Annotated in this window: 56 protein-coding genes and 5 pseudogenes (1 of these 61 only partly in view); 25 read left to right on the top strand and 36 right to left on the bottom strand. The window is 57.1% G+C overall.

What is annotated here, in order from left to right; genetic code table 11:
- Positions 1–307: 307 nt before the first annotated feature.
- Together ACR0LF_RS17120 and ACR0LF_RS17125 are read right to left on the bottom strand one after the other, a co-directional pair.
- Positions 308–589, bottom strand: a complete 282-nt coding sequence (locus ACR0LF_RS17120) for a hypothetical protein (protein WP_480582446.1) — start codon at positions 587–589, stop codon at positions 308–310.
- 9 nt (positions 590–598) lie between these two features.
- The gene (locus tag ACR0LF_RS17125; RefSeq protein WP_480582622.1) at positions 599–829 is read right to left on the bottom strand and encodes a LysR family transcriptional regulator substrate-binding protein; all 231 of its coding nucleotides are present in this window, start codon (positions 827–829) and stop codon (positions 599–601) included.
- 119 nt (positions 830–948) lie between these two features.
- Here ACR0LF_RS17125 and ACR0LF_RS17130 point away from each other — a divergent pair, with 119 nt between their 5' ends.
- From ACR0LF_RS17130 to ACR0LF_RS17170, 9 genes are all read left to right on the top strand, one after another.
- Positions 949–1,086, top strand: a complete 138-nt coding sequence (locus ACR0LF_RS17130; RefSeq protein WP_480856439.1) for a hypothetical protein — start codon at positions 949–951, stop codon at positions 1,084–1,086.
- Positions 1,087–1,102: 16 nt separating this feature from the next.
- Positions 1,103–2,614, top strand: a complete 1,512-nt coding sequence (locus ACR0LF_RS17135) for a tripartite tricarboxylate transporter permease (RefSeq protein ID WP_480582450.1) — start codon at positions 1,103–1,105, stop codon at positions 2,612–2,614.
- On the top strand, positions 2,590–2,808 hold the full coding sequence (locus ACR0LF_RS17140; protein WP_480856440.1) for a GntR family transcriptional regulator: 219 nt from the start codon (positions 2,590–2,592) through the stop codon (positions 2,806–2,808). The genes ACR0LF_RS17135 and ACR0LF_RS17140 overlap by 25 nt, the downstream gene beginning before the upstream one ends.
- On the top strand, positions 2,809–3,360 hold the full coding sequence (locus ACR0LF_RS17145) for a GntR family transcriptional regulator (RefSeq protein WP_480582454.1): 552 nt from the start codon (positions 2,809–2,811) through the stop codon (positions 3,358–3,360).
- Positions 3,361–3,720: 360 nt separating this feature from the next.
- Positions 3,721–4,620: a LysR substrate-binding domain-containing protein gene (locus ACR0LF_RS17150; protein WP_480582456.1), complete on the top strand. Its 900-nt coding sequence runs from the start codon at positions 3,721–3,723 to the stop codon at positions 4,618–4,620.
- A 142-nt stretch (positions 4,621–4,762) separates the two neighbouring features.
- Entirely contained in the window at positions 4,763–5,440 is a 678-nt protein-coding gene (locus ACR0LF_RS17155) for a hypothetical protein (RefSeq protein WP_480627562.1), read from the top strand.
- Positions 5,437–6,486 (top strand): low-specificity L-threonine aldolase, encoded by a 1,050-nt coding sequence (ltaE, locus tag ACR0LF_RS17160; protein ID WP_480582460.1) that lies wholly within the window; start codon positions 5,437–5,439, stop codon positions 6,484–6,486. Before ACR0LF_RS17155 ends, ltaE begins: the two co-directional genes overlap by 4 nt.
- 15 nt (positions 6,487–6,501) lie before the next feature.
- Positions 6,502–7,821, top strand: a complete 1,320-nt coding sequence (locus ACR0LF_RS17165) for an MmgE/PrpD family protein (protein ID WP_480582462.1) — start codon at positions 6,502–6,504, stop codon at positions 7,819–7,821.
- A gap of 695 nt (positions 7,822–8,516) precedes the next feature.
- Positions 8,517–8,819, top strand: a complete 303-nt coding sequence (locus ACR0LF_RS17170) for an SH3 domain-containing protein (RefSeq protein WP_480582464.1) — start codon at positions 8,517–8,519, stop codon at positions 8,817–8,819.
- Between the two features lie 422 nt (positions 8,820–9,241).
- Here ACR0LF_RS17170 and ACR0LF_RS17175 read toward each other — a convergent pair whose 3' ends face one another.
- The 6 genes from ACR0LF_RS17175 to ACR0LF_RS17200 form a co-directional block, all read right to left on the bottom strand.
- Positions 9,242–10,378: an NnrS family protein gene (locus ACR0LF_RS17175; protein ID WP_480582466.1), complete on the bottom strand. Its 1,137-nt coding sequence runs from the start codon at positions 10,376–10,378 to the stop codon at positions 9,242–9,244.
- A gap of 22 nt (positions 10,379–10,400) precedes the next feature.
- Complete coding sequence (ubiV, locus tag ACR0LF_RS17180) at positions 10,401–11,312, bottom strand: ubiquinone anaerobic biosynthesis protein UbiV (protein ID WP_480582468.1); 912 nt, start codon at positions 11,310–11,312, stop codon at positions 10,401–10,403.
- A gap of 5 nt (positions 11,313–11,317) precedes the next feature.
- Positions 11,318–12,316, bottom strand: a complete 999-nt coding sequence (gene ubiU / locus ACR0LF_RS17185) for a ubiquinone anaerobic biosynthesis protein UbiU (RefSeq protein WP_480582470.1) — start codon at positions 12,314–12,316, stop codon at positions 11,318–11,320.
- 16 nt (positions 12,317–12,332) lie between these two features.
- On the bottom strand, positions 12,333–12,842 hold the full coding sequence (gene ubiT, locus ACR0LF_RS17190; RefSeq protein WP_480582472.1) for a ubiquinone anaerobic biosynthesis accessory factor UbiT: 510 nt from the start codon (positions 12,840–12,842) through the stop codon (positions 12,333–12,335).
- 84 nt (positions 12,843–12,926) lie between these two features.
- Positions 12,927–13,403, bottom strand: a complete 477-nt coding sequence (locus ACR0LF_RS17195) for a hemerythrin domain-containing protein (RefSeq protein WP_480582474.1) — start codon at positions 13,401–13,403, stop codon at positions 12,927–12,929.
- Complete coding sequence (locus ACR0LF_RS17200) at positions 13,404–13,940, bottom strand: DUF2478 domain-containing protein (RefSeq protein ID WP_480582476.1); 537 nt, start codon at positions 13,938–13,940, stop codon at positions 13,404–13,406. It abuts the gene before it with no gap.
- Positions 13,941–14,185: 245 nt separating this feature from the next.
- Here ACR0LF_RS17200 and ACR0LF_RS17205 point away from each other — a divergent pair, with 245 nt between their 5' ends.
- Positions 14,186–14,599, top strand: coding sequence for an Rrf2 family transcriptional regulator (locus ACR0LF_RS17205; protein WP_480582478.1), 414 nt, complete (start codon positions 14,186–14,188; stop codon positions 14,597–14,599).
- A gap of 224 nt (positions 14,600–14,823) precedes the next feature.
- Here the strand turns inward: ACR0LF_RS17205 and ACR0LF_RS17210 are convergent, their stop codons facing one another.
- On the bottom strand, positions 14,824–15,381 hold the full coding sequence (locus ACR0LF_RS17210; RefSeq protein WP_480582624.1) for a TonB-dependent receptor domain-containing protein: 558 nt from the start codon (positions 15,379–15,381) through the stop codon (positions 14,824–14,826).
- Between the two features lie 331 nt (positions 15,382–15,712).
- On the opposite strand from ACR0LF_RS17210, the gene ACR0LF_RS17215 reads away from it, so the two are divergent.
- The 3 genes from ACR0LF_RS17215 to ACR0LF_RS17225 are packed head-to-tail and all read left to right on the top strand — an operon-like array spanning position 15,713 to position 16,942.
- A complete protein-coding gene (locus tag ACR0LF_RS17215; RefSeq protein ID WP_480582480.1) occupies positions 15,713–16,357 on the top strand; it encodes an NAD(P)/FAD-dependent oxidoreductase in 645 nt (214 codons plus the stop codon).
- Positions 16,358–16,366: 9 nt separating this feature from the next.
- Positions 16,367–16,489 carry a hypothetical protein gene (locus ACR0LF_RS17220; RefSeq protein WP_480582482.1) on the top strand — a complete coding sequence of 41 codons (123 nt, stop codon included), beginning with the start codon at positions 16,367–16,369 and terminating at the stop codon, positions 16,487–16,489.
- A gap of 21 nt (positions 16,490–16,510) precedes the next feature.
- Positions 16,511–16,942 (top strand): NAD(P)/FAD-dependent oxidoreductase, encoded by a 432-nt coding sequence (locus ACR0LF_RS17225; RefSeq protein WP_480582484.1) that lies wholly within the window; start codon positions 16,511–16,513, stop codon positions 16,940–16,942.
- A gap of 452 nt (positions 16,943–17,394) precedes the next feature.
- Here ACR0LF_RS17225 and ACR0LF_RS17230 read toward each other — a convergent pair.
- Both ACR0LF_RS17230 and speB read right to left on the bottom strand, forming a co-directional pair.
- Positions 17,395–18,447, bottom strand: a pseudogene (locus ACR0LF_RS17230) (extracellular solute-binding protein); the annotation flags it as partial.
- A gap of 120 nt (positions 18,448–18,567) precedes the next feature.
- Positions 18,568–19,527: an agmatinase gene (gene speB, locus ACR0LF_RS17235; protein WP_480582486.1), complete on the bottom strand. Its 960-nt coding sequence runs from the start codon at positions 19,525–19,527 to the stop codon at positions 18,568–18,570.
- A gap of 204 nt (positions 19,528–19,731) precedes the next feature.
- Between speB and ACR0LF_RS17240 the strand changes: the two genes are divergently transcribed.
- On the top strand, positions 19,732–20,325 hold the full coding sequence (locus ACR0LF_RS17240; RefSeq protein ID WP_480582488.1) for a TetR/AcrR family transcriptional regulator: 594 nt from the start codon (positions 19,732–19,734) through the stop codon (positions 20,323–20,325).
- Positions 20,326–20,495: 170 nt separating this feature from the next.
- On the opposite strand, the pseudogene ACR0LF_RS17245 reads toward ACR0LF_RS17240, so the two are convergent.
- The 12 genes and pseudogenes from ACR0LF_RS17245 to ACR0LF_RS17300 form a co-directional block, all read right to left on the bottom strand.
- Positions 20,496–21,279 (bottom strand): annotated as a pseudogene (locus tag ACR0LF_RS17245) (thiolase family protein).
- A 4-nt stretch (positions 21,280–21,283) separates the two neighbouring features.
- Positions 21,284–21,685 (bottom strand): RidA family protein, encoded by a 402-nt coding sequence (locus tag ACR0LF_RS17250; protein ID WP_480582490.1) that lies wholly within the window; start codon positions 21,683–21,685, stop codon positions 21,284–21,286.
- The gene (locus tag ACR0LF_RS17255; protein ID WP_480582492.1) at positions 21,682–22,089 is read right to left on the bottom strand and encodes an acyl-CoA thioesterase; all 408 of its coding nucleotides are present in this window, start codon (positions 22,087–22,089) and stop codon (positions 21,682–21,684) included. The genes ACR0LF_RS17250 and ACR0LF_RS17255 overlap by 4 nt, the downstream gene beginning before the upstream one ends.
- Before the next feature lies 1 nt (position 22,090).
- On the bottom strand, positions 22,091–22,333 hold the full coding sequence (locus ACR0LF_RS17260) for an Lrp/AsnC ligand binding domain-containing protein (RefSeq protein ID WP_480582494.1): 243 nt from the start codon (positions 22,331–22,333) through the stop codon (positions 22,091–22,093).
- Positions 22,334–22,347: 14 nt separating this feature from the next.
- On the bottom strand, positions 22,348–23,541 hold the full coding sequence (gene kynU, locus ACR0LF_RS17265; protein ID WP_480582496.1) for a kynureninase: 1,194 nt from the start codon (positions 23,539–23,541) through the stop codon (positions 22,348–22,350).
- Between the two features lie 2 nt (positions 23,542–23,543).
- Entirely contained in the window at positions 23,544–24,383 is an 840-nt protein-coding gene (locus ACR0LF_RS17270; RefSeq protein ID WP_480582498.1) for a tryptophan 2,3-dioxygenase, read from the bottom strand.
- Complete coding sequence (locus ACR0LF_RS17275) at positions 24,380–26,002, bottom strand: AMP-binding protein (protein ID WP_480582499.1); 1,623 nt, start codon at positions 26,000–26,002, stop codon at positions 24,380–24,382. The genes ACR0LF_RS17270 and ACR0LF_RS17275 overlap by 4 nt, the downstream gene beginning before the upstream one ends.
- Before the next feature lie 2 nt (positions 26,003–26,004).
- On the bottom strand, positions 26,005–27,159 hold the full coding sequence (locus tag ACR0LF_RS17280; protein ID WP_480582501.1) for an acyl-CoA dehydrogenase family protein: 1,155 nt from the start codon (positions 27,157–27,159) through the stop codon (positions 26,005–26,007).
- Positions 27,159–27,959 carry an enoyl-CoA hydratase family protein gene (locus ACR0LF_RS17285; protein WP_480582503.1) on the bottom strand — a complete coding sequence of 267 codons (801 nt, stop codon included), beginning with the start codon at positions 27,957–27,959 and terminating at the stop codon, positions 27,159–27,161. The genes ACR0LF_RS17280 and ACR0LF_RS17285 overlap by 1 nt, the downstream gene beginning before the upstream one ends.
- Positions 27,960–27,965: 6 nt before the next feature.
- Positions 27,966–28,436, bottom strand: coding sequence for a MarR family winged helix-turn-helix transcriptional regulator (locus ACR0LF_RS17290; protein ID WP_480582504.1), 471 nt, complete (start codon positions 28,434–28,436; stop codon positions 27,966–27,968).
- On the bottom strand, positions 28,433–29,176 hold the full coding sequence (locus ACR0LF_RS17295; protein WP_480582506.1) for an SDR family NAD(P)-dependent oxidoreductase: 744 nt from the start codon (positions 29,174–29,176) through the stop codon (positions 28,433–28,435). Before ACR0LF_RS17295 ends, ACR0LF_RS17290 begins: the two co-directional genes overlap by 4 nt.
- Positions 29,173–31,470, bottom strand: coding sequence for a bifunctional salicylyl-CoA 5-hydroxylase/oxidoreductase (locus ACR0LF_RS17300; protein WP_480582508.1), 2,298 nt, complete (start codon positions 31,468–31,470; stop codon positions 29,173–29,175). Before ACR0LF_RS17300 ends, ACR0LF_RS17295 begins: the two co-directional genes overlap by 4 nt.
- Before the next feature lie 190 nt (positions 31,471–31,660).
- Here ACR0LF_RS17300 and ACR0LF_RS17305 point away from each other — a divergent pair, with 190 nt between their 5' ends.
- The 4 genes and pseudogenes from ACR0LF_RS17305 to ACR0LF_RS17320 all read left to right on the top strand — a co-directional run bounded on the left by ACR0LF_RS17305 (position 31,661) and on the right by ACR0LF_RS17320 (position 35,615).
- Positions 31,661–32,854, top strand: a complete 1,194-nt coding sequence (locus ACR0LF_RS17305; RefSeq protein WP_480582626.1) for an acyl-CoA dehydrogenase — start codon at positions 31,661–31,663, stop codon at positions 32,852–32,854.
- Positions 32,851–33,669: an alpha/beta hydrolase gene (locus ACR0LF_RS17310; protein ID WP_480582510.1), complete on the top strand. Its 819-nt coding sequence runs from the start codon at positions 32,851–32,853 to the stop codon at positions 33,667–33,669. The genes ACR0LF_RS17305 and ACR0LF_RS17310 overlap by 4 nt, the downstream gene beginning before the upstream one ends.
- A 70-nt stretch (positions 33,670–33,739) precedes the next feature.
- Positions 33,740–33,811: pseudogene (locus ACR0LF_RS17315) on the top strand (hypothetical protein); the annotation flags it as partial.
- A 43-nt stretch (positions 33,812–33,854) separates the two neighbouring features.
- Positions 33,855–35,615 (top strand): 3-hydroxyacyl-CoA dehydrogenase NAD-binding domain-containing protein, encoded by a 1,761-nt coding sequence (locus ACR0LF_RS17320; protein WP_480582512.1) that lies wholly within the window; start codon positions 33,855–33,857, stop codon positions 35,613–35,615.
- Between the two features lie 174 nt (positions 35,616–35,789).
- On the opposite strand, the gene ACR0LF_RS17325 is transcribed toward ACR0LF_RS17320, so the two are convergent.
- Positions 35,790–36,233 carry a PACE efflux transporter gene (locus ACR0LF_RS17325; RefSeq protein WP_480582514.1) on the bottom strand — a complete coding sequence of 148 codons (444 nt, stop codon included), beginning with the start codon at positions 36,231–36,233 and terminating at the stop codon, positions 35,790–35,792.
- A gap of 85 nt (positions 36,234–36,318) precedes the next feature.
- On the opposite strand from ACR0LF_RS17325, the gene ACR0LF_RS17330 reads away from it, so the two are divergent.
- Complete coding sequence (locus ACR0LF_RS17330) at positions 36,319–37,215, top strand: LysR family transcriptional regulator (protein WP_480582516.1); 897 nt, start codon at positions 36,319–36,321, stop codon at positions 37,213–37,215.
- A gap of 487 nt (positions 37,216–37,702) precedes the next feature.
- On the opposite strand, the gene ACR0LF_RS17335 is transcribed toward ACR0LF_RS17330, so the two are convergent.
- Genes ACR0LF_RS17335 through ACR0LF_RS17370 form a run of 8 tightly spaced genes read right to left on the bottom strand, consistent with a single transcriptional unit; the run spans position 37,703 to position 45,318 of the window.
- Positions 37,703–38,107: a RidA family protein gene (locus ACR0LF_RS17335; protein WP_480582518.1), complete on the bottom strand. Its 405-nt coding sequence runs from the start codon at positions 38,105–38,107 to the stop codon at positions 37,703–37,705.
- A 22-nt stretch (positions 38,108–38,129) separates the two neighbouring features.
- Complete coding sequence (locus tag ACR0LF_RS17340) at positions 38,130–38,561, bottom strand: acyl-CoA thioesterase (protein ID WP_480582520.1); 432 nt, start codon at positions 38,559–38,561, stop codon at positions 38,130–38,132.
- Positions 38,562–38,607: 46 nt separating this feature from the next.
- Positions 38,608–39,405, bottom strand: coding sequence for an ATP-binding cassette domain-containing protein (locus ACR0LF_RS17345; protein WP_480582522.1), 798 nt, complete (start codon positions 39,403–39,405; stop codon positions 38,608–38,610).
- A complete protein-coding gene (locus ACR0LF_RS17350; RefSeq protein ID WP_480582523.1) occupies positions 39,402–40,268 on the bottom strand; it encodes an ABC transporter ATP-binding protein in 867 nt (288 codons plus the stop codon). Before ACR0LF_RS17350 ends, ACR0LF_RS17345 begins: the two co-directional genes overlap by 4 nt.
- Complete coding sequence (locus tag ACR0LF_RS17355) at positions 40,265–41,116, bottom strand: ABC transporter permease (RefSeq protein WP_480582525.1); 852 nt, start codon at positions 41,114–41,116, stop codon at positions 40,265–40,267. Before ACR0LF_RS17355 ends, ACR0LF_RS17350 begins: the two co-directional genes overlap by 4 nt.
- A complete protein-coding gene (locus ACR0LF_RS17360) occupies positions 41,109–42,119 on the bottom strand; it encodes an ABC transporter permease (RefSeq protein ID WP_480582527.1) in 1,011 nt (336 codons plus the stop codon). Before ACR0LF_RS17360 ends, ACR0LF_RS17355 begins: the two co-directional genes overlap by 8 nt.
- 57 nt (positions 42,120–42,176) lie before the next feature.
- Entirely contained in the window at positions 42,177–43,712 is a 1,536-nt protein-coding gene (locus ACR0LF_RS17365; RefSeq protein ID WP_480582529.1) for an ABC transporter substrate-binding protein, read from the bottom strand.
- Between the two features lie 37 nt (positions 43,713–43,749).
- Positions 43,750–45,318 carry a phytoene desaturase family protein gene (locus ACR0LF_RS17370; RefSeq protein ID WP_480582531.1) on the bottom strand — a complete coding sequence of 523 codons (1,569 nt, stop codon included), beginning with the start codon at positions 45,316–45,318 and terminating at the stop codon, positions 43,750–43,752.
- A gap of 104 nt (positions 45,319–45,422) precedes the next feature.
- Between ACR0LF_RS17370 and ACR0LF_RS17375 the strand changes: the two genes are divergently transcribed.
- The 5 genes from ACR0LF_RS17375 to ACR0LF_RS17395 are packed head-to-tail and all read left to right on the top strand — an operon-like array spanning position 45,423 to position 51,997.
- Entirely contained in the window at positions 45,423–46,214 is a 792-nt protein-coding gene (locus ACR0LF_RS17375) for a cyclase family protein (RefSeq protein WP_480582533.1), read from the top strand.
- Between the two features lie 6 nt (positions 46,215–46,220).
- A complete protein-coding gene (locus tag ACR0LF_RS17380) occupies positions 46,221–47,795 on the top strand; it encodes a phytoene desaturase family protein (RefSeq protein WP_480582535.1) in 1,575 nt (524 codons plus the stop codon).
- Positions 47,792–48,271, top strand: coding sequence for a MarR family winged helix-turn-helix transcriptional regulator (locus ACR0LF_RS17385; RefSeq protein WP_480582537.1), 480 nt, complete (start codon positions 47,792–47,794; stop codon positions 48,269–48,271). The genes ACR0LF_RS17380 and ACR0LF_RS17385 overlap by 4 nt, the downstream gene beginning before the upstream one ends.
- 25 nt (positions 48,272–48,296) lie before the next feature.
- A complete protein-coding gene (locus ACR0LF_RS17390; protein WP_480582539.1) occupies positions 48,297–50,447 on the top strand; it encodes a thiamine pyrophosphate-dependent enzyme in 2,151 nt (716 codons plus the stop codon).
- Positions 50,444–51,997, top strand: coding sequence for an indolepyruvate oxidoreductase subunit beta family protein (locus tag ACR0LF_RS17395; RefSeq protein ID WP_480582541.1), 1,554 nt, complete (start codon positions 50,444–50,446; stop codon positions 51,995–51,997). The genes ACR0LF_RS17390 and ACR0LF_RS17395 overlap by 4 nt, the downstream gene beginning before the upstream one ends.
- A 20-nt stretch (positions 51,998–52,017) precedes the next feature.
- On the opposite strand, the pseudogene ACR0LF_RS17400 reads toward ACR0LF_RS17395, so the two are convergent.
- The 3 genes and pseudogenes from ACR0LF_RS17400 to ACR0LF_RS17410 all read right to left on the bottom strand — a co-directional run.
- Positions 52,018–52,307, bottom strand: a pseudogene (locus ACR0LF_RS17400) (IS6 family transposase); the annotation flags it as partial.
- Between the two features lie 55 nt (positions 52,308–52,362).
- Complete coding sequence (locus ACR0LF_RS17405) at positions 52,363–53,325, bottom strand: phosphotransferase (protein WP_480582543.1); 963 nt, start codon at positions 53,323–53,325, stop codon at positions 52,363–52,365.
- Positions 53,322–54,629, bottom strand: coding sequence for an aspartate aminotransferase family protein (locus tag ACR0LF_RS17410; RefSeq protein WP_480582545.1), 1,308 nt, complete (start codon positions 54,627–54,629; stop codon positions 53,322–53,324). Before ACR0LF_RS17410 ends, ACR0LF_RS17405 begins: the two co-directional genes overlap by 4 nt.
- 256 nt (positions 54,630–54,885) lie before the next feature.
- Between ACR0LF_RS17410 and ACR0LF_RS17415 the strand changes: the two are divergent.
- A pseudogene (locus ACR0LF_RS17415) lies at positions 54,886–55,417 on the top strand (IS6 family transposase); the annotation flags it as partial.
- A gap of 41 nt (positions 55,418–55,458) precedes the next feature.
- Here ACR0LF_RS17415 and ACR0LF_RS17420 read toward each other — a convergent pair.
- A protein-coding gene (locus ACR0LF_RS17420) for an MFS transporter (RefSeq protein WP_480582547.1) crosses the window boundary here: on the bottom strand, positions 55,459–56,193 show its 3' portion. 537 nt of this gene lie beyond the right edge of the window; 735 of the gene's 1,272 nt are visible here — the last part of the coding sequence; its start codon lies beyond the right edge, outside the window; the stop codon is at positions 55,459–55,461.

The following is a 56,193-nucleotide window of genomic DNA, read 5'->3' on the forward strand; positions in this document are numbered from 1 at the left end:
CATCTCCAACAATATCGAAGCGCAGATGGGCCGGGAAAAACTGGATCAGTTGCTGGACCTCCTCGAAGAATTACAGGCCATAAAGGTGTGACCTGACTTGGGTTTCCCGGATCACTCTACCCTAACCTTTGATCTCCGAAGTGTCGTTCGAAGCGAGAGATTTGCAGTCAACCTGAATGGGGGCGTCTACACCTTCAAATCGCCTTCGTCTTAACAATAAATTGGAAAATACGCTCACTAAATCCCTGCGCGACAACGTTCAAAAAATTCGCGACAAATACGCGATGCAATAAAAGTTTACATCGCATCAACCCATTTTATTTTCTGCGAGTACATCCAAGATCTTCTCGAAAAGCGCATCGTCTTCCCGCAAGCTCGACCATAGCAACTTGATGTCTGCCGTGGCATGAGAGTTTACAATTGGAAGGGTTACAACCGGCCTGCCTTCGTAGCATATCCCGCTGGGTGGGTGCGAATAGCTGATACCAACACCTCGCCCCAATGCAGCAAAGGAGCGCATCATCTTCAGAGATTTTACTCTTTGAGAAACCGTCGGCGATAACTCTAGTTTTTGCAACAGGTTACGCACGAACCCTTCCTATAGATCCTCGGCGAACAAGATAATCGGATACTCGACTATGTCGTCAAGTTCGACCTCCGGCATTTTGGCTAAAGGATGATCGGGCGCGCAAAATGCGACGGGCAAAACAGATTTGATATGTCGACTTTCGAGAGCATCGGAGAACCCGATATCATATGAGATCGCCAGGCCGATGCGACCTTCAGCCAGATCGGCGGCCAACTCGTAAAACCGCTCCTCTCGACCCAGAAATGTTGTCCCAGGTGTCTGACGTCAGCCCCAATGGGACAGTTTAGGTCGATTTGATAGGAGAGGGTTTCTGGCTCATCGAAATGATGTTCAGCTTAGCCAAAGCTGGATTTTTGGCCATGGCCATCCCGTTGTTGTTTACCACGATGCTTTACGCCGGAGGGCGTAAGCTTTGGGTAATTGCCGGGATTTCGGCTGTTTTTCCGATAATTGTGAACTTTGGTGTGTGGGAAATCTTCACCGTCAAGTTGCCCTGAGCCAAGAGGCTGAATCATGATTGATAGCCCGATAGCCGGATTTGAAGCAGCTTTCACGCTAGCCAACCTGTTGTTTATTGCAGGAGGTATTGCCCTAGGCATCGTAATCGGTGTGTTGCCGGGGCTTGGAAGCGTTACTGCCCTTGCGGTCCTAATACCCGTTACATACTACATGTCCCCGTTGTCCGCCATCGCCTTTCTGGTCGGTGCCAACAAGGGCGGAACGTCCGGAGGGGCGGTTCCCGCTATTCTGTTGAATTCGCCGGGAACGCCGGAGGCCGCGGCGACGGCACTGGTTGGGAATCCCCTGGCTCGCAAAGGGGAACCCGTGCGAGCGATGAAGTATGCCCTCTATTCATCTGTGACCGGTGATACGATATCCGACGCATTGCGCATCGTTCTGGTCGTTCCATTTGCGGCAATTGCATTGCAGTTCGGCCCACTGGAATACACTGCTATCCTGCTGTTTGCCTTTTCCCTGTTGTCTGGAATTTCTGGTGACAACCCGATCAAGGCTTTGATCGCCATTTTCCTGGGTGTGTTTCTGTCTACCATTGGACTTGATCCGGCGGAAAGCCCACCTCGTATGACTTTTGGGTCAGTGAACCTATTTGACGGCTTGCCACTGGCAGCTTTGGCCATAGGTTCCCTCGCGTTGGCCTCGGTGATAGAACAGATATACGACATGCGTCACTCTGGTGTTTACACGGGATACGTAAACCAAGGCGCAAAGGAAAACCGTGCTCTGCCGATCGGGGAATTCCTATCGCACTGGAAGACTATCATTCGATCTTCGCTTATAGGCTCTGTCGTCGGAATGCTGCCCGGGCTAGGGGTCACTTTGGCTGCTTTCTTGAGTTATGGACAGGCTAAGCGCGCCTCATCATCACCCGAAACTTTCGGGAAAGGAAACCCCGAAGGAATTGTAGCAACCGAAGCTGCCAACAGCGCTGTTGTCGGAGCCAATCTTGTTCCAACCATAGCCCTTGGTATCCCAGGCAATATTGCCGCCGCACTCTTGATCGGAGCGTTCATAATCCATGGTATCGTACCGGGACCGTTTACGCTCACTATGCACGGCGATATTATCTATGCTCTCTTTGCATCGATGATTTTGGCAAACTTTGTGCATCTGGCAATCGGGCGTATGAGTATTTCTGTCTGGGGGCACATTGCTCGCTTGCCGAAATGGGCTGCCCTGCCGCCCGTCATAGTGCTCTGCATTGTGGGAGTGTATCTGCATGGTCAGTCGGTTTTTGACGTCGCGATAATGTTGGTCTTCGCGTGCGTGGGCTTGCTAATGCGTCGAACCAATTTCCCGGTAGTGTGCCTTGTGATCGGATTTCTCCTCGGTGGAATGCTGGTAACTTCTTTGCGGCAATCTCTGCTCCTGTTTGGGTCGACACCCAGCTTGATTTACGAAAGTCCAATTGCCCTTGGGTTTTTCGCCCTGACCCTGTTTACATTGGGCCGCGCTATTCTTCGAAAGGAATGCCGTCAAGCATGGGGCAGGATGCCAGAAAGCTGATTGCAGAAACGGCGAAATTCTACCTCGATGATCCCACCTGCACAAAGAGAACGGCAGTGCGTATGGCACTGTCAGAAACGGTTCGCAAAGGTCTGATCCGCCCTGGTGAAACACTGCCCCTGGAAAGAGAACTGGTGGATTTGTGCGGAGTCAGTTTGGGAACCGTTCATGCGGCTTTGTCACAACTCAAGTAAATGGATCTGATCGAGCGAAGACAGGGGTCGGGAACTCGCGTCAAGCACCGGGAAACCTCAGGAGACCAAGCATGGCATTTCCGTTTCAAATCCACCGTCACCGGAAAGAGTTTGCCCGTACTCGCAGCAAGAGTGCAGATAGAAGAATTTGTGGAGAAAGGAGAATGGGCGGATTTTTTGGATCAAAGCGACAGTTACATATGCATCAAACGTGATCTTCAACTGAGCGAAAACGTGACCGCAATTGCCCAGATGTATTTGCACCCTCGAACCGCGCCGACTTTGCTGGATCACAACTCGGTGGAATTGACGGTTGTGAATATCAGGGCTTATTTGAAGGAGAAAAACGGGGTATTTCCGTCTCAGGTCAGCCATGCCGTCTCAACCGTCCTCGCTGAGGATGTTCCTTTTGGCGCAGCCAGTGCATTGCACGATGGGCCGTGGTATGAAATCTTCGCGAAAATGCTAACGTCAAACAGAAACCCTGTTTACTTTCAAAAAATTTGGGCTCCTGTAGCAACGTGTAATCTCAGTTTCGGACATGTCTACTGAGAGTATCTGTCGAAATTGGATCTGTTCATTTAAGCGGCGTTTTCAGGAAAGTCCTTCGACAAATTGAACTACGTTTGCAACGCTTGACTGGCAGATTTTGAACTATTCCCTTCGGTTGGTTCGGAATGTCCAGATGCCAGCTGACGCCGCCTTTCTTCCCACTGTCGCTGCGTCCTTATTTGCTGGATGATAGAACTATGAAGTTGATCAAAATCAGTAGTTTCCCAAAAATCGTGACTGCAGGCTGAATAATCGTAGAGCGGGTTGTCCTAAATGGGCCTCATAACCTGCCGTCAGAGTGACATGGTGAGTTTTTTGCACTAAACCTGAGCGGACCTGCGAACAGGAGCGGCCTTCTCAATGCGTCGACGAATCCCTTCGATCACCGCCATGCTTTGCTTTGAGGCAGCTGCGAAAACCGAAGGTTTTGCGCGTGCGGCGGAAGAAATGAACGTGACCCAAAGCGCGATCAGCCGCCAGATTCAAACGCTGGAGGCTTTCGTCGGGCAATCGCTGTTCATTCGTTCAAAACAAAGGGTCAAGTTGACGACCGCTGGTAAGACATTGCTGGCCGAGCTGTCGCCTTTGCTTGAAGAACTGGAACTTACCATTCTCAAGACCCGATCGCATGACAGCCCTGAGGGCAGTCTGAACATAGGCGTCTATCCGACACTGGGCAGCCGTTGGTTGATGCCGATCATCATGGGGCCCGAGGCCGAGAAAATTCGCCATGTACTCAATCTTGTGACCTATCTCAAAAACTCGGAGATTGATCCTAGTTTGGTGGATTTGGCCATCGCACAAGGCGACGAAGGTTGGCCGGGCTATCGCGCTGACCGGCTGATGTCGGAAACGCTAGTGGCTGTGGGCTCGCCGGATCAGTTTCCTGAACCGGTCGATGATCCGGAAAGCCTGCTGGATCACCGGATTCTGCAGCACTCTACGCGACCACAGTCCTGGCAGATATGGTTCCAGTATCAGGACATGCAGTTGCCGCGCAGGATTATTGGGCCGATGTTCAGCCAGTTTGAAATGTTGATTGATGCCACCAAGACCGGGCATGGCATCGCCATTATTCCCGACATTCTGATCCGCAAGGAGTTGAAGCAGGGCAGCCTTGTCAAGGTTCACCCGTTCGAGGCGCGGACCAGCAGTGCCTATTTCCTGCTGACGCCGGAAACCAAAATCGGCGTGGCCCGGATTGAACGGATGAGAACATGGTTTCTGGACCGCATGCAGTCTGGTCACGCCGCAGATTGAGGCCTGCCTGTGTTTCTCTTTCGGTCAACCGGCTCAACAACTTAATGCGTTTTTGTCATCAAGTCATGCGTGAATGCGACTTCCATCGTTTCAAATTCCGATTAAGGCTGCATCAAACGCAGCGCGAATGGGAGATTCTCCAATGACCTTCATGCCTCAGATAAAAGACAGCGACGTAGACCTGATTCAAAACGCCATGTCCGCCATGCCCGATTACAAATTGGTGGCAGAGTTTGTGCCCGGACCTGGCATCGCCCGGCTGTACCTGAAATTCGATATCGAGAAACTTCAGGAAGCGCTGGAAGAATGCCTCAGACGCGAAGATTTCATGGGTGGCATGCAGGATCAGGGCTTTGCCGCTCTGCCGCTGACCCAGCGCCCTGGCCAGACCGAGTGGACTCCGAACGATCTGTCGGGTCGCTACTGGCTACGTGCAGATGAGCGCTATGTCGAAGAACCCCGCGAGGATCTGGTGCCCGAGATCAACTTTTCAGAATTCAACCCCAAGTTCAAAGGCACCTATTTCGAACATGTGCATGAGGAACTGACCAAGCGCTTCCCCATTGGTCGCACACGCATCCTGTCCAAGGGGCTTTACAATTGCAACTCGTGGCACCGCGATCCCGAGCCGCGCCTACATATCCCGCTCATTTCGAATCCTGGTTCGCTGTTCATCGTGAACCATCACGTGACACATCTGCCTGCAGATGGCTCGGTCTATTTCACCGACACCCGCGCCTATCACACCGCCCTGAACGGTGGCGAGAAGCATCGCGTACATATCGTTGCAGCGCTGGCCTACGATCAGGTCACGGAATGAGCACCTATGGATATGCTACCGCAGATGCGGGGACCAACTGCATCTGCGATCTACGCAGTGACACGCTGACCCAACCCAGTGCCGGAATGCGCGAGGCGATGATGTCTGCGCCGCTAGGCGATGACGTCTATGGCGAAGACCCCACGGTCACGCGGTTGGAGCAGGAATTGGCCGCGCGTCTGGCCAAGGACGCGGCGGTGTTCTTTCCAACCGGCACTCAAAGCAATCTGGCCGCTGTCATGGCCCATTGCGGACGCGGCGACGAGATGATCGTAGGCGACCGCTATCACCTGTTCTGCGACGAGGCAGCAGGTGTGTCCGTGCTGGCTGGCGTGTCGATGAACCCGGTTCCCGTCTCAGATGACGGCGGGCTGGACCCCGACAGTATCGCAGCGGCGATCAAAGTCGATGACCCTCACTACGCGCGAAGCCGTCTGTTGAGCCTTGAGAACAGTGTCGGAGGTCGGGTAGTGCCTCTGGACCGTATCGCGGCGGGCGTCCAGGTGGCGCGCGAGGCCGGTCTGGCAGTGCATCTTGACGGGGCGCGGTTCTTCAACGCGATTACAGCGTTGGGCTGCGATGCGGAGACCTTTGCAGCTCCCTTTGATACAGTTTCCGTGTGTCTGTCCAAAGGGTTGGGCACTCCGGTCGGGTCAGTTCTGGTTGGCCCCGCTGCGATGATAGGTCAACTTCGGCGCAACCGAAAAATCCTCGGCGGCGCGATGCGGCAATCCGGGGTGTTGGCGGCGGCTGGCCTTTATGCGCTGGAACATCACGTACCGCAACTGGCCAACGATCACGCCCGTGCGGCCCGTCTAGCCGAGGCACTTCGGGCCATTGGAATTGGCCAGATCTCCTCGCAGACCAACATGGTGTTCCTGACCCCGAAGCCTGCGGATCACGCCCGCCTGATCGCGCATGTCGCCAGTTCCGGTATCAAGATCGGCGGGCAATCCCCCACGATCCGCATGGTACTGCACCGGGATGTGAACGATAGCGCGCTCGACGCCGCGATCCGCGCTTTTCAGAGTTTTCAACCAGCCTAACACAAGGGTAGCGCCATGACCGATGTCATCCCTTTCATATTGAACACGTCCTATGATGACCTGCCACGGTCTGTGGTGCAGGATGCGGTGCGGGCCCTGGTGGACACGCTGGGTGTGGGGATGAGCGCGGTTCAGACGCCCCTGGCCAAGATCATTCAGGCTCATGCACGGATGATGTTCGGTGGGCAAGCAGCACAAATCTGGCCCGAAGGCAAAACCGCAAGCGCGGCGGGTGCAGCGCTGGCCAATGGCATGACCATCGACGCGCTGGATGCCCACGACGGTCACAAGCTGACCAAGGGCCATGTGGGCTGCGGTGTCATCCCTTCGGTCATTGCGATGGCTCAGGCCGAGGGCCTCACGGATGCTCGTGAATTCCTGACCCTTGTGACCATCGGTTATGAGATCGGTACCCGCGCTGGTATCGCCCTGCATCGTAGCGCCTGCGACTATCACACCTCAGGCGCGTGGGTCGCACTGGCCGCCGCTGCAATGGGCGCGCGCATTCTGGGGCTGGATCAGGCCCAAACGCGTGAGGCGTTGGGGATCGCCGAATATCACGGACCTCGTAGTCAGATGATGCGCACCATTGATGCCCCCACGATGGTCAAAGACGGATCGGGCTGGGGCGCAATGGTGGGTGTTTCGGCCGCCTACCTGGCCCGCGATGGTTTCACCGGTGCGCCCGCGATTTCCATGGAGGCCGCGGACCTCAAGGATATTTGGGGCGATATCGGCCAGCGCTGGTACATTCAGGACCAGTATATCAAACTTTACCCTGTCTGCCGCTGGGCCCAACCCGCCGCCGAGGCCGTCATGGCCCTTCACCGCGCGCATCAATTCAGCGCGGACGAGATCACCTCGATCCGGGTGGACAGCTTCCACGAGGCCAAACGCTTGAACACGATCCCAACAACGACCGAACAGGCGCAGTATTCGCTGCCTTTCTCGGTAGGGGCCGCACTGGCGGTTGGTAAAATCGGCGTGGAAGAGGTCATGGAGCCCGGTCTGAGCAATCCCGACATCCTGCGCCTGGCCCGCATGGTCGAGATTGAGGAAATCGACGCCTTCAACAACGCCTTCCCCGCCCGCCGCTTTGCACAGGCCCATATCGGGCTGGCCGATGGTCGCATTCTGTCGTCCGAGGTCACCGAAGCGCAGGGCGACCCAGAAGAGCGCGTTGGCCACGACGTTATCCGCGATAAATTCCTGCGGTTGACTGAACCGGTCATGGGTGCGGACAAAGCGCAAGACCTGCTGGCCAGCATTGAGGGCCTGCCAGATTGCGGTGATGTTAGGGCCATGATCAAGCAACTCAGCTACAGAGCTTCCTAAGTCAGAGTTTTAGCAAGCGAGGCCTCTTCGTGATCTCGGATGAAAAGCGAAAAGAGTTTTCTCGGGTTCGATGCAAAGAGGATGCATTTGCTGCGCGATGTATGAATGGTTGGAATACGTGCCGCACCGCGTCATGGCATTTTTTTGCCAGTGTGGAATATTTGGTGCTAACAGCACCCGCGGCAAGATTCTGACACTTCCCCTCAGAGCACCGGTGAGACATTGGCCGCACTGCCGACGAAGGGTAACTATGGGTACTGGGTCAGAAATGCTTGGCGTTTGGGTCAGATTTGAAGGACGTGATTGACCGATTTATTGGGGTTTTGGCTGTCGATTGAATCAAAGATCAATGACGTTCCACAGTAAGTCTTGAACGTCACACGAACCTGACCCAACCGTCGTAGTTGGACCAGATGTTTGATGAACGTTCGGCATCAGAAAGCGCCCCAAGTCCAACCTCCCTTTCACAACGAAAGTTGGCGCAGAGCAGAAGATCAGTTGCCTGCACCTGCAGTTGGTTCCACTATTTTTGGGCTGTCTGCTAGCCGTCTCTGTCGGCACAAACCAGATCTCCAGCAAAGATGGGATTTCTCCTCCAGTGGCAGGTTTAGACGTACGGGTTCTATTGTTAGGTAGTTCCGCTTGATGATCTGAGTCGCTAGGATTGGAACTGAGGCAACAGGCAGGTCAACGTGATGCGTTATGCAATTTACTTATCTTTAGCGGCATTTTTCCTGGGAACCATTGTCGAAGTGCGAACTGCAACGGCGGCTCCACTTGGACGATACGAGGTTTTTGGCGTTGAAGACGGAGACATGCTGAAACTGCGTGCGGGACCTGGAATAGGTTTCAACGTGATCGTGGGTCTTCCGAACGGAACCGCTTTGCGAGTTCACAGTTGCGAACAGACCGGCGGCACCCGTTGGTGCCGCGTGTCCTTGCAACGCGCGCGTGGGCTAAAGGGATATGTTTCATGGGCATATTTGCGAAAACTCTGATTTCAATATCGGTTAGGTGTAGTCCATGTTGTTACCGCTCGCCGAGGCCGAGCTCTGCCTTCGGGCCGCTACGGAGATCGAACCGCTGTTTCTGAACCTTCCGTTGACGTTCCGAACCTGAATAGATGAGCCAGAAATCCTTCTGTAAACAGGCTATTGATTGCAAGGTACTTTGGCGCCAGAAGGTGCATGCTTCTGTCCGTGATCTGCGTAGCGCTCTCACATAATGCGGTGGGCCTTGGCAAGGAAAGCCCATCTCTCTTGCGGCATACATTTTGTGCCAGGATTTCTGTCGGCTTTTCTCATGTCACGTACCCTCAGGGGCCGTCTTCCTTGGGGAAGTCACTTGGTTCCTTTTCGCTCAAACCATTCTGAACTCAGTGCGGTCGATCCATATCCTCTTCCAAACTGTTCGCTCGATATCAGTCGCACCGTTTCGGACCACTGAATACTGGCCGGGGTGTCGGGCGGAACAGGGCTGCGCCGTGACGTATCAGAAAAACGGTCCATGCAATGCACCAGATCACCGGCGCGACAGGGTGCCCTTGTATTTCGACCGGAGTGACGACACGCAAGACGGCAGCTACCCACAAAAAGGCGAAACCGCCTTGGTCGATCCAACTCGATCGCAAGTGACTGCAGCGGCGCGCTACCGCGCGCGACGCGACGGCATAGATCGAACACGCGATTGCCCCTGCAGTCAACGCATGAAGAGCTGCGTTGCTGGTCGGCATCCAAACTTCCGCGCTGGTGAGCGCCAACAGCAAAAGTCCCAAAGGTAGCCAAATGTAAGCCAGCCTCAGCATGTTCAGTAAAGGGTCCGTGAGGGTGTCTGCGGACAGCCAAAGCAACAATCGGGTCGCCTCGATTGTGGCGGCAACCACCAGACTCGCAAAGACCCAGTCGGGCTGAATCCCAAACGTGTCCAGTAAAATCGCAATCAGGAGCGCTGCGGCGGAAGGGTAACCGCAATGCTGCGCCAATCTGAAGCGCCGTTCGTAAGAAACGGTGGATCTCAGCCGGTTCCAGGAGAAACCCGCAATCATGCGGCCGCCTACGATCAATAGCAGGAGAGCAAAGCCCTGAACCGGGACAGACGGCATGATGTCGCCCCAGAGCACCGCGATCTGGATGCCGGTCATCGTCAGCGCAAAAAACGCAAATCCCACGCCTTTCGTGGATGGAGATCGCAAGGCCGCACGCGCAAGGGTCAGCGTCACAAAGCCCATAAAGGCCGCAGTTTCTACCGCGACCAGCGCGGGATCTGTTCCCAATGCTCCTGCCGCGGTCAGCCGGGCAAGGAACCAAAGCGCCAATAGCAGAGCAACGCCCCGGCGCGACATACGAACTCCGCTGGACCAGCTTGGCATCGCGGTCAGTGCATAGCCCGCAAACATCGCAGCGGCGAATCCAAACACCATTTCATGCCCGTGCCAGGCCCACCGGTTACCAAAGGGTGAATGCGTCAGGTCAATCCCAGTGTCCCAGCCGACCACTCCAACCCCGACGATTGCCCAGGTCGCGCCAGCCAAAAACATGGGTCGATAGGGCGCCGCCATCAGACTTTCCCCGACAGCGTGACTATGCTGGATTGGCGTTGGCGATGCGACGGTATCCAGCCTCTCCGTGAAAGAAGCCGTTGCTGAAAGGAGTCCGACCGCATATCTGACGCAGCTCGGCTTCTGCCTCGGGCAGATCGAGGCTGCCATCCAGAACGCGACGGAAAGATTGTGTGACGGCCACCATATCCACCGCCTGCGGCATCAGGCGCAGATGGGTTATACCGTTACCCGCCATCCATGCCACTTCCGGCATGAGGTCGACATAGCATTCGGACTGGGTTTGTATGCCATTCACCCGCAGGATCGGCTGATCGTTGGTTGTGGTCAGCGGCATCCCGTCGGCATCATCCTCACAAACGAACTGGCAGTTATCCTTGGTGCGTCCATGCGCACGTGCGTGGTAGCAGCGTGCCGAAACCGCCAGCGAGGCGCGACCGAATACCTGAACCTCGACGCCCAATCCCAGTTCGCGGGCTGTCCGCGTTGCAACGGCGATGGCCGGGGCGGGCAGTTCGGTGGGTAAAACGACATGGGTCGCGCCCTGATCTGCCATCCATTTGATAGTGGCCTCGTTGTAGGCGTTCATGAAGGGACCGATCCGATGTGGACGTTTGCCGCGCGCGTAAAGCCCCGCGGCATTGTTGATCTCGATCTCGGGCCCGTCCATCGCTGCCAGGTCCTCGGTCGCCTTGCGCTCGCGCTTCAGCATCACCTCGGCGAGCGTCGACAGGATCACCTGCTTTCCTGCACCCTCCAACCGTTCAATGATTGTCGGTATGCCCGCCTCCTGAAAAGGTGCCCGTTTTGAGCAGATCACCTCGCCCAGATAGACTTCGTCTACGGGCGCTTCGTCAGCGATACGGGCATAGAAATCGTGCCGCTGTTCGGCAGACCAATGGTATGCGATTGGGCCCAGTGTCAGTTTTGTCATGTTCGTCACCGCCATTTCTTGGTCTCGAAGGCGCCCTGCGTCTGCTTCTGCCCTTCAGTCAGAGCGACAAGATCAGCGATATTGGCCTCACGGCCCGCACGGATGTCGTCCACCGCCGCGCGGAAAGCCTTTACAACATTGCGCACATAACTTTTCGACCGCTGCCGCCCTTCGATCTTGAAGGCATGAACACCCGCCTCGATCAGCTCAGGCAACAGCCGCGAGAGGTTGAGGCTGATGGGTTCCTCAAAGGCGTAGTAGCCCTCGGGTCGGTGCGGCGCGGTATAGCGACCCTTGCAGATCGTGGGATAGCCGGCCTTTTCGTCCGGGCCAAAACAATCGATGGTGAAACCCGCAAGTTGCGAGGACATCGACCCATCCTCGTGGCGGGCATATTCCACATCCGAGGCCGGGGAGCAGACGCCATCCATATTGGTCGATTGCCCAGTCAGGTAGTTGGTCAGGCTGCACCGCCCTTCTACCATCAGCCCGTGGTTGCCAAAGATGAAGGTTTCGATCTCACAGGGGATTTCCTTGCGGATCTGGCGGATCTCGGGAATCGTCAGGATGCGTGGCAGGACAACGCGTTTCACACCGAAATTCTCGCAATAATAGCGGATAGCTTCGGGGCTGGAGGCTGCGGCCTGCACTGACAGGTGTAACCGGGTACCGGGGTGGGTGCGGGCGATGTAATCGGCCACCCCCATGTCGGCAACGATGAACGCATCGACGCCAAACCGCGCACCAGTATCGGCGCCCTGTCTCCAGAGGTCGACCTTACCCGCAGGTGGATAGGTGTTGAGGGCCAGAAGAACCTTCGCCCCTTTTGCGTGGGCATAGGCAACGGACTCGGCCAGTTCATCCGGTGTGAAATTCAGGCCCGGAAAGTTGCGGGCATTGGTGGCGTTATGGAAGCCGCAATAGACGGCATCGGCACCGGCATCGACGGCGGTACGCAGGGCAGCGGGCGTGCCGGCGGGGCAGATCAGTTCGGCAAGACTCATGGTCGGCCTGTTTCCTTTAGGTTGTCGGGTATGAGCGGCGCAGTCGCGCCAGGATCGCGCGGCCCGGCGCGCCAAACATGTCGGCGGTTTCTTCGGCGATGGAACCGTCGACATCGTCAAGCGCGTTTCTCAGTCGTACGACAGCTTCTGTGTCGCCGGCCACCTCGAGATCACGTGAGAAGAAGGCTGCATCACCGTCCTCTTCTGAATCGATCAATTCCAGCAGCAGCATGAATCGGCCACGGATTGCCGCCCCGGCAACGGGTGCAATATCGCGCGGCACGGCGCGGAAGATCAGCGCTTGCGGATCAGGGCGAAGATGCAGCGCAAAAGGCAGTTCAATCGGGTCGATGATGTAATCTGTTGTTTGATGCGGTCCTAACCGGGCAAAGAGCGACGGGTGGCGTTCCGCCACGCGCCGCACGACCCGCGACAGGATCGGCTGTACAATTGCAGCCGACAGCCGCGCCACCGGGCGCTGCCCCGGCAAGCGCGGGCGATTAACCGATGCGGTGTTGGCTGACATTTCTCAGGTCTCTTTTGCTGCGGACAAGTCGGTCTTTACCAAGGTCGAAAACATCGGGCTTCGAGGCAAATGTGGTATTGTCTTTCATGCCCGTAGCTCGACGCGTGGAAAAAGCACTTCGTTTTCGAGATACATGTGCTCGTCGAGATCCTCGACCAGTTTGCCAAGCCCGGCATAGAGGAGTCTCCAGCTTTGGCAGGCGTGGTGCGGAAGTCGGAAACCATGGGTGATCGCGGCGATGCGATTCAGCGCAGCCTGGTGATCGTCATGAGCCTCGCGCAGGCTTGGGACGGCACTGACGGCACTGGCCGAGCGCCCGGTCCGCAATGCCATAAAAACAGTTTCCTCTTCATCGCGCATGTGATCCTCGAGTTTTGCGAACATCACCTTGAGTGCATCGGTCAAACCATGCGGTGTGTTTGGATCGGTTGCGTGAGCCGTCTCGACTTTGCAGGCCAGCGCAATCAGCCTGGGCATTTCGCGCCGGTGCGTGTCATGGTAGCGGTTCCAGATGTGCTCGATAAGTGCGACGGTCGGCGTCTGAGTTGTCGGATCGTACATTCACGCCTCCTCGGCAAGTGTTGCAGCGGGTTTGATCGCGGTTCGACACCAGAACAAAACTTCATTCTCTTTGGGCGTTAGCGTCGTTTCCATGCCACCCGCGAAACGTTCGAAGGCCGCCCGGTGCGCATCGGAAACGCCGATCAGAACCGGCACGTTGCGCGACAGGGCCTGGGCGATCAGAGCGCGAAAACCGCGCCCTTCCGCCTCGCTGACCCCAAACTTGTTCAGAACGATCAGTTCGACTTCGCCTGCGACCAAACGCGCGGTTGCTGTAGCCGCTGCCTCTTCCAGTGCTCCGGCGTCCATCCGGCAGGCTGTGGAGCCAGTGCCAAGATCTTGCGTGATCCGGGCGACAGGGCCATCAGGTAAAAGCCACAAATCGCTGTTGCATTTAGATGTCTCTCCCTGAGTTTTCTGCGGGCGCAGGGCACCACCGATCCGAACCCCGTCTGCCTGCAGGCGTTCGACCACTGCGGAAAGCAACAGATCTGTGGCCCCGCGGCCTTTCGCCGAAACACTCGCCAGTCTCGTCATCCGTCCAGCCTTTCGACCCGCACCGCCAGAGATGCCCTTGATGCGAGGACTTCCCGAAACGGCTGATTACAGCGGTTAAGAATAGGGCCGACCAAAACGGCGGTTCCATTCTGTGCAAGGGTAACGGCGTTTCTCATGACCGATCCTTTCTGGTCCGATCCGTCTAGGTGAGATCGAATTGGTATTTGATTTGCCGAATACGCTCGGTTAATACGCATTGCAAATACCAAAACGGGATCGCGACCTTGCGCCTCACTTCATTCACCGACTATGGGCTGCGCGTTTTGATGCGCTTGGCGGCGGAACCAGACGCCGCCATGACCACTGGTGAACTCGCCGCTGAGTTCCAGGTGTCACGCAATCACCTCGCCAAGGTGATTTCTGCGCTTGCCGGCGCTGGATACATCGAGACCCGACGCGGGGGCAGCGGCGGTGCATTGTTGACCCGCCCACCAGAGAAGATCCGGCTTGGTGACGTAGTGGCCTTTCTTGAAACCGGCCAAGTATTGGTTGAGTGCTTTTCGCCTGGAGGTGCTGCCTGCACCCTGACGCCACACTGCCGTTTGAAAACGCGGCTAGCGCAGGCTGAAGCGTCGTTCATAGCTGACCTCAACCGCAGCACCCTGGCGGACTGCGTCTATCATCCCAACATACTCTGATCTGTCAGAACGCTGAATGGTGGCTCAATTCCCGGCTTTGTCGCCCTAGATGAGGCTGCATTCGGAGGCGCCAGCAAGGTGCAGCTTAAGGTCACCTCCCATTCCGAAACCTGCTCGCGATTGATTTGAAGGCAACAGGCACCAGGGCAAGCAGTTCCCTATTGGTTTCCGGCAAGGCTGGCGACACATGATCGCCAACCTCTCTTGCAAGCATATTGCCAATATCAGAATTCTATCTCTGCCATGAGGCGCAATGAGCGGCCCGGTTCGTTCAAGGCGACCACTGTACCTACAAATTCTTGCCCGTAGGTGGCGCGGTTTGCATAGGTTTCGTCAAACAGATTGCTGACCTCGGCTCGTAAGGTCAGGATTTGCATCTGTTTGGGAGAATATTGAGCAAATACATTGACCACGGTGTACCCTGGAAGCTTGGGACCACGTCCGCCTGTAGCAAGGTCGTATGTGTCGTCGTAGTCAAACGCCACTTGTGCGTCACCGCCAATCAGCACCCCGCTGTTAAACTGATGCGCCGCCTGCAGTGACACAAACTCACCCATCGGCATAGTCAGGTAGTTACCGGTGAAGGAATCTTCGGCGCGGCCATTGATTTTGGTGTCAATATTCGCATAGCCCAACCGAACAAAGCTCCCGTTCCATGTATAGCCGAAGCCCAATTCGTATCCCTTGGATTCGAGATCCGCTGTCCTCGCCGGCCCGGCGCGAAAGGAGGCTGCCCGCGCATTGTCAATTTTGGTCTGGAAGTACTTGGCGTTGGCCCCCAGGCACCAACATCATACTTTGCCGCAACAAACACGTTTTCGGAGGTAACGTCTTCGATTCCGTTTGCCGGGTAGGTCCAGGCCGAGTTCATTATCAAGTTTTCAGCCAACTCGATTCCACCCCAGACGTTCGAATAGCCTATAGCGACGGCCCGATCCGTGACCGGTATTGGGAAAGTACCGTTGACGCCCCCCAGCCGCGCCACCCGGTCCAAACCGGTGAGATCTCTTGCGAGTTTGCTATCATCGGAGGAGGCTATACCGGTCTGTCCGCAGGGCTGACACTTGCCTAAGCCGGTGCGGATGTCGTTCTGCAGGAAGCCGCGCGCGCCGGATGGGGTGCCTCGGGGCGAAACGGCGGGCTGGTTTCCATTGGCAGCGCCAAGATGGCAGACGACGCCATCGCCAGAAAATACGGCTCTTCTGGTGCGCAGGTTTCTTTAACGCCGAACGCGCGGCGGTCGATCTGGTCGAAGAGTATCTGGAACGCTTCGAACTGGATGTTGATCGACACTCCGATGGCCACACTTACGTGGCGCATCGACCCGAGGTCGTGCAGGGTCTGAAAGCCTACGGGCAGTCTTACACCGATCGCTACGGGCTGCCCTTTGATTTCATTCCCCAAAAAGAAATGACCTCTCACGGCATGAATAGCGCAAGCTTCTTTGGCGCTGTGCAGTTGCCCATCGGGTTTGCTCTGAACCCGTTGAAGTTTGCCCTTGGCCTGACCAGCGCGGCTGAAGCCGCAGGCATGCGGATTTTCACAGAATCTCCGGTCCAGCCCATTGAGCAGCACAACGGCCACATGCTGCGGACCCCTGACGGGATCGTACACGCCAAAAATCTGCTGATCGCCACCAATGGCTATTCTACGGATGATCTGCCGGATGCCTTTGCCGGGCGCTATCTGCCGGTTCAGTCCAACGTCCTGGTGACTCGCCCGATCACGGTTGAGGAACAGCAGGCGCAGGGTTGGTAGAGTACCCAGATGCTGGTCGATACCCGCAAACTGCTGCACTATTTCCGGCTGATGCCAAACGGAAGGATGCTGTTCGGGCTACGTGGATCAGTACGGTCGACAGAAAACATGCTGGCGGCAACACGGCAATAAGTTCGGGCGGGCTTCGAAAAGATGTTTCCCGAGTGGCGACATGTGGAGACCGAGCATTTCTGGTCCGGCCTCGTCTGCATGACCCGCAACCTCGTGCCATTTACCGGGCCGGTCCCGGGGCTTGGCAATGCATGGGCGGCCTTGGGATACCACGGCGGCGGAGTCGCTATGGCGCCTTATGCCGGGGCACTTATCGCACACATGGCGTTGGGACGCAGCACTCGCCTGCATCCGGAAGTGATGAAGCGCCCGTTGCGGCGGTTTGAACTGGGCCGTTGGCGACGGTCCTCTTCCACCTGCCTTTGGCTGGTATCGTTTCAAGGATGGTCCCTGAACCTCGTCAATCTAATTCGACCTGTTAAGAAGGGCTCGGCAATGGGCAATGTGCATACCGACAAATTTTACATTGGTGGTGCGTGGGTGCCCCCGTTAATGCGACGCCTATGGACGTGATCAACCCGGAGACCGAACAGACGATTGCAACACTTTCACTGGGTACGGCTGCGGATGTGGTCGTGTAGTGGCAGCTGCAAAGGCGGCGCAGGAAGCTGGGGGCAAACAAGCCGCGAAGAGCGTCTTGAATTGATGCCGCAGGTGCTGGAGGTCTATCAACGACGCATCGCAGGTTTTTTGCAGGCGATCTCGACCGTGATGGGGTCCGGATATGCAAGGCCCGAGCGGGGGTTTAAGCAGAATTTTCCCACCACATCAAACGGTTGACAGTGAGTCCGGAGGGCTAAACGGCAAAGTGTACAACGGGCCGTCAGGAAGAAACCGACGCCTTACATTCTGTTTGCGAGTTAAACTGAATGTAGATGACTGCCTATCCTCATGGCGTGAAACTCAACCTTTCTAGCGAAGTCGAGCTTGCAGCCCCCAACAAGGAGGCTGCTTTTTGTCTTTTGGGTGCCGGATTTGATTTTGGTCCACATGCGCGTCACAGCTCGCTGTGTCCGCTGCCCATACGGAGATACCGTGTAGAGGCTTTGCATGGTCGACTCTTCGGGATAGATTCCTGGGTCACCAGAGATTTCAGCATCCAGAAGTGGTATCGATGCGTCCACTGCATTTGCATACCAAATGAAGTTACTGGCCACCGCTATGTTTTCAGGGTTCAAGATGAAGTTGATGAACTTATGTGCGGCTTCAGGATTGGGCGCATCGGCTGGGATAGCAAACTGGTCAAACCACATATCCGTACCCTCAATTGGTACCGAGTAGACAATTTCAACGCCGTTGTCAGCTTCCACTGCGCGATCACGGGCTTGGAAAACATCCTCTGATCAACCAGCGGCAACGCCGGCATCTCCATTTGCAAGAGCTGTAACATATTCGGCATTGTTGAACTTCAAAATATAGGGCCGGACAGCTTCGAGGACGGGAAGCACCTTTTCAATTGTTTCTACATCCTGTCTGGTCGGGTCTTCGCCAATGTATTTTAGTGCTGCCGGGATGATGTTTGTTGGCGAATCCAGGAAATACACACCGCACTCAGACAGCTTTTCCATGTATTTGGGGCTGAAAACCAGTTCCCAGGAATCGATGGGGGCGTCATCTCTCAGTATTTCGCGAACACGAGGTAAGTTCACACCAATTCCGGCGGTGCCCCACATATAGGTGACAGAATGCTCATTCACGCCATCATACGTCGTCGTTCGGGAGCGGAGGTCATCCCAGAGATGCTCAGCATTGGGGAGTTTCGACATGTCAAGCGGCTGAAACACCCCTGTTTGAATCTGACGTTCAAGGAATGAGGCAGAGGGTGCAACAACGTCGTAGCCTGTATCTCCTGCCAGAAGTTTTGTTTCGAGCGTTTCGTTGCTTTCAAAAACGTCGTAAACCAATTCAATGCCGGTCTCGGCTTGGAATTTTTCCAGTAGGCTGTGGTCGATATAAAGATCCCAATTGTAGACAAGGACCTCTTCTGCGGCCAGGCCATGTCCAAAAGCGATACACATAGCGGACAACGATCCACCCAGGAATATTTTCCAAACTTGCCCGTCATTGTTTTTCCGCCCTGAGATTTCTCCTATAAACTCGACCCATCCAGCCCTCCTCCGAGCGTTCAATGGATCCGGTTAGGCTTTTTGACGTACGCGGGTTGCACGCAAGCAAAGCATTTCGGCGCAGACCATCGCTGCCGCGAGAGCGGTTGTATCGCTGACGTCATGGGCGGGAAGAACTTCAACCAGATCGGACGCGACGAAATTGACGTCCGTCAGCTTGCGCAGGATGGATAGAGCTTGATACGAGCTCAAGCCGCCGGGAACCGGCGTTCCTGTGCCGGGGGCAAATGCCGGATCAAGGCAGTCGATATCGAAGGTCAGATAGGTTTTGCTTTCACCAACAACATCGCGCACTATCTGGGCGATTTCGTCAGCGCTGCTGGCATGTACCTTATCTGCACCAAGGATCGTCATTCCAAAATCACCTTCATCTTCGAAGGTTGTACGAATGCCAATCTGAACAGACTTCTTCGGATCGATAACGCCATCTTGGATGGCATAGCCGAACATCGCTCCGTGATCCTGTACACGGTCTTCAGAGGGCTCTACATCGCGATGCGCATCAAAGTGCACAAAGGCAAGAGGTCCGTGGACCGCAGCAACCGCTTTCAAAAGCGGATAAGAGCAATAGTGATCACCGCCTAGCGAAAGCAGATAGGCTCCGCTTTCGACAATTGGCCGGACATGCTCTTCAATGGTTGTATCGATTGATGGCGTATCGGCATAGTCGACCAGACAGTCACCGTAATCAATCGCGGCAAGCGTATCGAACGGATCGAACCCCCACGGCCAGATAGGGCCGGTCGCAAAATGCGCCGATGCCTTGCGAATGGCCGCTGGTCCAAATCGAGCGCCAGGGCGATGCGACACCGCGCAATCAAATGGTATTCCGGTTATTGCCGCGTCAACACCGGTCAAATCCCGCGAGTACTTGCGCCGCATAAAGCTCAGCGCTCCGGCAAAAGTGTTTTCGCTTTGGGTGCCTTTCAGTTCGGTGCGCAAAAAGGCCTGATCTACTTCATCCCAGGGCATGGTGACCTCAACGATACTGCTTAGTGTTTGAAGCAGCCTATGCCAACTTCAAAAATGAGTAAACAGTCATTTTTTAAGTGATCACTTTAAGGTGAAAGCCCGGCGGTGTAGGCATAGGTCACCTATAAGACCTGTGCCGGCGAACTTGGCACCGAAATGTTGGTCAGGCGTCGACGCCGGTACTCAAGGAGAAAACAGAGCGCGATGCGTAAAACACCGGTCCAGCCACGCGCCAGAACCAAGGTCGAAGAAATCCTTGCTGCTTCGCGAAAGGTTCTCGTCGAGCGAGGGTTCGAAAACTTCACGACCAACCATGTGGCTGACGCCGTCGGATGCCGGATAGGCACTGTTTACCGATACTTCGCACATAAGGATGATATCTTCCGCAAGTTGTATGATGACTGGCTGGCCGAAGAACGGAGAGTTAACCTTCAAGCGCTGGAAGAGTTAACAGAAGTGCTGGGTCCTGCAGATTTGGCAGCTTACCTCTTTCGTCGGCATGTCGACAATCACACAGCATTTGACCATGCGCTTGCAGTCGAATTGACCAAAGCGATGATGATGAATGATCGAATTCGTGAGGCAGACAAAAATTATGAGGCCGATATTGTGAATACCGTTCGCAAGAACGTTCTCACTTATTCCAGCCATTCATTCTCTACTATTCAGATCACATTCGCCATGCGTCTGGCTGTCTCTTTGCTATTGATGGTAAGCCTCGCGGAAGAAAGCGAACGCGCTCAGATTGAAGATCTGGCAACCGAGACACTACGCGATACGGTCAGCAGCTGGATGTGAGGTGTTAATCGCTTGAAGTAACTGCGCGGCTTGCCCGTAATCACTTCCTTCGGCTGGGCAAACCGGCGATAAATCCAGGCAGGAAGATTGTGTCGCAAATTTTTCGCATGATCAAAACGAACGTCGTTCCGGACGCACTTATCCCGCGATCTCAGCAAACATCCGTAAGCTCAAGTTCGCTCCAACAAAAGGGCAGTACCTTGCCCAACGCCAACGCACACGGTGCATAAGGCAGACCTCTTTTTGGTGTGTTTGAGCTCGTGTGCTGCGGCTAGCACCAGACGCGCGCCTGTCATGCCAAGAGGATGTCCCATGGCAATCGCTCCGCCGTTCGGGTTCACACGCGGGTCATCATCGGCGACGCCCAGATCGCGCAGGCCGCCCATTTTTCTGTGATCGGATGGCAAAAGCATCCTGATTGGTGCGTGATACAGACCAGTGAACGGCAACATTGTCGGCCGTTTCTGGCATGGACTCGGTTCCAAACTCAGCTTCAAAGTGCGGGTTAATGAAAGGCCAACCGATTGTCGTGTCACAAACCGCATTTCGTCTGTCAAAAGCAGTTCCGGCTTTCGGCATCACAAAAGGAGCGCGCGACATGCTTTCTACACCGCCGGCAATAACGAGGGCGTAGTCGTCGGATTTGATTCCGCGCGCGGCAATGCCAATTGCATCCATGCCACTTGCACACAGGCGGTTTACCGTGAGTCCAGGCACCTCGACGGGTAATCCAGCCAGCAGCAAAACCATCCGAGCCACATTTCGATTATCCTCGCCCGCTTGATTGGCGCATCCAAGCACCACTTCATCCAATAAACTCCAGTCAACGTCAGGATTACGTTCCTTCAGGGCCTTGATTGGAATGCTTGCGAGATCATCGGCCCGCACAGAAGACAGCGCTCCGCCATAGCGCCCGATTGGCGTCCGAACCGCGTCGCAGATGAATGCATCCATCGCGTTATTTCTGGGCGATGTAAGCCGTTGCTTCGATTTCTACCAAAGCTTCATCTTCCACCAGATCCTTGATGATAATCATCGACATCGCTGGGAAGTGTTTACCGAAGACACGTTGATAGGCCTTTCCTACCTCACGTTGTTTGGCGAGGTATTCGTCCTTGTCTTTGACGAACCATGTCAGGCGGCCAATATCTTCGATATCCCCGCCCGCCGCGCGCACAATTTCGGCGATGTTGTTCAGGGCCTGTTCCATCTGTGGAATAAAGCCGCCTTGTACAATTTTTTTGTCCTTGTCCCAGCCGATCTGACCGCCAACATGCAGCGTCCCGTCTGGCATCAACATGCCGTTTGCATAACCCAATGCGGGTGCCCAACCTTCTGGATGGATTGTTTTGGGTTTCATGTCTGCTCCTCCATCAGGTCATTAACAGTCTGCCGGAATCTTTCCGGCCATCGGGTTGGTTTTCCGTTCGAACCTATGCAAACCAGTGTGTGCCGCACCTCAAAGCGCTTAGAGTCATCTGCTACAGCACATGTTCTGAGAGACAGGCTGGAACCGCCTATGGCTTCAATACCGATCTGCAGTGTCAACGCGTCACCATGGCGGCTTGGCGCTTTGAACTGAATATCCAAAGCAACCGTCGGGACGCCGTGGTCGGGGTGCATGGTTTCAAACGGCCAACCCAGCAGATCGCTGAACATCGCTTCAACCGCATCATTGAGCATCTCGAAATAGCGAGGATAGAAAACGATGCCCGCCGGATCGCAATGTTTGAACAGAACTTTTTGAGGGAAACAAAAATGCATTCTAGCGCGTAAAAACCTTGAACGTCTGTATTGTATGGGTGCGTTCGATCCCTTCGATGCCGAGGAGATTGTCGTTGATGAAACGTCCAATGTCCTCGCCTTCCGGGATGACGAGTTTTAGCAGCAGGTCAAAATCACCACTGATTGAATAGAGTTCGGAGTGGATCTCTCTCAAACCGATTTCACTTGCCACGTTATATGCAGTACCGGGACGGCAGCGGATTTGTACAAAAAGTACGCTCATGGTTTTCTCTCGAGTTATGTCACGCGCGACCTGGTCTGATATTTCGGGTCTTTCCAAAGCTCCTTAGCAATCACATCTTCGATTATACCGGCCGCTTTAAGGACATCAGCCTGGTCAATGTACAAAGGTGTGAATCCAAACCTCATGATATCCAGTGCTCGGAAATCACCGATCACGCCGCGCTCGATCAGTGCTTGCATTGCAGCGTAGCCATTTTCAAACGCGAACGAGACCTGGCTGCCACGTTGGGTTGCGTCACGTGGGGAGGCCAATTTCAATTGAGGACAACGGGCTTCTACCTCAGTGATAAACAAATCACAGAGCTCAATTGAGGCTGCGCGAATGTCACCCATCGACACTTCATCCCACGCGGTCATAGCTTGATCCAAGATCGAAAGCTGAACGATTGGCGGGGTCCCGACCCGAAGACGTTCTGTCGACATTGCCGGACGATAGCCCAACTCCATCGCAAAGGGCGCATCGTGCCCCATCCATCCCGCTAGGGCAGGCTTTACATCCTTTACGACATCAGGTCGAACGTAGATAAATGCCGGAGATCCTGGCCCGCCATTCAGATATTTGTAGGTGCAGCCAACGGCAAACTCAGCGTTCGACCCCGTCAAATCAACCGGAACGGCGCCTGCGCTATGCGCCAGATCCCAGATCATCACCGCACCGACTGCATGGGCCCTTTCGGTGATTGCCTTCATGTCATGCATGCGTCCTGAACGGTAGTCCACCTGCGTCAGCAGAACGACAGCCACGTCCTCAGTGATGGCCTCTGCTACATCTTCTGGTGACGGAGTTCGCAGCTCATAACCTTTGTCGATGGTGTCGATCAGGCCCTGCGCCATGTACAAATCAGTGGGAAAATTACCATTGTCAGACAAAATCACCTTGCGGTCCGGGCGCATCTTCAAGGCGGCGGCCAAGGCCTTGTAGACCTTGATCGACAGCGTGTCCCCGGTGGCGACGGATCCTTCCGGCGCTCCGATCAGTGCGGAAATTTTATCTCCAACCCGTTTGGGCAGCGAAATCCAGTCGGCGGTATTCCACGCGCGTATTAACCCCGAGCCCCACTCATGGCCGATGACTTCGATCGCCCGATCTGTTGCGCCTTTGGGCAATGGGCCAAGCGAATTACCATCAAGGTAGATGACATCGTCCGGAATATCGAACAGGTCCTTTCTGGGAAGAGGTGCAGACATGTTTAGAGTTCACCTCGCAGGTTCCAAAGCTCGGGGAACAGTTCCACTTCAAGCATCTTGCGCAAATACTGTACGCCAGCCGTGCCGCCGGTGCCGCGCTTGAAGCCGATGACACGTTCTACGGTTGTGACGTGGTTGAACCGCCAACGGCGAAAATAATCTTCGAGATCGACAAGTTTTTCACCCAAATCGTACAAAGACCAATATTCGTCGATATTCTCATAGACGATCTTCCAACGCGCCTGAATCTCGGGGACAGCGGCGTGTGGACTGTCAAGCTGATGTGCAGGAACGTTGTTTTCGTGGCCGTCGATTTCTCGGAACAGCATCCGGACCACTTCATCGTAAAAGCTCGGACGCGCCAATTCATCCGATAGCATCTTATGAACGTCTGTAAGCTTCTCGTGCGGCTTCAGCATATTGGGGTTCCGGTTGCCCAACACATACTCAATCATCCGATACTGATAGGATTGAAACCCCGAGGATGGCCCAAGCGCTGCGCGAAACCTCGTGTAGTCGGCGGGTGTCATTGTCCTGAGGACATCCCAGGCGCTGTTGAGCTGCTCGAAGATACGGCTGACTCGTGCCAACATCTTGAACATTGTTGCTGTATCGCCGGTTTGCAGGGCAGTACGCGCTGCTGCCATTTCGTGGATTGCCAACTTCATCCAGAGCTCGCTGGTCTGGTGCTGAATGACAAACAGCATCTCGTCATGGGCATCGCTCTGCGGCTTTTGATGCGCCAGAATGTCTTCGAGGTGCAGATAGTCCCCATAGGACATCGCATCTTTGAAATCCATCTTCGCCCCATCAGTGCCGGGATCATACGCCGTGCCACTCATTGCGAGGTTTCCTTTAGTCTAAAGCGCTGGATCTTGCCGCTTTCCGTTTTGGGAAGCGCATTGGAAAAGATGATCGAGCGGGGATATTTGAAAGGTGCAATGGTTGCTTTGACGTGGTCCTGAAGCTGTTTCACCAACTCATCGGTTGGTGTGTCACCTGCGCCGAGAACGACATGCGCCTGAACGATCGAGCCACGCTCTTCGTCAGGAACGCCAATTACAGCACATTCTGCGACCGCCCCATGGGACAGCAAAGCCGCTTCAACCTCTGGGCCTGCGATATTGTATCCAGAACTGACGATGATGTCGTCATCGCGGGCAGTGAAATGGAAATAGCCATCCTGATCCTGCATGAAAGTGTCACCGGAAATGTTCCAGCCGTCTTGCACATATTCGTTTTGGCGTTCGCCGTGCAGGTAGCGACACCCGGTTGGGCCACGCATTGCAAGTCGCCCAATCTCACCACGAGGGACTTCGGTGCCATCGGGTCCGATCACTTTGGCTTCATAGCCCGATACCGGCTTGCCTGTGCAGGCCGGTCTGTGATCTTCGAACCGGTTCGTGATGAAGATATGTAGCATCTCGGTGGCGCCGATACCATCCAGCATTGGCTTGCCGGTTTTTGCAATCCAATCGTCATAGACAGGTCCCGGCAGGGTTTCCCCGGCCGAAACGGCCGCGCGAAGCGACGACAAATCCGCGCCCTCGTCCATGGCCCGCAGCATGGCCCGATAGGCGGTGGGCGCGGTAAAGCAGACGGTTGCTTTGTAGGTCTCGATGATGTCGATCATGTTGGGGGGCGAGGCGTTTTCCAACAGAGTCGCTGTTGCTCCGAACCGCAGCGGAAACACAGCCAGACCACCTAGACCAAAGGTGAAGGCCAGAGGAGGCGAGCCGACAAACACGTCCTGTTGCTGCACGTTGAGGACCTCACGCGCATAGCCATCCGCAATGATCAGCAGATCGCGGTGGAAGTGCATGGTTGCCTTGGGATTGCCGGTGGAACCAGAGGTGAAACCAATCAGCGCAACGTCATCCTGTGCCGTGTCAACCGAGTCAAAGGTCACCGGCTTTTCCAGCGCAAGCCTGTCCAATTCCGCATCGTGATTGGCTGTGCCGTCAAAGCCCACAACGGTTTTGAGAAACTTGCTGTCCTTGGCGCATGCAGCCATCTCGTCCATCAGTCGGGTGTCACACAGCGCATGCGTGATCTCGGCTTTCTCGACATATTTGGTCAGCTCGGATGCGCGGAGCATTGGCATGGTGTTGACCACCACCGCTCCTGCCTTGGTCGCAGCCAGCCAGCAGGCAACCATCGCCGGGTTGTTGGCGGATCGGATTATGACCCGATTGCCTGGCTTCACTCCCAAATCCTCGACCAACACATGCGCCAGCCGATTGGTCCAATCGCTCAGCTCTTTATAGGTTCGGCGGCGACCGTTCCCGATGAGCGCAGTGTTGTCCCCAAAGCCTTTGACCACCATGGCATCGGTCAGTTCAACGGCCACATTGAGCCGATCCGGGTAGTCAAACTTGTCCAGCAACAGGTCGGGCCACAAATTTTGCGGCGGCAGGTTGTCTCTTGCGAACGTATCCATGTGGGCCGAAGGCTTGAACATCGTTATCTCCCCTGAAATGCCGCGAGCGTTTGGCGGGCAATGACAACGCGCTGCACGTCTGACGCGCCCTCATAAATGCGCAAAGCCCTGATCTCGCGGTAGAGTTTCTCGACGGTTTCGCCGGATTTGACCCCGTCACCACCGTGCAGTTGCACTGCCTTGTCGATGACCTGTTGCGCCTGATCCGTAGAAAACAGCTTGGCCATCGCCGCTTCGCGCGTGACGCGGGATGCGCCGCTATCTTTGGTCCATGCCGCGCGATAGACCAGCAAGGCCGCAGCATCCACATCAAGGGCCATATCCGCAATATGCCCTTGCACCATCTGGAGGTCAAAGAGCGGCGAGCCATGCACGTGGCGTTTGGTGACACGGTCCAGCGCCTCGTCCAGCGCACGCCGCGCGAAGCCTAGCGCCGCCGCTGCGACGGTTGAACGGAAGACGTCCAGCACCGACATCGCGATCTTGAACCCTTGTCCGGGCTCACCAATCAGAGCACTGGCCGGGATGCGAGCATCCTTGAAATCGAGTGTCGCCAATGGATGGGGTGCGATGGTGTCCAGCCGCTCGGCAACTTCAAACCCAGGGGTGTCTGCGGGCACCACAAAAGCTGACATACCACGCGCACCGGGAGCTTCCCCGGTTCGGGCAAAAACGGTGTAAACATCCGCGATGCCACCATTTGATATCCAGGTTTTCTGCCCGTTCAGAACGAAATCGTTGCCGTCACGTGTTGCCGTCATTGTATTGGCAGCCACATCCGAGCCACTGCCGGGCTCTGTCAGGGCAAAGGCGGAAATCGCCTTGCCTGATCGGGTCAGCGGCAACCATTCAGCGCGTTGCGCATCTGTCCCAAAAAGTGAGATCGCCCCGGTTCCCAAACCTTGCATCGCAAAGGCGAAATCAGCCAAGCCGTCGTAACGAGCCAGTGTTTCGCGGATCAGGCACAGGGTGCGCACGTCCAGTTTGCCATCTTGAGAACCGGAATGTGTCGCAAAGCCTGCTTCGCCAAGTATCTTCACGAGTTGACGACAGGCCTCATCGGTGTTCGCATGATCGATTTCGCCAAGACTGGTCTCTGCCCAAGATTCGAGTTCGGAGGCGAGCGCACGGTGAGTATCGTCGAAAAAGGGCCAATTCAGAAAGCTCTTGTCTGCCATCAGTCGCCCTCAAACACTGGTTTTTCTTTGGCAACAAAGGCGTTGTAAGCGCGATGAAAATCCTGCCCTTGCATACAGATCGCCTGCGCCTGGGCCTCTGCCTCAATCGCCTGTTCGATCGACATAGACCATTCCTGCGCCAGCATGGTTTTGGTCATCATGTTGGCGAAACCCGGTCCCTCGGCAATGCGTTTGGCAAGCTTGCTCGCGGTTTCAACCAAGTCATCTGCCGGAACAACCTGATTGAAATACCCCCAGGCCAGTCCTTCTTCGGCGCTCATGGAACGACCAAGATAAAGCAGTTCTGCCGCCCGTCCCTGGCCGATGATCCGAGGCAGGATTGCGCAAGCGCCCATATCGCAACCAGCCAGCCCGACACGATTGAATAGGAAAGCCGTTTTCGCTTCGGGTGTAGCTATGCGCAGGTCGGACGCCATTGAGATGATTGCGCCCGCTCCGGCGCAGATACCGTCAACGGCTGCAATGATGGGTTTGCCGCAGTTTACCATCGCTTTGACCAGGTCACCGGCCATGCGCGTAAAAGCCAGAAGCTCTTTCATATTCATTTTGGTCAGCGGGCCAATGATGTCATGCACATCCCCGCCGGAACTGAAGTTGCCGCCATTGGGGGCAAAGACCACTGCACCAACGTCATCGGAATAATGCAAATCCCGGAACCAGTCGCGCAATTCCGCATAACTGTCGAAGGTCAGTGGGTTTTTGCGTTCAGGCCGGTCAAGTGAGATCGTCGCAATGCCGTTTTCAATTGAGCAGTTAATGTGCTCTACGTCACTTCGCATCGTTTCTTACTCCTCCAGAGACTCTGTCAGATGGTCCAGGCGCAGGATCATCCCGTCGATGTCATCCGCGTTTAGCCCGCCCAGCAATTCATTGACCCATGTTTCATGGGCGGCAGCGTGTGTTTCAAAAACTGAAATCCCTTTGGGCGTCAGGCGCACAAGATTTGCCCGACGATCCCCCGGCACAGCCACACGCAGAGCGAGACCTTCTTCAGCCAATTTGTCTACGATCCCAGTGATATTGCCGTTCGAAACCCGAAGGAGCGTGGAAATCTCGCTCATCTTCATGCCTTCCGGAGCACGGGAAAGCGCCGACATCACATCGAAGCGGGGCAGGGTCCATTCCATTTCGTTGCGGAGGCGGCGGCGGATTTCATCCTCGATTAAGCTGCTCGCTTTCAGCAATTTCAGCCACAGGCGCAGACGTTCCTTGGAAATCGGCTCCGATTGGCTCGCTTGCTTGCTTTTTGTGTTCATATTTCGCCTCCGGAAAGAGATAGCGCGTGCCCATTCACGGAACGGGCCTCATCGGAACACAACCACAGCGCCGTTCCAGCCACCTCGTCGGTTTGAACGAAGCGTTTTTGCGGATTTCCAGACAACAAAGACGCGCGCGCCTGATCCTCGGACATGCCAGTCTTTTCGACTATGTTCGCGACCGAGCGTTCGAGCATCGGCGTTTCGATAAAGCCAGGGCAAATTGCGTTTACAGTGATCCCAGTTGCGGCCAATTCAATTGACAAGGCGCGGGTCAATCCCACAACACCATGCTTGGCCGCGCAGTACGCCGAGACATAGGGATATCCCTTCAGGCCAGCAGTTGAGGCAATGGCGATCAAGCGCCCCCAACCGGCGGCTTTCATATCCGGCAACGCAGCCAGCCAGACATTTGCCACACCTATCAAGTTGACAGCCAGCATGGCCTGCAATGTTGCCGGTGTCATTTTGGCAAAAGGCGTGCTTTCCGCAGCGCCCGCATTGGCGATGACGCCGGAAATTGAGCCGTTCTCGGTCCTTGCGTCTTCAAACGCTTTTTGCACCGCATCCGGATCTGTGACATCGCAGATTTGATAAGGCAGGCCCTGATCTTTCAGAGGTCCTTCCTTACGCCCCATTATGGTGATGGATGCCCCGGCGTCGGCAAGCGTTTGCGCGGTGTCTGCCCCGACGCCAGTGCCACCCCCGGTGACCACAAAGTGTTTTCCTGCCAAAGTCATACGCGGATCATCTCCGCTGCACGGTCCGCCAAACGCCAGGTTTGATCACGCCCGGCCAGATATGGCATCGGCCAGGACCGTTCTGCCCGGTCGCCTGTTTTGGCACCCTCACGCAGCGCCCAATAAGGGTCAGAAAGATGCGGGCGCCCTACCGCAACCAAATCGGCGCGGCCAGCCATCAGAATGGAATTTGCATGGTCCGCCTCATAAATATTGCCCACTGCCATCGTGCTGATTCCCGCTTCGTTACGAATACGGTCCGAGAACGGAGTTTGGAACATACGCCCGTAGACCGGCTGTGCGTCGACCGATGTTTGGCCGGCGGACACATCAATGATGTCGGCTCCGGCGGCGCTGAACGCTTTGGCAATTTCGACGGCTTCTTCCGGGGTGACACCATCCTCGCCTATCCAATCATTGGCGGAAATCCGCACCGACATGGGTTTGTCGTCGGGCCAGACGGTGCGCATCGCCGCAAAAACTTCCAGCGGGTAGCGCAGGCGGTTTTCCAAACTGCCGCCATATTGATCGCTGCGCGTGTTCGACACCGGCGAAATGAACGACGAAATGAAATAGCCATGGGCAGCGTGCAACTCGATCATGTCAAAGCCCGCGCGTTCTGCCATTTCCGCCGAGGCGACAAACTGGGCTTTGATTTCGTCCATATCGGCCTGTGTGGCCTCGCGCGGGGTCGCGTTTTCGGAGGACCAAGCGATTGATGAGGCTGAGACAAGACCCCAATTGCCGTGCGGCAGTGGTTTGTCCATACCTTCCCAGCCGATGTTGGTAGACCCCTTGCGACCCGAGTGGCCGATCTGACAGCAGACTTTTGCGTCGGTCTCTTCATGCACAAATTTGGTCAAGCGAGCCCAGGCAGCCTCGTGTTCGGGTGCATAGAGACCTGGGCAACCCGGTGTAATGCGCCCGGTGTCCGAAACGCAGGTCATCTCAGTATAAACGAGCCCGGCACCACCCTTGGCGCGTTCACCATAGTGGATCAGATGCCAGTCGTTTGGTGTACCGTCGACTGCCTTGTACTGCGCCATGGGAGAGACGACGATCCGGTTCTTCAGATCCATGCTCCGCATTTTGTAAGGGGCGAACATTGGCGCTCGAACAGTTGCGCCCTCCGGGACACCGGCCTGGATCTGAAACCACTTCTCGGCACTCTCAAGCCATTTCGGATCACGCAGGCGCAGATTCTCATGGCTGATCCGTTGGCTTCGGGTCAGCAGCGAATAGTTGAATTGAACCGGATCGAGGTCGAGGTAACGTTCTACTTGTTCGAACCATTCCAGCGAGTTGCGCGCCGCTGATTGCAGGCGAAGCACTTCCAGACGGCGTTCTTCCTGATAGCGTTCAAAAGCAGCATCCATGTTGGTTTCGGAATGCAGGTAGTTCGCGAGCGAAATCGCGCTGTCAAATGCCAGACGCGACCCAGACCCGATGGAGAAGTGTCCAGTCGCGGCCGCGTCGCCCATCAATACGATGTTGTCGTGATACCATTTCTCACAGATCACACGTGGGAATTTCATCCAGACGGCGGATCCACGTAAATGCGCAGCATTCGAGATCAATTCGTGACCGCCGAGATGATCAGCAAAGACATTGCGGCATGTTTCCACAATCTCTTCTTTGGACATGTCCTTGAAGCCGAAGCGATCCCAGGTGTCCTGCTGGCATTCTACGATGAATGTCGCGGTGTTGTGGTCGAACTGATAGACATGCGCCCACATCCAGCCATGTTCGGTCTTTTCGAAAATAAACGTAAAAGCATCATCGAATTTCTGGTGGGTACCCAGCCAAATGAATTGGCATTCGCGAACGTCTATGTTCGGTTCAAACTGGTCTGCGTAAACGGAACGGGTGCTGGAATTGATCCCGTCGCAAGCGACCACGAGGTCGTAGTCGTCCTTGAAATCGGCGGCTGACGAGAACTCGGTTTCAAAACGCAGTTCGACACCCAGTTCGCGGGCGCGGTCCTGCAAAAGTATAAGCATCTGTTTTCGGCCGATGCCTGCGAACCCGTGCCCTCCGGAAACGGTTCTAACACCGTCATGGACCACCGCGATGTCATCCCAATAGGCAAAGTGATCACGGATTGCTTGTGCACTTTGAGGATCGTTCTTCTCCAGATTTTCCAGAGCATCATCCGACAGGACAACACCCCAGCCGAAGGTATCGTTGGCTCGATTGCGCTCAATCACGACAACATCATGCGTCGGGTCCTTGAGCTTCATGGAGATCGCAAAATAGAGCCCCGCCGGCCCCCCGCCCAAACATGCTACCCGCATTGGAATGCCTCCTCACTTGAATCGCCAGCAGACCGACCCGCCTTTCCATTGACGCTAGATGAGCAGGCTTTTTATTTCAAGCTTGAAAGTTTAAAGCACTAAAAATACAGATTTAAAGGACTACTTCGATCAGGGAGAGAATCTCATGCGCGCCAGCGACGCGTCAGAAGTTCATCAGGCAACTCCGGAAATGGCACGCGCCAAACCGGCTGCCCTTGTTTGGGAGGATCCATTTTTGATGGATTCGCTGCTCTCGGAAGAAGAACGCATGATCCGCGACACCGCGCGCGCCTATTGTCAGGAAAAGCTCAAGCCGCGCGCGATTGAAGGAAACCGCCATGAAGTGTTCGATCGCGAGATCATGTCCGAGATGGGCGAATTGGGTTTGCTTGGTTCGACCATTCCCGAAGAGTATGGCTGTGTAGGAGCCAACTATGTCGCTTATGGGCTGGTGGCGCGGGAAGTCGAGCGGGTTGACAGCGGCTATCGCTCTGCCATGTCTGTTCAAAGCTCGCTGGTGATGCATCCGATCTTTGCTTATGGAAGTGAAGACCAACGCAAGAAATACCTGCCCAAACTGGCCTCGGGAGAATGGGTCGGCTGCTTTGGATTGACCGAGCCAGACCATGGGTCGGACCCGGGATCAATGACGACGCGCGCCAAGAAGTCTGATGGCGGGTACTTGATTTCCGGGGCCAAGAACTGGATCACCAACAGCCCCATTGCTGATGTATTTGTAATATGGGCGAAATCGGATGACCACGACGGAAAAATCCGCGGCTTCCTTTTGGAGAAGGGGATGAAGGGTCTGAACGCGCCAAAGATTGACGGCAAATTCAGCCTGCGCGCTTCGATCACCGGCATGATTCAGATGGACGAAGTTTTTGTTCCGAAAGAAAATCTGTTGCCGAATGCCCAAGGCTTGGCTGGCCCGTTCGGGTGTTTGAACCGTGCCCGCTATGGCATCAGTTGGGGCGCAATGGGGGCTGCCGAAGCCTGCTGGCACGCGGCGCGCAACTACACAATTGAACGCAAACAATTTGGCAAACCACTTGCCGCCATGCAGCTTGTCCAGAAAAAACTCGCCGACATGCAAACCGAGATTTCGCTTGGGCTTTTGGGTGCGCTGCGCCTGGGGCGCATGATGGATGATCACGTAAACTCGGCGGAACTGATCAGCCTCATGAAGCGAAACAATTGCGGAAAGGCGTTGGCCATTGCCCGCGAAGCGCGTGACATGCACGGTGGTAACGGGGTCTCGGACGAATATGGCGTCATTCAGCACGTAATGAACCTTGAGGCGGTAAATACCTACGAAGGCACCCACGATGTCCATGCGCTGATATTGGGACGTGGTCAAACCGGATTGCAGGCGTTCCAATGAATCCAGCGCCCGGAATTGATTGGGAGGACGCTTTTGCCGACGGCACGTATATTGCCGATGGTGTAGGGTATCCGGACCTGTGGCGCGAGCGGGCGAAAGCCTTCCGCGCGGCACATCCTGGTGCGCTGGATTTGGCCTACGGTAATCATGCGCGTGAGCGGTTTGATCTGTTCAAACCAGAAGGTACCGCCAAAGGGTTTATCGTAATCGTACATGGCGGTTATTGGCAGGCTTTCGACAAATCGAGCTGGTCCGATCTCGCGGCTGGCGCGCTCGCTTTTGGGTGGGCCGTATCGATGCCGAGCTACACGCTCGCTCCCGAAGCAAGTTTGCCTGAAATCACGGCGCAGATCGGGCGTGCTTTGGAAACGGTAGCACAGCAGGTAGATGGGCCGATCCGGTTGACGGGCCACTCGGCAGGTGGCCATCTGGTGACACGATTGGTCTGCAAAACCGGGCCTCTTCCAGCGGACGTTGCTCATCGCATCGAGCGCGTTGTTTCCATCAGCGGGTTGCATGACCTGCGCCCACTTCTGCTTCACTCGATGAACGGAAATCTGGGTCTTTCGCCCGAAACCGTAAAAGAGGAAAGCCCGGCCCTTTGCCTGCCGCATCCGGGCGTCAAAGTCACTGCGTGGGTCGGAGCAGCAGAACGACCTGAATTTTTGCGCCAATCCGCACTTTTGGCCGAGGTGTGGGCCAGGGCGGGAATCGAAGCTGACCTGGTTGCTGATCCGGGAAGGCATCATTTTAATGTAATTGACGGGCCAAAAATCCCGGAACATCCACTTTGCATAGCGCTGGCCGGAGACTGAGATGGCAGTAGATATTTCCGCTCGAAATGGGGTCGCCGTTGTGACTCTCGACAACCCGCCGGTTAACGCAATGAGCCAGGCGGTGCGTCAGGGATTGATGAGCGCACTCTTGGAAACCGAAGCGGACGACAGTATCCAAGCCGTGGTACTCACATGTGCCGGCCGAACATTCAGTGCCGGGGCGGATGCGCGAGTTCGGAAAGCCGCCATTGGAACCGCACCTGCCAGATGTGCTGAACGCAATCGAACAGTCCAGCAAACCGTGGGTCGCCGCCATTCACGGTGCCGCCCTTGGTGGTGGGCTCGAAACGGCAATGGCCTGTCACCAGCGGATTGCAACTCAGAATGCTAAACTTGGGCTGCCCGAGGTCACGCTGGGCCTGATCCCAGGTGCTGGCGGTACAGTGCGTTTGCCCCGGCTTGTTTCGGCTGAGGTCGCTTTGAACATGATTGCCGCAGGCAAGCCTATTGGCGCGAGCTCTGCTTTGCAGCAGGGATTGATTGATGCGATGTCGGACAGGGATCTGGTACAGGACGCCATCGCTCTGGCGAAAAACATTGGTGCGCCTGAACCAGTCATCGGCAGAGATGTAAATGCGCCGGAAGATCCTGCTTCTTTTGATGCTTCAGCCGCCAAGATCATCGCGAAGGCTGGTGGCCAAAAGGCGCCGAAAGCGGCTGTTCAGGCGCTGAAGAACGCCTTCTCTCTTCCCCCGGTCGAGGCGTTTTCGGCAGAACGGAGCACTTTTCTTAAGCTCAAGTCGGATCCGCAATCCGAGGCCCTGCGGTACATCTTCTTTGCCGAGCGCGCGACCATGAAAATTGACCGCGTCAAAAGTGTCGAAGCACGCGCGCTTACGCAAATCGGTGTCGTAGGCGGTGGCACGATGGGGGCAGGGATCGCCGCAGCTTGTCTATTGTCCGGATATGCCGTGCATATGGTTGAACGGGACACGCAATCTGTCGAAGCCGGTCGACACCGTGTGATCGCTACGCTCGACGGCAGTCTGAAACGTGGCATTATCAGCCCGGATGCACACCAGAAACTGACCAACGCCTTCTCGGTCTCCGACAGCTATCGCGATCTTGTCAGCGCTGATCTGATTGTCGAAGCGGTTTTTGAAGACATGGATGTCAAGAAACAGGTCTTTGCCCAAATCGAAGCCGTGGCGAAACCAGATGCAATTCTTGCCACCAACACATCCTATCTTAATGTCAATGAAATTGCCGCCCAGTTGCAAGATCAGGGCCGTGCCCTCGGGTTGCATTTCTTTTCCCCAGCGCACGTTATGAAGCTACTGGAAATTGTTGTTCCTGAATCCGTAAGCAATATTGCACTGGCAACTGCGGTCAAATTTGCAAAGACCCTAAACAAGATCGCTGTGCCTGCCGGCGTCTGCGATGGGTTTATCGCCAACCGTATCATGTCAGCTTATCGGCGCGAGGCCGAGTTTATGATCGAGGACGGTGCAATGCCGTGGGATGTTGATCGCGCGATGGTTGAGTTCGGCTTTCCAATGGGGATTTTCCAGATGGGGGATCTTGCGGGACTCGACATATCCTGGGCGATGCGGAAGCGTCAGGCCGCCACCCGGGATCAGACCCAGCGCTATGTCGACATAGGTGACAAGCTGTGCGAATTGGGTCGTTTCGGGCGCAAGACAAAGAGAGGTTACTATACCTATGAGGATAGCCCCAAGGGCCTTCCGGACCCTGAGGTCGAAGCATTGGTTCTTTCAGAATCGGCGCGCAAAGGCATTGTGCGCAAATCGTTGTCGTCGGACGATATTATGGCACGCATCTTGAACGCCATGCAGTCAGAAGGCCAGAAAACCCTAGACGAAGGTATTGCCCGTTCCGCTGATGATATCGACGTTGTGATTGTAAACGCTTACGGTTTTCCGCGTTGGCGAGGCGGGCCAATGTTCATGCTCAGAAACGTTTGAAAATCTACCGGGATTTTGGTGCTCCTCAACTATCCGGCCAGTTACGATTGTCGTGCCATTTCATTCCGAGTTTGCGCAAAGAAAGCGCAGTATCTCGGTAAACGTCTGGAATAAGTCGGTACCTACGAGTGCAGCGAGATGCATGATTGTTGGCGACCCGCCTTCAAAACCCAATTAAACCGGTTTGGTTTCCAGCGGGAACAATTTGTCGTACGCCAGTGTGAAAACATAAGTATAGGCAACGACGAAAGACGTTACGACCACATCCGTCATCAGCGCTTCCAAAAATCCAATACCGAGCCACCAAGCATAGATAGGAAGTGACGTTATCACCAACGAAGCCTCGAAACCAATCGCGTGCAAAATCCGACCAAAATGCGAGCGTTCACTCGCTACCCGCCCGGCACGGGCATCGACCCTGTCAAATATCCAATTGTAGACAAGATTTAGCACCATTGCCTTGACCGCGAGAACCACTCCAAGCATGCCAATTTCCGCAACCGGTTTGTCGAAAAAAGCTGCGCCGGCAGGCACCAGGACAGCCATCAGCAACAGCTCAAAGCTGATTGTATAACGAAGACGGTCTTTACCCGTTCTCAGAATGACATTGTCCGACATTTCCAACTCCATTGCTGAATCGTGTTCTATTGAAATTTCTGGATGTTTATAGTTAATTACTATCTAAATATCAGATAGGTTAACTATGCCGTCACCTGAGAGTTTGCAGGCCTTTGTGCTTGCCGCAGAACTTGGTTCCTTCTCTGCGGCCGCGCGGAAAATGAACAAAGCCCAGTCTGCCGTTTCAACTGCAATCGCCAACCTTGAAATCGATACGGATCTTCAACTCTTTGACAGAAGCAGCAGGTCCCCGACGCTCACACAGGCCGGCCAATCACTACTGCCCTATGCCAAAAGCGTTCTACTCGGAAATCAGGAATTTCTGGCCAAGGCGACATCGATGTCGGAAGGGGTGGAGGACAAGTTAACCATTGCGGTCGAGCAGGGGATCAGCCTGTCGCCGATTTTGGATGTGTTAAGCGGGTTCTCAAGCGAATTTCCTGATGTCGCGCTGGAAATCCTGACAACCGGTCCCAACGATACAGCAGCGCTTCTCAAAGAGGGGCGCGCAGTACTGGGCCTGATGACGGAACAGGAACTTTATCCGACCGGTTTTCAGTTTCGGGGCGTCGGACATTCGGTGTTGGTTCCGGTCTGCGCTACCTCTCATCCGCTGGCCCGGCTGGATCGAGTGGCGCACCGAGACCTTCGACAATATCGGCAATTGGTTCTCAGAAGTCGTTCACGTGATGGTCCTGGCCAGGTCGGTGAAATCAAGAGCGCTTCAATCTGGTATGCGGAAAACCCGCACATTATTGTCGAACTGGTTTTGCGTGGTGCGGGTTGGGCTGAATTACCGTCACCGGTTGTCAAAGAACTTGTGAGACTGAACAGGTTGGCTCAAATGGAGTATACGTTCCAGCAAAGCGATGCGCTGGAAGGCATCGACCTTGTCTGGACGGAACAACACGTCCTGGGCAAAGCGGGTCAGTGGATCCAGAAACAGCTTTTTAGTTTCCCGCAAAATGTATGGCAGGATTGAGCCCGACCTGCTTGCCTGAAAGCCCCTGTGATAGCAAGATGAGCCGTCACTTCGCTGCCATTGAACGACGCATAGCCGATTTCCCGCATTCGCATTCAGTAACTCGTAACTGTTTTGCCGGGGAATCCGAGTTTTTCAATCACTGCCTGTATGTCATCAGCCCATAGCTGCATCTCACTGTATTGGGGTTTTGTCGTCGACTTCGCGGACATCCCGTGTTGGTTGGGATTCCAAGCAAAATAAACCAGTATTTTCGCGCACCCTGCCTTTCCTCTACCTGTGCACACCCGCCTTCTGCGAGCGGTGGCGCTTAGCAATAAAAACTGTGCGTCGCACAAGTGCCGTGAAGCATATTACGCCCATCGACAATCCGAGCTGGCCTTCAAAATTCAGATCGGTCGGAGCCAATCTCGGGCTCACGTCCCGCCGTTCAACGGCGGAGGAGCAGCATCGTGGCGACGCTGCTTCAACGTATCATGATCAGGCGTCAGTCGAGCAGGGCGGTGGCTTCGATCTCGATCAGGAATTCGGGCATGGCAAGGGCCTGCACACCCAGAAGCGTATTCGCCGCAGGCGTTACATCGCCGTAAAACGCGCCGATTGCCGGGCCGATCTCGTTTAGGTGGTCGGGCGAATAATTCACAACATAGGTCCGCAGCCGCACCACATTGGCCGGTCCGGCCCCCTGATCCGCAAGCACCGTCTTGAGGTTCGCAAAACACTGCGCGGCCTGCGCGGCCAGATCGCCCGGACCGACAATATTGCAGTCCTTGTCCCAGGCGACCTGACCCGCCAGATGCAGCAGGCGCTGCCCCTGACTTTCCACCGCGTGGGAAAATCCGAACTGGGTTGCATTGTACATTCCCGCTGGATTGATGGCTTTGACGGACATGGTCTCTCCTTTGCTCGGTTGGTTATTGGTTAAGGGTTTCGGGATCGGTGCACCAATCCTGCAACGTGGCGTAGACGGCGTCCGGCCACGGGATCGAGGTGTGCTTGTCCAGATCGCTGGCGGCGAGAACCTGCTTGCTGCGCCAGCGAACCTGACCCTCACAACTGATCCGGTGATGCAATGTGACCGATGACTTGCCGACCCGCGTGACGATCAGATCGAACACAAGCGTTTCACCAAAAAGCGAGGGTTTCGAGAAATCGCAGCTCAGGTGCACTGTGGGGGTGCCCCATCGCTGTTCCCAGATGATGTGGTTCCAGGGATAGCCGATATGGGTCCAGAAATGTTCGTTCACGCCATTCAGGATGTCGAGATACGAGGGGAAATAGGCGGTGCCCGAGATATCGCAATCTCCAAATCGAAGGGCCCGTTCGGTGGTGAATATCTTGCTCATCTTGGTCTTTGAAACTCCTTTGATTTTTCTGATACCAGCGGCTTGCTCATACCCAGTCCTGTTCGGGGTCCGGCGACGGGATCGCGGCCAGAAGCTCGGTTGTATAGGCTGCTTTTGGTGCCTCGAAGAGGTCCTGCACCGGCGCATTTTCGACGATGCGGCCACTTTCCAATACCAGAACCTGATCGCTGATGCGCCTAACCACGCTCAGGTCGTGGCTGATGAAGGCCACAGTCAGGCCCATCTGCGATTGCAGGTCGGCCAGAAGTTGAAGGATCTGTGCCTGACTTGAAACGTCAAGGCCCGAAACAATCTCATCCGCCAGAATGAAGGTGGGGTTTAACGCTGTGGCACGGGCGATGCCCACGCGCTGGCGCTGACCGCCCGAGAGTTCGTGCGGATAGCGGGCAGCCAGTGCCGGGTTCAGCCCGACCCGTTCCAGCGCCGCCTCGGCCGCGCCTTTTTCGTAGACATTGTGCAACCGCAGGGGGGCTTCGATGATCCGCCGGATGCGATGGCGCGGATTGAGCGATGACATCGGATCCTGAAAGATCATCTGCATCTGCCGCCGGAGCGGTAACATCCCGGCCTCGTCCAGATTGGTGATATCGATGCCGTCGAACAGAATCTGCCCTCCGGTGGGCTCCAGCAGGCGAATTAGCGCGCGGCCAAGCGTCGATTTGCCCGAGCCGGAAGCGCCGACGATGCTCAGGATGCTGCCGCGCGGAATGTCAAAGGAAAGACCTTTGAGGATTTCGACCTTCGGGCGCGGGCCGAAAATCGGCGTCGCGGTAAAATCGGGCAGCGACAGGTGCAGGTCCTTGATTGAAAACAACGGGCTCATGCGAAGAACTCGCGATCTGCGGCGGCAACCTCGGCTTCGACGGCGGCGATGACCTGTTCGGGAACGGGCATCAGCGCGTCTTTGGGGGCGTCATGCCGCGGTGTGGCCGCAAGAAGCGCCCGCGCATAGTCGTGTTTCGGACCGGCAAAGAAACTGTGGACATCAGTGTCTTCGACCACATGACCGGCATAAAGGACCGTAAGCGCCCGGCACACCTTTGAGACCACGCCGAGGTCATGGGTCACGAACAAAAGTGCGGTTCCATGCTGTTCCTGCATGTGCCGGATCAGGCAGATGATCTTCTTTTGCACGGTGACATCCAGCGCGGTTGTCGGCTCGTCTGCGATAATCAGTCTTGGTTCGGCGGCAAAGGCCGAAGCGATCAGAATGCGCTGGCGCATACCGCCCGACAACTCGTGCGGATAAAGCCGCAGGACACGGGCCGGATCGGGAATGGCGACCTCGTTCAGAAGCTCGGTTGCGCGCGCAACCGCGTCGGTCTTTGACCAGCCCAGGATATGTGTCAGCCGGTCGGTGATCTGCGGTCCGATCCGGCGCGACGGGTTCAGCGCGGTCAGTGGGTCTTGCGGGATCAGGGCGACGTGCCGGGCAATCCAGGCCCGCCGCTCGCGGGGCGGCAGGGCGGTCAGATCGGTGTCGTCCAGATGAATCGACCCCCCGGTCCGTTGAAGCGCCTGAGGTAAAATATCAAGGATCGCCTTGCCGATCATGGATTTGCCCGCACCGCTTTCACCGACGAGGCCGCGCACCTCACCTGCCTGCAACTCGATATTGACGCGTCGCAGGACCGGTTGGCCTGTGCGCAAGTGGACGTCGAGGTTTCTGATCGACAACAGGCTCATCGCAACACCGGATCAAATCGCTGTTTCAGCCCTTCGCCAAGCTGCCCCAGTGACAGCACGGTCAGAAACAGCGCGATGAGTGGGAAGATCAGGACCCACCAGGCCTGATGGATGCTCTGGCGTCCTTCGGCGATCATTCCGCCCCAGGTCGGCGCATCGGTCGAGATCGACAGGTTCACGAAGCCGAGGATCGTTTCCACGATCAGGGCGATGCCCATTTCCAAGGTCAGCATCACCCCGATAGTTGGCAACACATTCGGCAGGATTTCCGTCCAGAGCATCGACAACCGCGAGCGTCCGACCACGCGGGCGTTGTCAACGTAGTCCATCGCAGACTGCACCATGGTTTCGGCCCGCACGACGCGGGCAAAGCGCGTCCAGTCGATGATGACGATTGCGGTGATGATCGATACCAGCCCGGTGCCCATCACGGCGATTAGCAGGATGGCGAACAGCACCGGCGGAAAGGCCATCCAGATGTCGATCAGACGGCTGATGACCTGATCGGTCCAGCCCCGATAAAATCCGGCCAGCATTCCCAGCGTGGTGCCCAGAAGGCAGGTCAGCACTCCGGCGATCAGCGCCACGGTCAGCGCGATACGGGTGCCGTAGATCAGCCGCGAGAGGACGTCGCGGCCAAGGCTGTCGGTGCCCAGCAGATATTTGGGATCGGCCCCATCGGACCAGAAGGGCGGCAGGCGCCCGGCAAACAGATCCTGTTCCAGCGGATCGACCGGTGCGATCAGCGGCGCAAAGATCGTCAGAATGACCAGCAGGCCAAGCCAGAGACCGGGTAGCCACAGGCGCAAATTCGCGCGGCGGGGGTATGCGGAAGAAGCGCTAGGCATGGCGCAGCCTCGGGTTCAGCACCGCATAAAGCAGGTCAACGGTCAGATTGACCAGCGTGAAGAGAAGCGCAAAGATCAGCACGATCCCCTGAATCAGCGGCAGGTCCCGGTTGATGACTGCGTCGATGGCCATGTTGCCCAGCCCTTCGTAGGAAAAGAGGCGCTCGATAATGACGGTGCCTCCGATCAGAAAGGTGAACTGCACCCCCACCAGCGTCAGCGTCGGCAGGGCCGCATTGCGCAGGGCCTCGCGCAGGATCACCTGACGCTCGGAGAAACCCTTGACGCGCGCCAAAGTCACATAGTCGAGATGCATGGTTTCCTTCAGGCTCTGCTTGAGCAGTTGCGAGATGATGGCGGCCAATGGCAGGGCCAACGCAAGCGCGGGCATCAGCATATGCGCCAGCACATCTCCAAAGACGTCCAGGCGCAGGCGGACGAGCGACTCGACAAGGTAGAAGTTGGTAGTGAATTCCGGATTCAGCGCCGGTGAGATGCGGCCGGATATGTGAAAGACCGGCCACAGCACGCCAAAGAGCAGGATCAGCGCCAGCCCCCAGAGGAAATCCGGCACGCTGAGCGCCGCGCCCACTCCGACGTCAATGCCGGTCTCGACCCGCGTGTCGCGCCAAAGCGTGCCGTAGACTGCCGCCGTGCCGCCCAGAACCAGGGCGATCAGCAGCGCAAATCCGGACAGTTCCAGCGTGGCGGGCAACCGGCCCAGCACCAGATCGCTAACCGGTTGGCGCAGTGAGATCGAGGTGCCGAAATCGCCATGCGTGATACCTGCGAGCCAGATAAAGAATTGTTCAACAATGGATTTGTCGAGGCCAAAAAGCCGTTCGAGCCGGGCGATGTCATCCTCGGTTGCGCCAGGCGGCAGCATCATGGCGATGGGATTGCCTGGCACCACGCGGATCACGACAAAAACGATGACTGCCACGCCAAAGAGCGTGATCAGCGAGGTCAGGACCCGTTTCAGCAGTGTTTGTACGATTTTCAATAGTGCGCGCTTTTGATGGGGCCGGCACCGGGTGGTTCCCGGCGCCGGTCGCTTGGATCATGCAGGTGACATCAGGTGCGGCAGCAACGCGCCCGACCGATGCGGCGTCACCTTCACATCGGTGCTGTGCAGGATCGGTTGCACATATTGCAGAAGCGGTATGACCAGCGCGTTTTCGGCGATGTGCCGGTCCACTGCTTTCCAGCCCTCGATACGCTTGTCCTCATCCGCTTCGCCCCAAAGCGGCAGGATCATGTCAAAGGTTTCCTGCCCGTCCCAAACGGAATGCGGCGAGGGGCCGAACATGGCGAAGCCGGTGGATGTGGTCGGATCTCCCACCGCGTTGCCCCAGTTGTAAAAGGCCGCCGGGGCCAGTTGATCCGCCGCGCGCAGCTCGAAATGCTTGGCGATCTCGTAGACCTCGATTTCCGCTTCGATGCCGACGCGCCGCCAAAGACCGACAATGGCCTGGATGATCTCATAATCCTTGGGCTTGAAGCCCCGTGTGGTCTGGATCGTGAACTTGACGGGATTGTCCGGTCCATAGCCTGACGCGGCCAGCAACTCCTTGGCCTTGTCGGGATCGTAGGGCACTTTGACCGAGGCGTCATAGGCGGTGTAATCCGGTGTCTGCAGCGTGTCGATGGGCACGCCATAACCGGACAGAAGTCGGTCGACGATGGTTTGTTTGTCGATGGCGTGGGCCATGGCCATACGGACATTGGGATCGGTCATCACATCCACATCGTTGATGAAGATCATGCCGATATCCGAGACCGGATTTGCGGCCCCGGCGATGCTGTCAGTCGCCTTGAGGCGGTCGAATTCCTCGTAAGGAACTTCGATCGTCACATGGGAGTTGCCACTTTCGATTTCGGCCACGCGGCTTGAGGCGTCGGTGACGAATTTGATTGTAACGGACTTGTAGGCCGGAGCCCCGCCCCAGTAATTGTCATTTGACTTGAGACGGATGAACGCGTTGCGTTCGAACCGGTCGAGCATGTAGGGGCCGGTGCCAATTGGCGCGGCCTCGAAGCCTTCGGCACCGACCTCTTCATAGTATTTTTTGGGCAGCACATAGCCGGTGAGAAAGCTCATCCACTTGAAGATGGTGGGCTCGTATTCCAGCACATCGGCGGTCACACGATTGCCGTCGATGGCAAAGTTGCCGATTTTGCCCCAGATAAACTGAATGGGGTTGCCACTGTCTGGCGCGCCCGCGCGTTCCAAGCTCCAGACGACGTCCTCGGGTGTCAGCGGATCGCCATTGTGCCATGTCACGCCTTCGCGCACATCCAGCCAAATCTGGCTTTTGTCGTCGTTCCAGCCCCAATCGGTCACGATGCCCGGACCAAAGCTGAGATCGGGGTTCTGGTGAATGAACATGTCGAACACCGATTGGTAGATGCCCTGAATGGTCGGGTTCACCGCCGACAGGCCGACGGTCGGATCCCAGCTTGGCAGATTGACGTTATAGGCAATCACCAGTTCTTCGGCGGAGCTTTGCGCCAGCGCAAACCGGCCAAACGGCGCCGATATGACAGCAGCCGATGCCACGCTGAGCCGCAGCAGCGAACGACGTGAGACATTCATTTTTCTTCTCCCCTTGGTGTATGATTTCCGTTTCTGTTCAAGTGCCTGACAACTTCTCAGCCAACATCCAGCCCGCCCCCGCACCGGTACCGGCACCGGGCCAGACGGCAGCGCCGGTCAGATGCAGGTTGCGGATTGGCGTTCGACCGTCCGCGTGGCCACGCAAAGGGCGATACATAAAGTGCTGGCTCAGGTGGTGGCTGCCACAAATCTGGTCGCCGCCGACAAGATTGGGGTTGTCGGCCTCCAACTCGGTGGGCGGGACGATGCGCCGGTCAAGGATCGTTTCGCGAAATCCGGGGGCGTAGGCCTCGATCAGGTCAAATACCCGTTCGGCAAAGGGCGTGGCAGCCTCGGACCAGTTGCGGGCCGTGATCTGGCCCGCTGCGTCACCGCGGATCAGGCCGGGAGCCATGCGCACCTGCAGCCACAGCGCATGCAGCCCGCCGGGTGCGCGCGACGGGTCGGCGACCGTTGGCTGACCGCACACGATGACCGGTTCTTTCGGCAACAGCCCCGCCTTCGCCTCGGCATAGGTCGCTGCCATCTGGTCAAGGCTCGGGGCCAGATGGACATAGGCAAAGCGCCGCAATTCGCGCGCCCGCCACGGGGGCAGGGCCGAGGCGGCGATATGGATCATCATCGTACCCGGCGCGTGGGCATAGGTGACAAGTCCCTTGTCGAAACGCGTCGCTCCGGTGTCGCCAATCAGACGCGCGAACGCCGAAGGCGCGACGCCTGCAACAACCGCCTTGCGGGCCTCTACCACCTCGCCACTGGCAAGCCTCACGGCGGTTGCGCGCCCGCCTTCGTGCAGGATTTGCGCAACGTCGGTATCGCATCGGATCGTGCCGCCATGGCTTTCGATCATTCTGCACAGCGCATCCGTTACGCCCTGTGCTCCGCCCGCCGCCAGCGCCATGCCAAAGCTTTGTCCGGCCATCCCTTCGAGGTAGGGGAACATCGCCCCACCGGCCACGTCGGGCGCAAAATCGAGATGCATGCCCCAGGCACCCAACAGCGCGCGCACTTTCGGCGCGCGAAAGCTTTCCTCAAGCCAGGCGCGGGGCGACAACATCAGAAAACGGGCAAAATCCAGAAGCCCCGCCGTGCCCTCGGTGCGCCAAAGCTTCCATGCGGTTCGCAAGGCCGGACCTCGCTGCATCGGCATGCCCAGCACCGCGCCAATCAAATCCAGACGCCGGGGAAACTCCTCACTCAGCTGGTCCCAGGTTTGCCCGTCTGTCGCATCAAGCGCCCGGATGCGTGCCGTGGTCAGGGTGCGGTCGTGGCTGACCCCCAGCCACGATCCATCGGGAAACGCGCTGGCGAACGGATGTTTGACCGGAATGAATTTCAGGCCATGCCGCGCCAACTCGGTCCCGTGGCGGGCATGAAAGGCCGAGCCGGCGAACAATGACAGGTTCATTGCCGCCCAGTCATGCGTAAAACCGGGCAAAGTGTACGCCCCGGATTTGACGGCCCCGCCGGGCCGGGCCGCCTGTTCCAGCACAAGGACGCGCCATCCGAGCGAGGCGAGATGAGCCGCGCAAACCAGTGCGTTCAGCCCCGAGCCGACAAAGACTGCATCATTATCGCTTGACACCTGACCCTCCCGGCAGAGATATTTGCAAAATCATATAAATTTGTCTAGCAGATAATCTGCGACAGCGGTTTCAGCCATCGCGTTGCTCATGGGAGGATGAGAAAATGGACTCTGCGGGAACACTCGGAAATCTGGCCCAACTGATGGCCTCGGGCGGGATTGAGGTGGTGGATTGTTCAGGAACACTGGGGCCCGAGACCCCGATCCTGCAACTGCCCGAGGACTTTGCCAAGAACACGCCAAAGATCGAGATTCACAAGATCAGCGAATATGACGATGACGGGCCGTTTTTTGCGTGGAACTGGATGGTGCTGGGCGAACATTCGGGCACCCATTTCGACGCGCCGCATCACTGGATCACCGGCAAGGACTATGTGGACGGCTATACCGATACGCTGGACGTGAACCGCCTGGTTGCGCCGGTCAATGTCATCGATTGCACAGCCGAGACCGAGGCGAATCCCGACTTCCTGCTGACGGCGGACCTTGTGAAAGCGTGGGAGGCCGAACATGGCGAGATCGGCAAGGACGAATGGGTCGTCATGCGGACCGACTGGGACAAGCGGGCGCATGACGAGGGACTTTTCCTGAACGCCGACGAAACCGGCCCGCACAGTCCCGGTCCAACGCCGGACTGTATCGAGTATCTGCTGTCGAAAGGGATCGTCGGCTGGGGCAGCCAGTGTATCGGCACCGACGCCGGGCAGGCCGGTGGCATGGAGCCGCCTTTCCCTGCGCATAACCTTTTGCACCGCGACAACTGCTTTGGTCTGGCAAGCCTTGCCAATCTGGACAAGCTGCCAGCCAAAGGGGCGATCCTGATTGCCGCACCGCTGAAGATTCAGCGCGGCACCGGCTCGCCCATCCGGGCGCTGGCGCTTGTGCCGCGGGCTTAACCCCAAATGGCACGGTCGTCACAGGACCCCATCGTTGTCATCGGAGCGGGGATAAACGCTCTGGTGGCAGCAGCGATGCTGGCGGGCAAGGGCCACAAGGTGCTGGTTCTGGAACGTTCGGACCGGCCCGGTGGCTGCATGCGCAGTGACGAGATCACGCTGCCGGGGTTCACCCATGACGTGATGGCGGCGACGTTTGTTCTGTTTCTGACGTCGCCTGCCTATGCGGAACTGGGTGCGGCGCTGGGTGAACATGGGCTTGAATTCTGCCACACGCCGTACCCGACAGCCGTTCTGCGGCCCAACGGAGCGGCGCTTGTCCTGTCGACTGACCGAGCGGCCAACATTGCAGCCTGGGATGCGCGGGCGGCGGGCGACGGCACAGCGCATCGCGACGATGTAGGCGGGATCGAGAGCGAGGCGGAGTTTCTGTTTTCCCTGTTGGGTCAGGACCTTTGGGGTCGGCCAATGGTCAAGCTGATGGGCAAGGAGGCTTGGAAGCGCGGGGTGCGAGATATGGCCATCTGGTTCGGGCAGTCGCTCATACCGGCGCGCGCCTGGCTTGAGACCACTTATCGCAACCCCGATGTGCAGGCGCTTTGGGCGCCGTGGTGTCTGCATGCCGGTCTGACGCCAGAGGCAAGCTATTCCGGCAAGATGGGCAAGGTGATCGCCTTCGCGCTGGAGGCTGCGGGCGCCCCCGTTGTCCGGGGGGGCGCTGGGCAGGCCGCAGTGGCGCTGCAGAAACTGATCGAGGCGCGGGGCGGCGAGGTTCGGTGCAGCGTTGATGTAGAAAGGGTTGAAGTTTCGAAGGGCCGCGCCACCGGTGTTCGCACCGCCGGGGGTGAAGTAATTGCGGCCAAAAAGGTCATTGCCAGCGTTGCCCCCGGGCAGTTGCAAACCCGGCTGTTGGCGGATGCTGCCGAGGCCGCGCCTGAGGAGGCCCAGAAGTTCCGGCACGGGCGTGGCAATTTCCAGCTGCACTATGCGCTGGATGGCGAGCCCGAATGGCAGGCCGAAGGGCTGTCCGATGTGGCACTGATCCATCTGGCAGACGGGATCGACTCGGTGTCGAAATCCTCGAACGAGGCCGAGCGCGGAATGCTGCCCGAGACGCCGACGATCTGTGTGGGGCAACCGCACCGGCTCGACCCCTCCCGATGCCCGAAGGGTAAGGCGATCCTGTGGATCCAGATTCCGGATGCGCCGCGCGTGATCAAGGGCGATGCGGCAGGCCGAATTGCGATCAACGGCCAATGGGATGAGGCCACGCGCGAAGCGTTCGCCGACCGGATCGAAGGGATTCTGTCGACGCATATCCGCAATTTCCCGCAGATCAAGCTGGCGCGGCGGGCTTATTCTCCGACCGATCTGGAAGGTCTGAACATCAATCTGGTCGGTGGCGATCCCTATGGCGGGTCTTGTTCGCTTGATCAGTTCTTTGTATTCCGGCCCGGCGGGGGAACTGTCAATCACGACACGCCCGTCAAAGAGCTTTATCATATCGGCGCATCGACCCACCCCGGCCCTGGCCTTGGCGGCGTTTCGGGCTATGCGCTGGCCAAGAGGCTGGGGGCATGACCGAACAGATGTACGAGGACGAAGACGTCGTCCATCTTGCCACCATTGGGCTGCAGAACTTTGCGCCTTATCTGATGAATCGGATCATGGGCCGCTATAACGCAGCCCTGAGCGATCAGATGGCTCAACTGGGTCTCAGCACCGCGCAGATGCGGACCCTTGCGGTTCTGGCGGTGATCGACGGTATCCTGATCCGGGAACTCGCGGTCTATTCGGTGGTCAAGCAATCGACCCTCAGCCGGGCTCTGGATTCGCTTGAGGCCGACAGGCTGATCCGTCGCGAGGCCGACAATGAAGATGGCCGCGCCTTTCGGATCTACATCACCGACGCGGGGCGTACTGCCTTTGATGCGCTGTGGCCGATCATGGTCGAGAGCTATGAGAACATGTTCGAAAACATTCCTGAGGTCGAGCGGAGGGCATTTGTGAAAACGCTCCAAACCATGCTGTCGAACGTCCGCATGCATGATTTCTGAGGGAGCCTGAATCAGGGAGAATCCGATGGCTGAACGGTCGTTTCGTGCCGAAGTCGAGCATCTGCGCAAGGGCGCCGGAGACACCTTTACGGGCGAGGGAATTCTTGCGATCACCAAGGCGCTTCTGGAAAACGGTGTCGGCTATGTCGGCGGGTATCAAGGCGCGCCGATCAGCCATCTGATGGATGTGCTGGCCGATGCCGAGGAACTATTGGGCGAGTTGGGCGTGCGGTATGAGGCCAACGCCTCGGAGGCTGCTGCTGCGGCAATGCTGGCGGCCTCGGTGCATTATCCTATTCGTGGCGCGGTGACATTCAAGGGTTCGGTTGGTGTCAATGTGGCGTCGGACGCGCTGGCCAATCTGGCCTCGTCTGGGGTGAACGGCGGTGCGCTGGTCATTGTGGGTGAGGACTACGGCGAGGGCTCCTCGATCATGCAGGAGCGGTCCCATGCCTTTGCGATGAAATCGCAATTCTGGCTACTGGATCCGCGCCCGAACCTGCCCTCGATCGTCAAATCGGTGGGCGATGGCTTTGCGTTGTCCGAGGCGTCGAACACGCCGGTCATGCTGATGGTGCGCATCCGCTCGTGCCACGTTACTGGCAGTTTCGAGACCCGCGACAATGTCCGACCGCCCCTGACCGTACGCGAGGCGCTGTCGAACCCGCAAAAGGATTTCGCGCGTGTGGTTCTGCCGCCGATGAGCTATCAGCACGAGCAGGACAAGGTAAATGTTCGCTGGCCCGCTGCCGAGACATTCATCCGCGAGAACACGCTGAACGAGCAGTTCGGCCCTGCAGAGGGCAAGATCGGCATCGTGTGTCAGGGCGGCATGTATAACGGCGTGATCCGGGCGTTGCAGCGGTTGGGATTGGCGGATCTCTATGGGCCGACCGGAGTGCCGGTCTATTGCCTGAACGTAACCTACCCGATCGTGCGCGATGAGTTTGCAGAATTCGCCGACGGTAAAGACGCCATTCTGGTGATCGAGGAAGGTCAGCCCAATTTCATCGAGGAACAACTGGCCGCGCATCTGTACCGGGCAGGCGCATCAGTCAGCCTGCATGGCAAGGACATTCTGCCGATGGCCGGTGAATATACCGGGCAGGTCATGTTGGAAGGGTTCACCGCCTTTTTGCGCAAGGCTGCTCCGGAGCTGTTGCCGGATCTGGTGCGCGCGCCGAACACGCCCGACGACACCATTCCCGACCTTTCGAAATCGGTGCCGGTCCGCCCGCCGGGGTTCTGCACCGGTTGTCCTGAACGCCCGATTTTCGCTGCGATGAAGATCGTGCAGCAGGAACTGGGTGAGCATCAGATATCGGCCGATATCGGCTGTCACCTGTTCGGCGCTCTGCCCCCATTTGAGATCGGCGGGCAGACCATGGGATACGGGCTCGGTCCGGCATCGAACGCAGCTTTTGACGGTGGTGGCGAAAAGCGGGCGATTTCGATCCTTGGCGATGGCGGTTTCTGGCACAATGGCCTGAGTTCCTCGATCGGGAATATGGTTTACAACAAGTCCGACAGTGTCGCCCTGATCGTCGACAACTACTATTCCGCAGCGACAGGCGGGCAGGATCTATTGTCGTCGCGCGCGGACAATGCCACCAAGACAACCCAGCAGCCGATTGCCGAGGCGGTAAAGGGCATCGGGGTCAAATGGGTGCGCCAGATCGACCACACCTATCATGTCTCGAAAATGACGGACATCCTGCGTGAGGCGCTGACCACCGACTATGATGGACCCAAGGTGATCATCGCTTCGTCCGAATGCATGCTGAACCGCCAGCGCCGCGAACGACCCCAAAAGGACCGAGCGATCAAACAGGGGCAACGGGTCGAAAAGCCCAGGTTCGGCGTTGATGACGCTATTTGCACCGGCGATCACGCCTGTATGCGGCTTTCGGGCTGCCCGTCCCTGTCGTTGAAAGATACGGGCGACCCCCTGAGAGACGACCCGATTGCCCATATTGACCAGACCTGTGTGGGCTGCGGCAACTGTGGCGAGGTGGCGGATGCCGCCGTGCTTTGCCCCTCGTTCTATCGCACGGATGTTGTTCATAATCCGCTCCCCGTCGAGCGCTGGATGGCTGCGCGGACGCAACGCATCACCACCTGGCTGCAAAAGCGGCGTGAAGCCCGACAAATCATGTTCCGAAAGACCGCGCCATGAATACGCGCGGGCCGATGCCGAAGCTGGACACATCCGAGCCTGTCTCCGGTGGGGTGATCAAGCTTGCCATTCTGGCGGTCGGCGGGCAGGGCGGCGGGGTGCTGACCAACTGGATCGAGAGCATTGCGAGGGATCAGGGATACGTAGCGCAGGCAACTTCGGTCGCCGGTGTGTCGCAGCGCACGGGGGCCACGATCTACTATATCGAAATGGCACCGAATTCGTCAAACTCCGTTCCCGTCTTTTCTCTGGCCCCGGCACCAGGTGATGTCGACATTCTGATTGCCGCCGAGTTGATGGAGGCTGGCCGTGCCATCATGCGGGGTTTTGTGACCCCGGACCGAACGACGTTGATTGCCTCGACCCATCGTGCCCTTGCGGTCAGCGAAAAGATGGTGCCTGGAAATGGAATTTCCGACCCGGCAGAGGTTCTGGCGGCGACCGGGATCACAGCCCGGCGGGCCATTCTGGCAGATATGGATCAGTTGGCCGTGGCCAAGGGGTCGGTCATATCGGCCTCTCTGTTCGGCGCGTTGGCAGGCGCTGAGGTGCTGCCATTTGATCGGGCAGCCTTTGAGGACGCCATCCGCCGTGGCGGCAAGGGGGTCGAGGCCTCACTCGCGGCCTTCGGAGCAGGTTACGCAGCGGCGCAAGAAGAGCCGGGCGTGGCTACTCCACCGCAAGCCGTACAGGACACGGTTCAGATCGTGGCAGGTGCGGCTTCTCAGCGCGAGGCGCTGAACAAACTGATACGCGCTGTCGAGAACCTGCCCGAAGGACTGCAGGAGATGGCGCGGCTGGGTGCAGAGAAAACGGTCGAGTTCCAGGATGTTGAATATGGCAGGGAATACCTGGAGAGGTTGCGCGGTGTCATGATCTACGACGACGCCGAACGAGGGCTCCTGCTGTCTCGGGAGGCTGCGAAATATATCGCGAACGCAATGGCTTACGACGATGTTATCCGCGTGGCCGACCTTAAGACGCGGCGGGACCGATTTGAACGGATCCGGCATGAGATGGGCGCCAATGAAGGCCAGGTGATGCATGTCACGGAATTCATGCATCCCCGCGCCCAAGAGATCGTTGGACTCCTTCCGGCAAAGATGGGATCGCGTGTTACGGCATCAGAGCCATGGATGCATCGCATCGACCGGTGGTTCGGCAAGGGGCGACGTTATCGCAGCAGCGGTCTGATTGCATTTCTGGTGTTGTATTGCATCGGGGGGCTGCGCGTCTGGCGCCGCCGGACCTTACGCCATGCTCAAGAGCAGGCGCATCTGGATCAATGGCTGGCCACTGCGTGCCGGATCGCGCCCCAAGACTATGCACTGGCGGTTGAAGTCCTGCGCTGCCGCCGCCTGATCAAGGGGTATTCGGACACCCATGCGCGCGGGTTGACCAAGTTCGACAAGGTGGTAGGTGCGGCCGAGTTTCTGTTGGGACGCGAGGACGCAGCGGACTGGGTGGCACGCCTCCGCCAAGCGGCTTTGAAGGACGAACAGGGCACGGCGCTTGATGGCGCATTGAAAACGGTTGAGAGCTTTCTCTAAGCGCCACCCTGGCAATGCGTATCTGTGATCACAACACGGGGCTGACCGAACTGTGAAATCAGCCGCTTCGGAAAACGCGGGGCCGCCTTGGCCGGTCTCGCCTGATGCAATTGGCGAAATAGCGGCCAAAGCGGTTCACCTGTTGCCGGGCAGTTTCCCGGATGACTGGCCTCCACGCTCAGCGAGCAGGTCTTCAACATCGGCCGCACCGAGGATAAAGCGATGGTAGACCCAGATAGCATAGGCGGTGAATGATCTCGCGCGGAAACCGATAACCCTTCAGGCGCGGTATTTTGAGCGGTGGCTTCACGCGATAGGTGCAACCAGTTCACAATGCGCAAACAGGCTGGCAACGCCCCTTGCTGCTATGGCGTTGCTTGTGATGTCCCTTGGCATTCATTCAGCCACACCCGAACCAATGGCATGCAGGTTTTGATGAACCGTGCATTTCGCGTCGCCGCACCGTCCTCATCCAGCCGGGGAACAACCCAGCCCACATAAGTAGCCGCGCGAAGCGCCAGAAAGAAGTCCAGCGCAGTTTCATCCAGAGGGCGCACCGTCCGATACCCGTCCAGCACCGCTGCACGCAGCGCGGGAAAATCTCGTTCGGGCAGGTTCTTGAGCAGGATCGTCGCGATCTCGAACATCCGGTATCCAAATCCACCGTCGTCAAAATCGATGATCTGTACCCGGTCGCCATCCACCATCAAGTTTTCGCGCACCATATCCGCATGGATTAGGCCATAGTCGGTACAAGCATCTGGCCGATCAAATTCCAACCGGGCCAGATCCCGAAACCGCAGCAGATCCTGACGATCCGTTTCCGTCAGCGTCGGGTTATCCCAGAACGGCCCCCAAATCGGGTCGTCCCCGACCAGCCCGTCGCGATCCCACGCGTGACGCGTGAACCCCTTCGGAAGGGTCCAGTCATCTGACGCGAGGTGCAGTAGCGCGGCCTCTTGCCCGATGGAATGAAACAGACCCAAACGGTTTGTGTGAGCCAGAGGCTGACCAGTTGCGCCCACCGGTTTCCCGTCAAGCCAGCCAAGAACGTCCACCTGGACGCCGTGTACCAGTTCGATAAACGCGCCGGTTCTGGACGCGACAGGAGCAGGAACTCCCAGCCTGGCACGAGCCAGCGCCGCCATCCAGTCCAACTCGGACCGCAATTCGGCTTTGCTCCGGTATCCAACGCGATGCAGGCGCAACGCAAATGTTTCTGTGCTGGTCCGCACCTGCCAGACTTCGTTTTCCCGCCGGGCAACCAGGGCGCAGTCCGCGCCCTCCATATCCCAAAGCGCAAGTGCTTCCGAAACAACAGGCGTCATGGGCAAACCGGTGTTTTGCTCAGAACATCGTCCAGAACTTCAAACAGGAAGTCTACGTTTTTGGCCGTGAATGTCATTGGGGGGCGAATCTTGAGCGTGTTCTTGTGGCGGCCCAGCTTTGACAGGATGATGCCGCGTTGACGCATTTCGTTCACGACCTGATCCGCAAAACCACTTGCGGGCTCTTTCGAAGCTTTGTCCAGAACCAGTTCGGCTCCAAAGATCATACCCGACCCGCGCGTGTCGCCTATGCAGTCATGATGATCCGCCAGTTCGCGCAGCCTTTGTTGCGCCAGCGCACCTACTTCATTGGCCTGTTGCATCAACTGGTGGTCTTCAAGCTCATCCAGTACCGCCATGGCGGCCGCGCACGAGACTGGATTGCCGCCAAACGTATTGAAGTAGCGGAAGGAATTGCGGAACTGGCTCATGATATCGGCCTTTGTTACCACACCGCCTACGGGATGCCCGTTGGCCATGGGTTTGCCCAACGTGACAACATCGGGCGTGAACCCCTGCCGCTGGTGTCCCCACATATGCGTGCCGATGCGGCCAAAGCCAGGCTGCACCTCATCCGCGATGACAAGGCCGCCAGCCCTGCGCACCACGTCCACTGTGGGTTGCAGCCAGCCCGGTTCCAGAGCGGGGAACCCTTCGTTCACAAAAAACGGACACAGGATCAAAGCGGAAAAGCCGTGTCCGGATTCCTCCAGCCTGACAATCTGTTCTGAAACACTGGCGGCAAAAGCGCGGGCATGGGCCATCCCTCCCTCCCCGCCCTGCGGGCGATAGCTGTCGGGGGCGGGTACGAATTTGACATGATCACCGACACCCGTTCCCGGTACATTCGACCGTGATAGCTGTGATACTGCGGTGGTGTTGCCGTGATAGGTGTAATCGGTTGCTATCACGCCGGTCTTTCCGGTTACGGCGGTGGCCATGCGCAACGCGATATCGTTGGCCTCTGACCCGGTGCAGGTCAGGATGGCCGTCGACAGGGCATCGTCAAAAGTACCGGTCAGCCGCTCGACATAGTCCAGGATGCCTTCGTGCAGGTAGCGCGTATGCGTATTCAGCGTCGCGGCCTGTTCAGCGATCGCCTGAACGACGCGCGGGTTGCAATGCCCCACATGCGCGACGTTGTTGTAGCAATCCAGGTAACGCCGCCCGTCCGCATCCCACAGCCAGACATCCTCGGCTTTGACGAAATGCACCGGCTCCTCATAGAAGGTCGACACGTTGGGACCCAGTAGCCGGGCCCGGCGGTCCAGCAAAACTTGCGTTTTCGCGGGTAAGTCGGACATTTTGCGCTCCTGTTCAATCAGATGCCTGTATGGGTGCTCAGTGACGCCTGGACAGGTAGAGTATATCGGGCACCGTCGAGAAACGAGAAAGCATCCCGAGGCAGCGGATGCAATTTAAACCGCCACAGGTCAATCCTGTGTCGCGGGTTCACGCATTCTTAGTGCAGGTAAGGATCTGACCTGGCATCGCCAACTTGAATACGCGTTGTGAACTGGTTGTGCCTAGCGCACGAAGGCACCGCCCAAAACACCGCGCCTGAAGGGTGTTCGGTTTCCGCGCGAGATCATCTATCACTTATGCTGTCTGGGCCGACCATCGCATTGTCTTCGGTGCAGCCGATGTTGAAGACCTGCTCGCTGAGCGCGGAGTGCCAGTCAGCCGGGAAACCGTCCGGCAATGGGTTAACCGCTTTGGCCGCCATTTCGCCAATTGCATTAGGCGAGACCGACCAAAGGCGGTCGACAAGTGGCATTTGGACGAAGTGGTCATCCCGATCAACGGATGGAAATGCAGGCTCCGGCGGGCGGTGGATGCGAACGGGGATGTCCTTGTTATCCTCATCCAACCACGGCGGAACGCCAAGGCGGCTCTGCGTTTTCCGAAGCGGCTGAATTCGCAGCTCGGTCAGCCCCGTGTCGCGATCACGGAAAAGCTGCGAAGTTGTTTCAAACCGATCCGCGAGCTTGCGCCGGGTGCGGATCACCGGGCACATAAAGGGGTAAACAACCGGAACGAAGGATCTCACGGGCCCACTCGAAAGCGTGAGAAACTGATGGGGCGCTTCAAACCTCCCAAAGCAGGCGCAAAGACTCGAGCTGGCCGAACTTTCTAATCTGTGTGATTCATCTCACCGCTCCGGCTGAGCAGGTTTAACGCGGCAAAGGTCACGACTGCGCCGGACAAAAGATACAGGCCGGCTGCCCACAGACCGAACAGCGCCGTAAGGCCGACGCCCACCAGCGGCGCGAACGCAGCTCCGATGATCCATGACAGGTTGGTTGCCATTGCCGATCCGGAATATCGGTATTTCTTGGGAAAGCGTTTAGGAACCACGGCACCCGCTTGCCCATAAGCCAGCCCGAGGATCATGAACCCGAACAGAATGAAGACATAGGGGAAATGCGCCAAAGTGCCGATCATAAGGCTTAGGACAACTATCATCAGAGTGCTGACGGCAATTACCCTGCGGCGGTCAAAGCGATCCGCCAACAAACCGGATGCAATAACTGTCAGAATGGCCAGCGCGCCACCGAACAATTGGATTGCGAGGACCTCAGTGATTTCAAATCGCTCGTAGATCGCAGCGAAAGCAAGAGGAAAGACAGTAACCATGTGGAACAGCGCGTAGCTGGCCAGCGGCAGGCAGGCCGACAGGAATATGGTTCTGCCTTCATTACGGACCAGTTCAGGCAGAGGGGCCGAAGTGATCACTTCGGGATCGACGCCCAGATCAGCATTCAGCAATCGAACGCGGGCGTATAATGAGACCACATTTACCGCCATGACGGCAAAAAAGGCAAATCGCCAGCCCCATTGCAGGAACTCTTCTTGAGTCAGGAAACC

Source organism: Ruegeria sp. E8, from assembly GCF_056533985.1.

Coding starts and splice junctions, on each gene's coding strand:
- ACR0LF_RS17130 (WP_480856439.1), top strand. CDS start 949: ATGGCCATCCCGTTGTTGTTTACCACGATGCTTTACGCCGGAGGGCGT.
- ACR0LF_RS17135 (WP_480582450.1), top strand. CDS start 1,103: ATGATTGATAGCCCGATAGCCGGATTTGAAGCAGCTTTCACGCTAGCC.
- ACR0LF_RS17140 (WP_480856440.1), top strand. CDS start 2,590: ATGGGGCAGGATGCCAGAAAGCTGATTGCAGAAACGGCGAAATTCTAC.
- ACR0LF_RS17145 (WP_480582454.1), top strand. CDS start 2,809: ATGGATCTGATCGAGCGAAGACAGGGGTCGGGAACTCGCGTCAAGCAC.
- ACR0LF_RS17150 (WP_480582456.1), top strand. CDS start 3,721: ATGCGTCGACGAATCCCTTCGATCACCGCCATGCTTTGCTTTGAGGCA.
- ACR0LF_RS17155 (WP_480627562.1), top strand. CDS start 4,763: ATGACCTTCATGCCTCAGATAAAAGACAGCGACGTAGACCTGATTCAA.
- ltaE (WP_480582460.1), top strand. CDS start 5,437: ATGAGCACCTATGGATATGCTACCGCAGATGCGGGGACCAACTGCATC.
- ACR0LF_RS17165 (WP_480582462.1), top strand. CDS start 6,502: ATGACCGATGTCATCCCTTTCATATTGAACACGTCCTATGATGACCTG.
- ACR0LF_RS17170 (WP_480582464.1), top strand. CDS start 8,517: ATGCGTTATGCAATTTACTTATCTTTAGCGGCATTTTTCCTGGGAACC.
- ACR0LF_RS17175 (WP_480582466.1), bottom strand. CDS start 10,378: ATGGCGGCGCCCTATCGACCCATGTTTTTGGCTGGCGCGACCTGGGCA.
- ubiV (WP_480582468.1), bottom strand. CDS start 11,312: ATGACAAAACTGACACTGGGCCCAATCGCATACCATTGGTCTGCCGAA.
- ubiU (WP_480582470.1), bottom strand. CDS start 12,316: ATGAGTCTTGCCGAACTGATCTGCCCCGCCGGCACGCCCGCTGCCCTG.
- ubiT (WP_480582472.1), bottom strand. CDS start 12,842: ATGTCAGCCAACACCGCATCGGTTAATCGCCCGCGCTTGCCGGGGCAG.
- ACR0LF_RS17195 (WP_480582474.1), bottom strand. CDS start 13,403: ATGTACGATCCGACAACTCAGACGCCGACCGTCGCACTTATCGAGCAC.
- ACR0LF_RS17200 (WP_480582476.1), bottom strand. CDS start 13,940: ATGACGAGACTGGCGAGTGTTTCGGCGAAAGGCCGCGGGGCCACAGAT.
- ACR0LF_RS17215 (WP_480582480.1), top strand. CDS start 15,713: ATGGGGTGCCTCGGGGCGAAACGGCGGGCTGGTTTCCATTGGCAGCGC.
- ACR0LF_RS17220 (WP_480582482.1), top strand. CDS start 16,367: ATGCTGGTCGATACCCGCAAACTGCTGCACTATTTCCGGCTGATGCCA.
- ACR0LF_RS17225 (WP_480582484.1), top strand. CDS start 16,511: ATGTTTCCCGAGTGGCGACATGTGGAGACCGAGCATTTCTGGTCCGGC.
- speB (WP_480582486.1), bottom strand. CDS start 19,527: ATGCCCTGGGATGAAGTAGATCAGGCCTTTTTGCGCACCGAACTGAAA.
- ACR0LF_RS17240 (WP_480582488.1), top strand. CDS start 19,732: ATGCGTAAAACACCGGTCCAGCCACGCGCCAGAACCAAGGTCGAAGAA.
- ACR0LF_RS17250 (WP_480582490.1), bottom strand. CDS start 21,685: ATGAAACCCAAAACAATCCATCCAGAAGGTTGGGCACCCGCATTGGGT.
- ACR0LF_RS17255 (WP_480582492.1), bottom strand. CDS start 22,089: ATGCATTTTTGTTTCCCTCAAAAAGTTCTGTTCAAACATTGCGATCCG.
- ACR0LF_RS17260 (WP_480582494.1), bottom strand. CDS start 22,333: ATGAGCGTACTTTTTGTACAAATCCGCTGCCGTCCCGGTACTGCATAT.
- kynU (WP_480582496.1), bottom strand. CDS start 23,541: ATGTCTGCACCTCTTCCCAGAAAGGACCTGTTCGATATTCCGGACGAT.
- ACR0LF_RS17270 (WP_480582498.1), bottom strand. CDS start 24,383: ATGAGTGGCACGGCGTATGATCCCGGCACTGATGGGGCGAAGATGGAT.
- ACR0LF_RS17275 (WP_480582499.1), bottom strand. CDS start 26,002: ATGTTCAAGCCTTCGGCCCACATGGATACGTTCGCAAGAGACAACCTG.
- ACR0LF_RS17280 (WP_480582501.1), bottom strand. CDS start 27,159: ATGGCAGACAAGAGCTTTCTGAATTGGCCCTTTTTCGACGATACTCAC.
- ACR0LF_RS17285 (WP_480582503.1), bottom strand. CDS start 27,959: ATGCGAAGTGACGTAGAGCACATTAACTGCTCAATTGAAAACGGCATT.
- ACR0LF_RS17290 (WP_480582504.1), bottom strand. CDS start 28,436: ATGAACACAAAAAGCAAGCAAGCGAGCCAATCGGAGCCGATTTCCAAG.
- ACR0LF_RS17295 (WP_480582506.1), bottom strand. CDS start 29,176: ATGACTTTGGCAGGAAAACACTTTGTGGTCACCGGGGGTGGCACTGGC.
- ACR0LF_RS17300 (WP_480582508.1), bottom strand. CDS start 31,470: ATGCGGGTAGCATGTTTGGGCGGGGGGCCGGCGGGGCTCTATTTTGCG.
- ACR0LF_RS17305 (WP_480582626.1), top strand. CDS start 31,661: ATGGCACGCGCCAAACCGGCTGCCCTTGTTTGGGAGGATCCATTTTTG.
- ACR0LF_RS17310 (WP_480582510.1), top strand. CDS start 32,851: ATGAATCCAGCGCCCGGAATTGATTGGGAGGACGCTTTTGCCGACGGC.
- ACR0LF_RS17320 (WP_480582512.1), top strand. CDS start 33,855: ATGCGCGAGTTCGGAAAGCCGCCATTGGAACCGCACCTGCCAGATGTG.
- ACR0LF_RS17325 (WP_480582514.1), bottom strand. CDS start 36,233: ATGTCGGACAATGTCATTCTGAGAACGGGTAAAGACCGTCTTCGTTAT.
- ACR0LF_RS17330 (WP_480582516.1), top strand. CDS start 36,319: ATGCCGTCACCTGAGAGTTTGCAGGCCTTTGTGCTTGCCGCAGAACTT.
- ACR0LF_RS17335 (WP_480582518.1), bottom strand. CDS start 38,107: ATGTCCGTCAAAGCCATCAATCCAGCGGGAATGTACAATGCAACCCAG.
- ACR0LF_RS17340 (WP_480582520.1), bottom strand. CDS start 38,561: ATGAGCAAGATATTCACCACCGAACGGGCCCTTCGATTTGGAGATTGC.
- ACR0LF_RS17345 (WP_480582522.1), bottom strand. CDS start 39,405: ATGAGCCCGTTGTTTTCAATCAAGGACCTGCACCTGTCGCTGCCCGAT.
- ACR0LF_RS17350 (WP_480582523.1), bottom strand. CDS start 40,268: ATGAGCCTGTTGTCGATCAGAAACCTCGACGTCCACTTGCGCACAGGC.
- ACR0LF_RS17355 (WP_480582525.1), bottom strand. CDS start 41,116: ATGCCTAGCGCTTCTTCCGCATACCCCCGCCGCGCGAATTTGCGCCTG.
- ACR0LF_RS17365 (WP_480582529.1), bottom strand. CDS start 43,712: ATGAATGTCTCACGTCGTTCGCTGCTGCGGCTCAGCGTGGCATCGGCT.
- ACR0LF_RS17375 (WP_480582533.1), top strand. CDS start 45,423: ATGGACTCTGCGGGAACACTCGGAAATCTGGCCCAACTGATGGCCTCG.
- ACR0LF_RS17380 (WP_480582535.1), top strand. CDS start 46,221: ATGGCACGGTCGTCACAGGACCCCATCGTTGTCATCGGAGCGGGGATA.
- ACR0LF_RS17385 (WP_480582537.1), top strand. CDS start 47,792: ATGACCGAACAGATGTACGAGGACGAAGACGTCGTCCATCTTGCCACC.
- ACR0LF_RS17390 (WP_480582539.1), top strand. CDS start 48,297: ATGGCTGAACGGTCGTTTCGTGCCGAAGTCGAGCATCTGCGCAAGGGC.
- ACR0LF_RS17395 (WP_480582541.1), top strand. CDS start 50,444: ATGAATACGCGCGGGCCGATGCCGAAGCTGGACACATCCGAGCCTGTC.
- ACR0LF_RS17405 (WP_480582543.1), bottom strand. CDS start 53,325: ATGACGCCTGTTGTTTCGGAAGCACTTGCGCTTTGGGATATGGAGGGC.
- ACR0LF_RS17410 (WP_480582545.1), bottom strand. CDS start 54,629: ATGTCCGACTTACCCGCGAAAACGCAAGTTTTGCTGGACCGCCGGGCC.